Genomic DNA, 51,664 nt, shown 5'->3' on the forward strand with positions numbered 1-51,664 from the left:
CAATATTCTTTCACGGCTGCGAGTTTTGCCTGCACTGTATATTTACCCATGACGCCTCCAAAGGTTGCGTCCAACCTTCGGGGGTCATACCAGCCACGCCATGTGCCGCGCCCCACAACAGGTAGTTCCAGCTGTCGCCGCCATGCCACAGACCTGCGATGGCCATGGTCAGAAACAGGTTGCGATAGGTGTTCCAGACGCCATGCCGGTTGCCGCCCAAGGCAATGTACAGGTAGTCGCGCAACCAGCTGGACAGCGACAGGTGCCAGCGCCGCCAGAAGTCCTGAATGCTGCTGGCCAGGTACGGCCGGTTGAAGTTTTCGGGAAAGTGAAAGCCCAGCATCAGCCCAAGACCGATGGCCATGGCGCTGTAACCGGCAAAGTCAAAGAACAGTTGCAGCGAGTACGCCAGACAGCCGATCCAGGCATCGGCCAGCGACGGCTCGGGCAAGTGAAACGCCACATCGACCAACGGTGACAAGGTGTCGGCCACCAGCACTTTCATGCTCATGCCGATCATGAAACGGCGTGCGCCCAGAGCGAAATTCAGGCGGTTGAAATGACGCTGCACCAACTCGCGGCGCACCCAGTCATAGCGGATGATCGGCCCGGCAATCGAGTGGCCGAACATCGAGATGTAGGTCGCGTAATTGATGAAACTGCGCTCGACCGGCACGGTGTGCCTATGTACATCCACCAGATAGGAAATCGCCTGCAACACGATGAACGACAGCCCGGCCGGTAACGCCACGCGCTGCCATTGCAGCGGCATAGCTCCGTAATACTCATCAGCTGATTCCAGCTGCCGGCGACGATGTTGGCGTATTTGTACCAGCACAGCACGGCGGTGTTGAACACGATCAGTGCCACCAGCAGACGCACCCGCCCTGTTGAGCCTTGCCGCGCCCGATCGACCAGCAAACCGCCGACCCAGGCCACGATCTTCAACACGATGTGCAGGCTCAGAAACAGCGGGCTCAGCCAGCCGTAGAACAGCCAGCTGCCGATCAACAGAACGACGTTGCGCCACGCCGCAGGGCTTGCGGCATAGGCCAGCAAAAAAGCCGGCAGGAACACCATCAGAAACTCGAGCGAGGCGAATACCATAACGACCACAGAACCCGATCAGTTGGACAGCGTGTCCGTGGCCGACAACAGGCGCGGTCCGGTGGCGGACGGCACCAGCAAAACGCTGTAGCGTTCACCGGCCTTGAGTTCCCCCAGATCCAGCGGTGCGCCGACAGTGGCGTTGGCGCAAACCAGCTGTACCGACAGGCTCACCGGATTGATCGAGCGGCGCTGCAACGTACCGGTCGGGATCGCCTTGAACAAATCAGCCGTGCGACCGGCCGGACGCAGGCTTGCCTCCACACAACCGGCATCCAGACTGAAAAACGCCAGCGAAGCCTTCAAACCGTTGAAATCATCAGGCTGCTCACGCACTGTCACCGCCGCAAGGCTGCCATCGGCCTGCACGGTGAGGACGACGGTGGCGAACTCGCCCGGCTCGACGCTGACGTCCATCGGCAGCTTTTTCTCACTGCTGATCAATGTGCCTTTTATCGAGCTGCTGGCCTGCACCGCAAAGAACAGCGACACCGGTTTTGCCGCGTCCAGTTGCAACGGTGCCTGGCCTTCCCGGGCAACCACTTGCAGCGGCGCGGCAGTGGCATTGACGAAGCGAATGAACGCCGAATCCTGCGCCGGGCCTGTCGGGTACAGGGCGATGTCGGCCGCCTGCGCTTGAGCACCGATCAAAAGGGCCGCGACGCTAGCGGCCATCAGGCGCAGGGCGATCATTGCTTCGCTCCGGCTGCGCTGACGCTGGTGACCGGGAGTTTGCCCAAGGCATCGCCAATCGCGGTGCCCCAGGATTTATAACCGGCGACGGTAAAGTGCTGACCGTCGGTGGTGATCCATTGTCCCGGTTTGGAGAAGCTCAGCGAGTCGATGTACGTGCAGGGCGCCACGTTGCTGGCCAGAAACTGCGACATCAACTGGGTACGTGCATCGTTCTTCTGGTACATGCCGCCCACCTTGCCCCACGCAGGGCCGACCCAGGCGCACTTGGTGCCCGTGGCCGCAATCGCCTTGGTCAGGCCGGTGACGCTTTGCCATGCCCAGGCCTTTGGAAACGAAGGCTTGTCATAGGAAGCCATTGTGTCGCCGATCACGATCACCACCAGATCAGGCTTGTCGGCCGCGATCAGCTCGCCGATGGGCGTGGTCGTGGCGTCACGTCCCTTGATGACGATCTTGCCGTTGCCTTTTTGCTCGGCCCCGCAATCGACCTTTTTGGTGATCAACCAGTCACCGGCACTCGCGCCACAGGCACCGGCACTCGCGCCACAGGCACCGATCGAATGCACGATAGCGCCCTGCCTGGTCAAGTTGTCGTGCAGCGGTTCCATCAGATGATCGGCCAGACTCATGTGGCTTTCTCCCAGGACCAGAAGGGTCATACCGGCAAGAACGGAAGGCATCGAATTCTCCAGAAATCAGTTGGAATAAGGTGAACGGTAAGGGCTGACCGGCAGTGCCATCGGGCCGGTCATGTCCTCGAACATGTAACGCAGGTAAAGCGCGCCGCTGAACTGGCGATAGTCACGGGCATTGTCCAGGCCCAGATTGGCCCCCATGAACAGGCTGGAATCGAGCTTGTACTCGCCTGCCGCGCTCAGGTTGTAGCCAATTCCGGTTTTGCTCTGCCCTGTGTAGCGCTGGCCGGACGCGGCCTGCAGCGTGCTGTCGTCGGGGAAGAATTCGGCACCGTCCTGCTTGAAGTGCTGGACCCCGACCGAACTCTTGACCTGATAGCTGAAACGCTCGGTGCGCTGTGCCCACATCACCGGCACGCCGATGGCATAGAAGCTCTGCGGACTGAAATAGCCACCGTGGCCGTAAGTGAAGTAGCTCTGGTCATTGTCATAGCTCATGCCCATCAGGCTCAGGCCTGCGGTCAGCTTGCTGTCCTCGGCATTGCGCAGGTACCAGTAAACGCCGCCACCCACTTCGCCTCGGGTATTGGATTTCACGTTGTTGCCGACCAGCTTGTGCCACGAGCCGTAGCCATAACCGCCGATGGTCTGGTCGTCATAGCTGATCTGGCCACGCCCGCCGTTGGCCGTGACGCCGCCCCAGGACAGGCCGCTGCGCTCGTCGGTGGAACCGGCAAACGAGGTCACGCTGTCCGTCACCGGACGCCGTGACACGTTGAGGCCGTAGCGCAGGTCCGGGTTGTCACCCAACGGCCGGTCGACACTCGCGCCACCCGCGACCGTGGTGTATTTGAAGCCCATCGGCGTGGTGCCGATATCGGCCTTGAGGCCTTCTTTGGGGCGCTCGAACGCTACCGCCAGACCGACACCCTTGTCGCTCTGCGAACCTGCAGCACCGCTGGTGCCACCGCCAAAACGGGCACTTGCATCGGATTTCACGCTGCCAGCATTCAGCGACACCGGCGTGACGCGCACGGCCACCCGGTTATCACCGGCAGGCACGTTGATCTCAAGCGGGGTCTCGACCACGGTCAGTTTGCTCAGACCCGCCTCGCTGTTATTGCTACGCACGCTCAGGCCCTGACTGACGAAGCCACTGCGCTGCCCAAGAATACGATTGAGCGCCTGCTGCGCGCTGCTGGCCTGATCGCGGTCGGTGGCTGCCATGAACGGATTGCCGCGCACGCTTTGCGCACGTGCGGCAGACAGCGGCTGTTGTGCGGCGATCTGGCCGGGGTAAGCCGTGTCACGCGGTGCAGATGTTTCAAGCGCATTGCTTGTTTCAAGTGCTCTCCCACCGCTCAACGACACCTGAGCCGGGGCGGGAATCGCCGAAGCCGCCGCCAGGCTACGTGAACCGCCCGCCGCAAACGGGTTGGACGACGTTATGCTGGTCGGCACAGCCTGCGCAGCCATCACGCGCTGCTTTTCACTCTGTTCGATGGCCACGGCCTTGCGCAGCAACTCGGTGGCCGCGCCAGTCTGCCCCATGCTCTGGTAGATACGTGCGGCTTCGGTCAGGGTCTGCGGGTCGTTGCGCTCCAGTTTGCGGAACTGGCTCAGGGCTTTTTCGGCAAAGCCATAATCATGCGCTTTGACCGCCGCATCAGCTGCGCCCAGCAGCACTTGCGGGTCATTGGGCTGACGCTGCAACAACGGTTTGTACAGCTCGAACGCGCGAGCGCTGTCGCCATTGGCGGTGTACATCCGGGCGAACGCCGACACCGCCTGAATGTCGTCCGGGCGCTGCGCCAAAGCCGGTGCCAGCGTGTCGTACGCGCCCGCCAGATCTCCACCCTCACGCAGCAGATCGGCCTGGCGAATGCGGTAGCGGTACAAAAGGTCATCGAAGCGTTTGCGGGTCTGCGCGCTCATCGGCTGACCCTGCACGTTGCGCAGGATCGCATTGACCTGCACATCATCACCCGCTGCGAGCAGCAGACCGGCGTATTGCAGCATCAGATCGGCCGACGGCGCCGGGGCCTGAGCGATGGCGGCAAGGGCCATTTCCTGACCGCGCGCGGGCTCGCCCGCATCAATGTAAGCGTTGGCCAGCGTGAGTTGACGCTCCGGGCTGCCGCTGGCGACCGGTTGCAGGCGATCGAGCAGCGCCAACGCTTCCTGGCGCTGACCGCGTCGGGCGATGCCGATGGCCAGATTGATCTGCACGGTCATGGTGATTTCGTCAGCGAGCGCTTTCATGTCCGGCGTGCGCTGATCCACCGGGATGCGCGCAAACGTGGTTTGCGCGTCCTGCCACTGGCCCATTTCCACCGACAGCAGTGCGCTGGTGTAGAGCGCATCGATGTTATTGGGCTGGGCCTTGAGCAGCTCGTCGATCAGCACGCGCGCCTTGGGCGCTTCGTCGGTCTTGAGGTACAGGCGCGCCAGGTCAAAACGCGTCCAGACATTGTCCGGGTCGCTCTTCACCGCGTCTTTCAAGGCCGTCTGAGCAGCGCGAACATCGCCACGCTGCTCGGCCAGACGCGCCACTTGTGTGGAGCGCAGCGCCTTGAAGCGACCGCTGTCGCCCAGTTTGGCCTGTTCGCCCGGCGACAATGTGTCGAGCAGGCGTAGCGCTTCATCGGCCTGACCACGCTGGGCCAGCACGTTGATCAGCCCGCGTATTGCTTGCGGATTGCCGCGCTGGCTCGCGAGCACCTGACGATAGCCTGCCTGCGCGGCGTCCAGTTGCCCTGCCTGCACCTGCACGTCGGCCAGGGTCAAACGCACGTCGATGTTGTCAGGGTTTTCCCGCTGCGCCTGCGCCAGCAACGCTTGAGCCTTGCCGGTCTGTCCTTTGGCCTGTAGATCACGGGCTTGTTGCAGCGAGGTCCAGAGCTGTACGTTTTCCAGCGCGTTTTTCCAGCGCGCACCGCCCGGGTGGCGCGTGGCGCGGGTCAGCAATTGTTCGGCTTCAGGCAGCCGGTTCTGCTGCTGACGCACCACGCCCAGTCCGCCCAGCGCATCGACATCGTCCGCCTTGATTTTCAAGCGGGCGGCAAAGGCTTCTTCGGCCGCCGCGTGATCATTTCTTTCCAGCGCCTTCAAGCCACGCGCCACCAACGGGTCCTGCTGCCAGCCTGAGGCAGCGCCGCCAGTGTTCTGCTGGCGGCCCTTGTTCAACTGGTCGCGGATTTCCTGATCGTCGGGATGAATCTTGAGAAACGCGTCGAACAGTGGCACCTGCGCAGCCGCAGGCGGGCCGATCCAGACCAGCGCCATGCGCCAGCTCTGATCGGCGTCCCCGGCGATGTCCGGGTGCTTACTCAGGCGCGCCAGCGCAGCGATCCCTTCGGCCCGGGTGTCTTCGCGGCGGGCCAGGTGCTTGGCGAAGAACAGCGCCAGAATCGAGTCGTCCGGGTTCTGCCGCATCAGGCGTTCAAAGCCCTTGCGCGTTTCGGGCCAGTCCGCGCTGTTGAACCCCAGGTTGGTGTAGTACTCGCGCCCGATCGTGCCCTCGGGCAAACGGCCGTTGAACAGTTGGCGAAAGACCCCGGTCGCCTTGTCGCGCTCACCGGCATCGGCGAGGCGTCGGACCTCATCCAGCAAGGCCTGATTCTGCGGCTGAGCGAGGGCGATGTCCTGCTCCAGTTGCACCGACTGCCACGGCACTGGCGACAGGGCCTGCAGACGAGCCAGGTAAGTCTGCGCCTGCTGCGGCTTGTTCTGTTTGACGCCGATCAGCCCCATGCCATACAACGCGTCGATCTGATTGGGGTCGATCTGCAGCACCTTCTGCCAGACCTCGGCAGCCCGCACCGGGTTCGAGCGAGCCTGCCAGTACTGGCCCTGCTCGATCAACTGCGCCTCGGCGGTGGCGGCCTGAGCCTGAGAAACGCTGGCTGCGATCGCGGCAACCAACCCGATGACTAACGTGTGGCGGCGCGCGGGCATGACGTCTCCCAGGATAATTTGAGGGTTCAGTCTTCACGGAACTGATAGCGTTTTTCGACCCAGCCCAAGGCAAACAGGCTGAGCATGAGGTTGTAATAGGCCGGTTCAGTGCGGTCTTTCGGGTCACGGGCCAGCGCCTGGCTGACCCCGGCTTCGACCCTGCGCTGTTGCTGCTCGGCCAGCCAGGTCTGACCCTTGGCCTGGAAGTACGGCAGCAACGCTGCCGAGTAACCAAACGGAGCCTGGCCCTGGCTCATGCCACTCATCACCTGGACTTTTTCCGGGGGCGTGCCGCTGGAGGCCGTGCTGACCGCCATGCCGTCGAGACGCGCCAGCAAGCGCGCGGCCAACGGGTCGGACGCAGGCGTCATGCCCGCCCAGAGGTAGACGCGAATCGCGTCATAGCTGCCCAGCTCGCCGGTGACCGGATCGACCACTAACAGACCGCTTTTCGGGGAGGTCCCGCGGTAGCCAACCCAATCGGCGATAAAGCCCTTGGGGCTCGATGCGTCGATCAGCTTCGCGGTGTTGTCGGCAATTTCCTTCCATGGGCCGCCGGGTGCTTCTTTCGCCAGGCGCCGTAGCAGCGGAATAGGCAGGTAGCTGGCGTTCAAGCGCCATAGATGGTCAGGCTGCGCGAAACCTTCGGGGCCGGGCAGGAGCATTTTGCCGAGCCCCGGCAGATTGACCACCAGCCGCGACTCCACGTTCTTGAGCAAGGCCAGCGCATCGTCTCTATAGGCCGGGTGCTGCCAGACGCGCGCCGCTTCGAGCAGCGCGTAGACGATCCACAGGTCGGCATCGGACGCGGAGTTGGCGTCCTGAAGCGTCCAGTTGCCATCCTTGCCCTGCCCCCACAACCAGCCCGGCAGACGCGTTTTGACATCAGCCCCCATCATGTTCGCGGCGGTCCACGTCCACAGCGCGTCGAAGCGCGCGCGGTCATTGGCCACCAGAGCAAAGAGCATGCCGTAGGACTGACCTTCGGAGGTGCTGTGGTTGACCTTCAGGCTCGACTCCAGCATACGGCCGTCGGCCTGCACATAGCGCGTGGCATAGTCCTGCCAGAACGGCCAGGCCACAGCATCGCACGCGCTGTTCGCCAACACCGGCGTCAGGGTCGCCGACGCCAGCAGGCCGACCAGCCAGCCCGAGGCGCGGCGCAGTTTCAGTGCACGGAGCGGCATGGCTTATTCCTGCTCCAGACGGCGCTTGGCGAGCGAGCGCAGGGTCAGGTAGGCAACTCCGGTCACCAGCACCACACCCACAGCAACCACCAGCAGCAGCCACAGCACGTTGCGCGACATCAGCCACTGCACGTATTTGATCGGCCCAAGGTCACCGACGTAGTACTTCTGCTCGGCAACCAGCGCCTCGACCGAATCGCCGCGTACCACTACCAGGCTGCCCTGTACCTTGTCGCTGCTGCTCAGCGCACGGGCAACGTCGCTCATGCCGCCGGGCTGACCGCTGGAGATCAACACGACACTGCGCCCCTTGTGCAGCGGCGATTCGAAACCGGTCAGGAAGGTGCTGCGCGCGTCACTGGAAAACGCCATGGCCACCCGCGCCCGACGCTGGTTTTCATCCGGGTCCGGGCTCATCCAGTCGCGCAGACGGAAGGCCAGATCGGAAAACTCGAAGCCCTGTTGCTGAGCATTGCCGGAAATCGGCAAACGGTCGGCCCACTGTTTGAGCAACGGCTGATCGCTGCCCGAGGACATGACCAGAATGTCCTTGTCGGCGGCACTGGCGATCTGTGCAGCGTGAATAACCGACACACCGGTCGCCGGGTAACCGGTCGATTCGCCGAAACGGCCCAATACGCTCAAGTAAGCGCTGACATCTTCAATACTCGGCTGATCGGCCAGCACCACAGCGGTCTGCGACAGGTCCGCCAGGCGTGTGAACGGAAACCCGGAATCCTTGAACACACCCAGGTTCGGCATGGCCATGAAGTGGTCGTAACCGCTGAAATCCAGCGTCGATTCCGGATCGATGCTGCCGCGCATGTTATCGATGATGATGTCGCCACATTCGCCCTGCTTGAGGTAATCGAACATGTAGCGCAGTTGCAGGCGCGATTGCAGGGCCACGGAGTTGAGCGGCAGGTACACATGCGCTTCACGGCTGATCGTGTCATCGCCGCCCGTCAGTCGCGAGACGATAGAGTTGTTCAGGTTCTCGATCGACGGCAGCGGCTCGGCCTTGATCAGCGTGTCGTTGAGGCTGACCATGATCGACGAATTGTTCGAGCGTTCCTGCGGTGTGTAGCGGTATTTGAGGTTCAACGGCACGCCGTCTTCACGCCAGCTGAACAGGTCTGGCGGCAGGTTCAACGGCACGGTGATGTCACCCGGGTCGTAACCGGAGACGTTGAGTTTGTTGGCAGGCATCAGCTCGCCCAGTTTGATCGGCCGATCACTGGGCAGCCAGTTCGGCGCGTCATACGGTTTGCGCGGCGCGAGCAGGTCGACACGCTCGATCAATGCGCTGCTGCCGACCAGGCTCTGACCGCCGACCACCAGCGCATTGACCGCCCGCTTGAGTTCCGCCGAGTCACGCCCGGTGATTACCAACAGCTTGCTGTTCGGGTCGTTGGGATGGGTCACCATCGTCAGGGTCGGGCCTTTCGGCGCAGGCATCGTCAGCGCGCCGAGCTGCAATGGACCATCGCCCTTGAGCAATACCAGCGCATTGCCCTTGGCCGGCAGCTCATTGAAGTGCGCCGGGAAGCTGGCCATGCGCGAGCGGGTCTTGGCCGCGCCAATCCATGAAGCCAGCGCGCCTGCAGCTTCGAGCGTCGCGTTATCGGGTGCCGCGCCCATCACCACCGGCAGGTTTACGTCACGGTCATCGCGACGGTCGAAGAACGGCAGCGGCAAAATGGCCAGATCGTTGGGCAACGCGAACGGCGTCACGCGGATATCCAGACGCGTGTCGTTGTTGATCCGTGCCCAGAGGCTGGAATGCTTCGGGTCTTCGCAGCTCATCGTGTAATGGCCGATGAACTGCAGGCTCAGGCGGTTGAACTCGGTGATCATCTGCGGCGGAATCTCGATCACCTGCGTCTGCGGCTTGTCGGCACCTTCCTTGGGCAACGGAAGGGTCGCGGCCACTTCGTCGTTGATCATGACGTTGATCTGCGACAGGTCCGCCAGCAACGCCGGCGAATAGCTGTAGCTCAGCGACAGGCTTGCGCCGGTCACCACCTGATCGGCACGCACATTGAAGTTGACGCTGTCGGTGGCTTCCACACCGCGCAGGTTCATCGGGTAATTGCGCCCCAGTTGTTGCAGCGTCACGCTGTAACCCTCGTTGGCACCCTTGGTTTCAGCAGCGCTTGCCCACATCCCGGTGGAGAGCACGGACAACGCACAAGCCAACAGGGCCCATGAGCGGCGAACGGCGAAGCGTTCGGCACCGAGAAAATACCGTTTAGTCATGACTACTCAATCCATCAATTTGCGGGAGGTGGGGAGATTTTTTTACGGGTCGGCAGTAACCGGCTGAAATCCTTGCGAGTGGCCTTGAGCAACTCGACGACGCCACGAACACCGATGTGGCTGACTTCGCGCAGCGCAGACAGCGGTGTGTCCGGCTTGCCGCGGCCCCAGGTCGAGGCCCAGGTGTCGGCACGGCCAAAGGTCAGGCGTACCAGCTCGCTCTGCTGACGCAGCGACAGATCATCGAAACGAGTGCCCAGATAACCGTCGCGGCAGAACATCACCGTGGCAGGGAAATGGCTGGTCTGCGTACCGCGATACAGCGACACCGTGATGCTGTCGCCACTGTCGATGCCCGAATCGGCGGGCATCACCAGTCCGAGGCCGGTCTGGGAAAAATCCTGAGTCACGGCGTCGAATACCACGCCATCGGCGCGGGTAACGCGAATCGGCAGTCTGGCCTGGACCCGGGGCTCGGTGCGCACCTGACGGATCTCGCTGGCCACCGCAATCGCAGCGCTGGTGATGATGATGTTGTAGATCGTCCAGGCCATGTTGATGACGATGGTCAGGGTGATCGCATCGTTATTCCAGCCCAGTTGGTAGAGGCTATAGATACCGAGTGCGAAGACCACTGCGTTCAGCGTCAGCAGCACGATGTAAGGCCGCGCCAGCGTCCAGTCGAAAAACTTCTCCTCGACCACTCCGCCCTTGTCGGTCACGTTGAAGCCACCGAATTTCGGATTGACCAGCGCCATCAGCACCGGGCCCATGATGTACCACGCCAGCACCGCCTCGTAGACCTCGTTCCAGAACGAATGGCGGAAGCGGCCCTGAATCCGCGAATTGGTCAGGCTGGCGTGGGCAAGGTGCGGCAACACATAGGCGGTGATCATCAGCGCCGAGGCGTGCATGACCTCGGCGCCGAACAGCAGGTAGGCCAGTGGCGCAGTGAGAAATACCAGACGCGGCAAGCCGTAAAAGAAGTGCAGCATCGAGTTGGCGTAGCACAGCCGCTGGCCCAGCGACAGACCTTTGCCCAGCAGCGGGTTGTCGGTGCGAAAGATCTGCGCCATGCCCCGCGCCCAGCGAATACGCTGGGCAACATGACGTGACAGACTTTCCGTCGCCAGCCCCGCCGCCTGGGGAATCGCAAGGTACGCCGTGTTGTAGCCGGCCCGGTTCAGCTTCAGCGCTGTGTGCGCATCCTCGGTCACGGTTTCAGTGGCCACACCACCGATGTCCAGCAACGACGAGCGCCGCAACACCGCACAGGAGCCGCAGAAGAAAGTCGCGTTCCACAGGTCGTTGCCGTCCTGCAGCAGGCCGTAAAACAGCTCGCCCTCGTTAGGCACGCTGCGGAATGTATCGAGGTTCTTTTCGAACGGGTCAGGCGAGAAGAAAAAGTGCGGCGTCTGCAGCATCGCCAGTTTCGGGTCCTTGAGGAACCAGCCCATGGCGACCTGCAAAAAAGAGCGGGTCGGCACGTGGTCGGCATCAAACATGGCGATGTATTCGCCATCGGTGGACTTGAGCGCTTCGTTCAGGTTACCGGCCTTGGCGTGGTAATTGTTTTCACGGGTCAGGTAGCCAACACCGATCTGCTCGCAGAACTCGCGAAAGTCTTCTCGGCGGCCGTCATCAAGTACGTAGACACGCAGTTTGTCTCGCGGCCAATCAATGGACTGCGCCGCAAAAATGGTCAGTTTGACGATGCTCAGCGCTTCGTTGTACGAAGGGATAAACACATCCACAGTCGGCCACTGACTGGAATCGCTCGGCATGATCACAGGCTTGCGGTGCAGCGGCCAGGCGGTCTGCACATAACCCAGCACGATGACGATCAGCGTGTAGAACTCGGCGACGATCAGCCCGTAGCCCAGCAGGCTGTCCAGCCAGTTATCGAAATCAAGAGTCGAGGTCAGCCGCCAGTACATGTACCGAAACGACGCCAGCAACGACAGCGTCACCAGCGCCAGCACCGAAATGCGCCCCGGCATCTTGCGAATCACCAGCATCGCGGCAAAACAGGCCAAGGCAAAAAAGCACTGCGCGTAGAGGTCCAGAGGCACGGTGACGACCAGCGCCATCAGCAGCAGGCCGACAACAATGGCCACGGTTTTCAGTGCGCGGCGCAGGGTTCTGGACTGCTGGCCGAACCTTGCCGACAAAGCATTCAGCCACAGCGATGAGCGCGTCCGGGGTGGGGACGCGTCGAGCGACAGGTTAGTCATGACAATCGGGTCTCTTCTACGTCCTGAGTCAGCAGTTTGGTGATCAGCAAGTGACTCAGCACGCGCAGGTCCTGAGTGCCTGGGGAGGCGCTCGGAACCTGTACCGCGTTGTGTCCGTAAGCCAGCGCTTCTGCGAGCGCGTTATCCTTGTGCACGATGCCCAGCAAACGCCCGCCAAGACGCTTTGCCATGACATCGCGCATGTCGCGACTGAACGTGCGCGATGCATCGAACTGATTGATGACGTAATGACAGACCGGCGGCTGCGGACCGGCCAGCACAGGCTCAAGCCAGCCCTGCATCTGGTCCAGCGTCAGGTAGCACGCCGCATCGGCGGTGAGCACGACCAGCACTTGGCTGGCGGCATTCAGTGCCTGTTCCAGCATGAGCAAATCACCACACGGCACGTCGAGAACCACCACGTCGCGCGCACTCAATTGCATGCGCGCAATCTGGCGAACCAGCCAGTGCGCGTCACTTTCCTGAAAACGCTCCAGAGAACGACGCTCGTCAAGCTGCAGCGCGCCATACGCCAGCAGCTGCGTGTCAGCAGACCCGCTCAGTAACAGGGCCCGCCAGTTCTCGCCGCTCAGGCTGGCACCACCGAGGCCTGCCACATCCGGGCTGGCGTTGAGATGGTGCTGCAAGGCGTTTTGCGGGTCGAGGTCGATGGCCAGCGTCTGCCCGCCTGGCACTTTGACCAGGCTGGTCAGCGCCGCGCTCAAGGTGCTTTTACCCACCCCGCCTTTGGCTGACACCACCGCGATGACGTGTGCCGGGGTTCTGGAAAGTTGGCCTTTGCCCATCGACTGAGCCAGTGCCTCGTTGTTACGCGCCTGCGCCTCGGCCTGCCGCGCCTGAGCAGCCTCGGCGAGCAGTTTCGCCAATGTGTCAGCGGCTATGCGCCTGGTTTTATCGGGCGCTATCAAATCAGGTGCAGTCGAGTTGTTTTGCGCCGGCAGCGTTGAACAAGGTTGCTCAAGAGACGGCTGAGAGGTCGCGCGCTGCAGTGCAGCAGACGGGGTTCTGGAAACAGACGATTCCTGATAATCCAGGCTGTTGTCTATCTCCAGATAACCGTCAGAGCTCGCGCCGAAACGTTGAAACAGATTGGCCACATCGTCAGCACGACTCATTCTGTACGACCTCAAATGGGGCCGCCAAGCACACCCCCTGTGGAAAAGCGTTAATACTAATGTGTAATATCACTGTGACAGTGTCAGGAAACCGATATATGACGTCCACAATTTACCGATGAGCGGTAAATCACTCGTTTTTCGACATTTTATTGGCGTTAGAAAATTGTGGATCTGGACACAATCGGCGGCAAACGGGGCTGAATCGAGGTTTTTTCGCACCAGCAGCTATATATCCAGTGGATCGGATATATAGCCGCTAATGGGAAGGATCGAATTAAATCAGTGGCCAGCGGGCGCAGATACTGCATCGACAGTCTGCGGCAACGCCATACCCTTGGGCCACAGCAACCAGATATTGCCTTTCTGTTTCATGTCACCTGCCAGCTTCCCGGCCTCATCGCCAGAGCCCCAGAACAGATCAGCGCGCACTTCACCGGCAATCGCACCGCCCGTGTCCTGCGCCGCGACCGGACGCACCACGCTGCTTCCATCCGGCCGTGTGGTGGAGAGCCAGAGCAGACTACCCAGAGGAATCACCTTGCGATCGATGGCTACGCTGTAGCCCGGTGTCAGCGGCACGTTGAGCGAGCCGCGCGGGCCTTCATTGCTGTCGGGGTTACGGGCAAAAAACACATAGCTGGGGTTGCTGGCCAGCAACTCGCTGACCCGCTCCGGATGCGCTTTGGCCCAGGCTGCGATGCTGCCCATGGTTACGTCTTCCTTCTTCAACTGGCCCTGCTCCACCAGCCAGCGACCAATCGCGCGATAAGGGCGGCCGTTCTGATCGGCATAGCCCAGACGCAGCTGCGAGCCATCCTCCAGACTCACCCGCCCGGAGCCCTGAATCTGCAGGAACTGCACATCCATCGGGTCGGTCAGCCAGGCAATCACCGGCGCATTCAACCCCTGCGCGTTGATCGTCGCGGCATCGTCGTAAGGCTTGAGCACCCGCCCCTCAAGCCGACCGCGCAAGCGCTTGCCCTTGAGTTCGGGATAAATGCTGTCCAGATTGACCACGATCAGATCGTCCGGAATGCCGTAAACCGGCACGTTAGCCGTGGCGGTCTGAGTCAGGCTGCCAGGGTAGACAGGCTCGTAATAACCGGTGATCAGGCCATCGGCACTGCCGCCATCAGCGCGCAGGCTGTAGACCTGCAACTGGCTCTGCAAAAACGTACGGATCTGCGCCGCATCCGGAGCCGCCACAAGGCTGCCCGCCGCCGCACAGGTCGGTCCCCACACGGCATCAGCCTTCAGACGAACACACGCACTGCGCCATGAGGCAAACCCGGCTTGCAAGTCGGCGTCCGACACGGCTGGCAGCGCGTCCCAACCAGCCTGGCTATAAGTGGTGTGTGGCGGTGCAGGCGGCGTCACCGGCTTATCGGACTTGTCACACGCGGTCAGCAGGGCAGCCAGCGGCAAAGCCAGCGCCAGCCCCCGAAACCATGGCTTGAAAGAGAGCATCATCAGCAGCAATCCTTTTACAGCCCACAGCAGGCTGGAGGGTAAAAGGCGTCATTGTGGCTGAAGCGGGCAGAGGGGCCTAGTGGGGAGCTTCATTCATCACCAAAGCCGGGCATATTGATATCAAGAGCGGGTTTATTGAAGGCCGCTCCTGCCACCCCATTCAGAGCACTTCAGTAGACTGCCGCCATACTGAAAGCATCTATGTATTCACCATCCCGATAGGCAAATTTCAGGTGCGTCCCCTCTATGACAAAGCCATTCTTTTTATAAAGCGCAATAGCAGGCTCGTTATCAACGAAGACGGTAAGCTCCAGGCGTTTTACATTCATCCATCGGCAGGCGGTTGCAGACAGCTCTTTCAATAATTCGTCGCCAATGCCCTGGCGATGATGACCGTCTGCGACCCCCATCCAGAAATCAGCTACGTGCTGCCTTCGTCCCTGAAAGCGATAGAGCATGGCGCACCCGACAACGATGCCATCGCGCTCGGCAACCAGGGAAAGGCCTGAAGCGCTGCGACCTTCAACAAGTTTTTTTATGTCGCTGATTGACTGGTATGGCATCCGAAGCGTCCACCAACGGAACACCGGCTGTTCAAAAATCTGAGCCAGCGAAGACCAGTCACTGTCTGCCATCGCACGAACGATCAAACTCATTTCAGACTCCTTGCCAGACCTGTTCCGTCCGGACCCAGACGCATTCTGATTGTCGATACAACCCGCCATGCTTAACGCCCGGCGTCGCCCTTCCGGCTGCCCCTCTGTTTACTGTCAAGGCCGGCCCGGATGCGGTTCCGGATAGTCGCGGTTGATGTCGATTGGTTTGGCATACGGCCCATCCCATAGCTGCTCATGCAGAGCGCCGATGCGCTTGGCCATTGTGCTGTCGTGCATCACCACTTCCAGGTTGCGCGAGTTGTCGAGATAACCGCCGAGCCAGTTGCTGGTGCCAACCCATGCGACCTGATCATCAATGTCCATGGTCTTGCTGTGGATCACGCGGGCATACGGGATGAAACCCTCGGCGGCTACGGGCAGCGTGACGATGCGCACCTGCACGTTGGGCACCAGGGCCAGACTCTTCAAATAGGCAACTTCGGGCATGCCTGTGTTCCAGTCCGACACTATGAGCTTGATCGAAACGCCACGAGCGGCGGCGCTACGTATGGCGTTATCGATGACCGCATAGTAAGGCCGGGTTTTGTCAGGCCCGTAGGACAAGGGCGCGTAATCCAGTAACTGGACGCGAACCTCGCGGCTGGCTTGCGCCAGCAAACGCGGCAGCTCGGTCTGGGAGTCGAGTACGCCGGGCGGGTTATAGCGCTGCGGACTGGCGACCAGATAGTTGCCAGCGGGCAAAGCGTTCTTGTTCGAGTGTGGCACCGGAATCGGTTTGCCTTCGGCGATGGCGGCCTGGGCTAGCCAGTCCTGATCGAACACGGCCTGCGTCTGGCGCACGACATTCGGCTCGTCGATGCGCAGGCCGGTTTCATGGATGTGCTCCAGTGAGCGCCAATCGAAATTCTGACTGCCTATGAACGCCTACCGGCCATCCACGACGATGAATTTGGCGTGAATGATGCCGCTGCCCGTGAGCTTGGCGTATGGCAGTACGCGCAAGGTGAGGTTGGGTATCGCCCGCAACCGCTCAAGGGTCTGCGGATCGGACATTTTCAGGCCTTTTTCCTCCAGCAGAAAACGGATTTTCACCCCGCGCTGCCCCGCTGCAGTCAGGCTTTCAAGCACCTTGTCCATCACCGAACCGGCATGGTCTGCGGCATAGAACTGCTCGATATCGATACCCTTGCGGGCTCCATCGAACAGTTCACGCCAGACCTCGCCGGGCGCTCGCAGGTCAGGCGTCTGCAGGTCGGTTCCGAGCGGAACGGTGTGTACCAGCTCGAAACCTGGAATAGCGAAGTCGGCCTGCGCAAACGAACTCGTCAGCAGTAACGCTGCGATCACGACGCGGGAACGCGTAAGTACCCTACGGCCTGGAAGATCAAAGAACATGCGGGCCTCATCGCCGGACGCAGGCAGGAAGGCGCATGCCAAGGGCACACGTCGGCAGGTTGATCAGGCAGTGCGGTATTTCGGTTGGACCGGGGCAGCCGAATGCTCGGTTTCATCCTGCACCCGTGCGCCGCTGGAAGCGCGGATCAACAGGATCTTGAGTTGATCGTTGATGCGTTCCAGGCTGTCCTGAAAGTAGTTATGAAAGACCACGCAGAACAAGGCGATGGCAATACCCAGCCCGGTCGCGAACAGCGCCGTGCCGATACCGGCAGAAATCTGCCCGGGATCGGACACCCCGGCACTGGCCAGCGCCTTGAACGTGTCGATGATGCCCAGAATGGTGCCCAGCAACCCCAACAGAGGTGCAGCGGTAGTGATGGTCTCGATCAGCCAGAGGCTGTGGGCCAGCGGCGCGCGAGTGCTCAGGTACTGGGTTTCGATGACATCATCCAGATCCCTGCGCGAGCCCTGAGCATTTTTTTGCGCAAGCACCGGCAGGACCATGCTCAGCGGCAAACCGGCCCGGCGTGTCAGCGCCTCCGGCAGATCCTTTTCACTGTGCACCGAAGCACTGAGTGCCGTTTGCAGCGCCCGTGCCTGACGGCGTACATAAGCAAAGTAGATACCCCGTTCGATCGCGACAAAGATCGCTACCGCGATGGCGGCGTACATCAAATAGAAGGTGATGTCGTGAAGCTGATTCATGTCCATGGCACAGACCTCTGGTCAATGAAGATTAGAAATTGGCTTCAAGAGAAACGGTAACGGTACGCTCGACGCCGACGATGTACGCCGGGTCGCCATCGCGGAAGCCGCTGTATGTACCTGCGTTGGTCTTGGTGGTGTACACGCCGTCCAGGTACTCCTTGTCGAACAGGTTGTCGACGTTCAGACGCAAGGTGGCATCCTTGACGATTTTCTTGTCCACCGGCAGATAGATGCCCGCGCCCAGATTGAAGATGGTGCGCCCCGGAATGCTTTCGTCGTTGGTCAGGTCGCCATACAGCTCGCTGGTGAACTTGGCTCCGAAGGTGCCGTAATAACTGCCGTCGTCGTAGCCGATGTTGGCGGCCAGCATGTTCTTCGGCACGTTGGCAAACTGCTTGCCGCTGGTAGGCAGCTCGATGGCAGCGCCGTTATTGAAAACGGTCAGGTCATCCTTCTGTTTGGCGCGGGTGTAGGTGTACGAGGTGTAGTAATTGAAATGGTGCGGCAGCAGGCCGCTCCACTCCAGTTCCAGCCCGCTGTTATCGACTGCACCGGCATTGATGTCGGCAAAGTCACCATTGATGTCTCTCGATGACACCTGGCGGTCCTTGAACTGCATGTAGAACAGGGTGGCGGCCAGCGTCATGTCCTGTTCGGTAAAGCGCCAGCCCAGTTCATGGTTCCAGCTGGTCTCCGGCTTGCTGTTGATGGAACCGGTGCCCGGGTCATAAAGGACGTAGTTCTGCGGTATGCGCATGTTGCGCGACAGGCTGTAGAACAACTGGTCAGGCTCATCCAGCTGATACTTGAGGCCTACGTTCGGCAGCAGCTTGTTGTAGGTCTGGTCACGTTTTTCCGGCCGCTCGGTAAGGCTGCCGTGGTTATTGCCTTCACGCTCGACATTCATGTAGGCCAGGCCGCCGATCAGCGTCCAGTCCGGGGCGAAATACCAGGTGTCCTGAGCCCATACTTTTTGTGCAGGCGTCACGGTATAGCGATCACGGCCCTGGATCTCATTGCCGTTGGCATCGACCATGTAATCCGAGTCTGGCCAGATGCTTTCCGGCTTGCCGTTGCTCTTCAGGCGAATGAAAGGCTGAGTCTGCAACTGACGCGCGCGCTCATACCAGTAGCCGACTTGCACGCTGTGCTCGTCGTTGACATCCCAATTGAGCTTGGTGGTGATCCCCGGACGCCAGGTCTGGGTGCGCGAAGGTCGGTAATACACGCCGGTGGTCGATGAGCCATCAGCGTTATAAGCGGCAGCCGTCGGCAAGTTGCTCAGGTCGAATACACCGTTCTGATTCGAGCCGCGGTTGAGCGCATAGGAGGAACTGTTTACTCCGCTGCCGTTACCCCAGAAGTAATAGGGGATGACTGAAAGCGCCAGATTGTCGGCCAGTTTGAATTGGGTATTGAGCACGGCGGTGAACGTCTGGAACGGGTTTTGCGCCAGTTCGTAATAACTGGACAGCTTGCCGTTGCTGCCCAGCGCGGGAGTCGAAGGATAGGGGTCAAACTTGCGCCCGTTCTGCTGGAACTGGCTCTTGGTGAGCTGGCTGTAGCTGTTGTTATCCTGCTCGTGGTACTTGAGGATCAGGTTGGCCGTATTGCCCGAGCCCATGTCGAAGAAGCTGTTCCACTCCACCTTGTCAGCGCGCACGGCACCGTCACCGCGCCATTTCTGGCCTTCGGTGTGAGACATCGACAGCCAGTTGCTCAGCCCGTTGATTTCACCGGTATTGAGCCGCGCAAAGGTCTTGTAAGTACCGTTGCTGCCTGCACTTTGTTTGACGAATGCGCCGGTTTCCTTGGTGGGCCGAATGGTGACAATACCGATGTTGCCACCGCTGGAACCGATGTGCGGGCCGTCACTCTCGGCAGAGCCCTGGGTGACGAAGATCTGATCGATGTTTTCCGGGTCGCCCAGCAGGTTGGAATACAGTGCATAGTTGCCAGAGTCGTTGATCGGCATACCGTCTACCGACATGCCGACCTGATCGGAGTTGAGGCCGCGCATGGTAAAGCGAAAGCCCGACAGGCCGGTGGCATCTTCACTGGAGATATTCAGGCCCGGCGTGTACTTGAGTTTATCGATCGCGTTACCTGTTGCGGTCTGCTTGTCGAGCGCCTCCTTGGTCACCGTGGAGCGCGCCTTGATGCTCTCCTCCTGAACCATGTAGCCACCGCCAACCGTCGCCTTCCCTTGTACGCCAATGGTGCCGACGTCACTGGCACTCGAATCAGCCATGGCCATGCCGTGGCTCATGCCAGCGGCGACCAACGCAAGGTGAATTCTGGAAAGCTTCATCACTCTGTTCCTTGTCAGTGCTATTGCACGCTGTAGTTGAAGGTGGCGGTGAAGCGCTGTTCGCTACGCCCGCCGAAGGCTTGCTCGGGAAACGGTTTGACTTGCTTGATGCGTCGCAGACTGTTGGCTGCTGCGCGGTTGAGCAGCATGCTGGACGCCTGGGTCTGAATGCCGGAGTCCAGCACTCGCCCCTGGCGATCAACCAATAACCACACCACCACTTCGCCGCTCGGACGCTCCAGTGAGGCCTGGCGTCCGGTCGGGTACTGTTTGTAGCCATCCAGATCGTTACGCAGCCCTTTGAGGTAGCCGCCTTCGAGGCCCTGCGTGTCTACTTTCGGCTGCGCCGGTGGCTGAGGCGGCGCGACGGCAGCGCTGGCCACAGGCTTACTGGGGGCCTGGACCGGCTCGGCGGGCTTTACTAGCGCCGGGGCTGGCTTGGGCACCGGTTCCGGGCGCGGCTTGGGTTCCGGCTTGGGTTCCGGCTTGGGCTTGGGCACGGGCTTGGGGACAGGTTTAGGCATGGGCTTGGGCGGTGGCGGAGCAGGCTCGGCGTCTTCGCTTTCCACCACGGGCGGCGGTGGTGGCGGCTCTTCAGGCTGAACCGGAAGCGGCTCGGTCGGCACCACGGGCTCTGGCGCTGGAGGCTCAGGCTCGATCAACGCCAGCTCCACGGCTGACTGGTCATAAACCGGCTCTACCTTAAGGGCCCGCGTCTGCACCCCCATCACAATCACGATGAGCGCCACCAGCGCTGGCAGGCCTGCGAGCCACTGACGTACACGAAACAGGACATACATGGTCAGGATTTACGCGTGGCAATGGAAACCGAGGTAAAGCCACCCAGACGCAAGGTGTCCATAATCTCGACCAGACGTGCGACCTCAACGCCCTTGTCGCTGTTGACAATAATGGTGGTTTTAGTATCGGGCTTTTCCAGCGCCTTCAAGGCAGGCACCAGAGCCTCGACTGTGGTCGCCTTGCCATCAAGCTGTAATTCGCCGTTGAGGCCCAGGGTCAGGATCGATTTGTTCTGCGGCTTGAGCTGCTGTGAACTGCTGGCGCTCGGCAGCTGGGTTTTCATCCCCAGAGCCGGAATCACGTTCAGGCTGACCAGTACGAAAAAAACCAGCAGGAACATCATCACGTCGATCATCGGGATCAGTTCGATGTGCGCCTTGCGTTTTTTAGGTTCGTCCCACGTTCTCATACCATCCGCCCTTCTTGTCAGAGGCCGAGAATCTAGCAACCGAATATGACCGATCAGTTAGGTTTACATGACTGTTACATGGCCTTTGTAAGCTCTTTTGATGGCACTAAAATGTTTCTCGCAGCCGTCATAAAAACGCCATGGAAACGCGGCAATTCTTGAGTATTGAACTCAACGGAAAATCCGGGATGCGTCTCGATATGCCCAGTATCCGCACCTCACGACTATTGCTCTGCCCGTTGCGAGCCGAGCAGGCCAGCGCCTTGTCGCGACTGGCTGACGACCCCGTGATTGCGAGCATGACGGCCACGGTCCCCTCGCCCTACACCCTGGAGCATGCACAGGCTTTCATTGCCGATGCACCGGAACAATTCGCCGCTGGACGAACATTGAGCCTGGGGGTTCATGCCCAGGAAACCGGAGAGTTGACCGGGGTCGTTTCACTGCGCCTGTCAACCTCGCATCGCAGCGGCAACCTGGGTTACTGGATCGGTGCCGATTACCGAAAGCAGGGCTACACCAGCGAGGCTGTGCAGGGTTTGCTGATGCATGGCTTCACCGTCATGAACCTCAACCGCATCGCCGGTCAGTGCTTTGCCGACAACATGGCCAGCGCCAGGGTGCTGGAGAAGTGCGGACTGTCGTATGAAGGCTGTATGAAAGAAGCATTTTTGAAGAACGGTGTTTTCAAAGACATGTTGCTGTTCGGGCTGTTGCGCTCGCAGTACGAACCAGCAGAGGCCGCGCAATGACTGACTTCAATCCGGATCGCCGACGCATCATTACCGGCGTGGCCGGTGCCACGCTGCTATCGATCCTCAGCCCGTTTGCCCGCAGCGCAGGTGTCGATTATCCGTTCACGCTGGGCGTGGCATCCGGCGACCCGCTGCCTGACGGCTTCGTGATCTGGACACGCCTGACGCCACAGGTGATGACAGCCACGGGCGACGGCGGCCTGAAAAAACCCGTCGAAGTACGCTGGAAAATCGCCAGCGATGCAGCGATGACTCGCGTCGTACGTACGGGGCAAGCGACCGCTCAACCGCGCTTTGCTCATTCAGTACATATTGAAGTGGGCGGTTTGCAGCCTGGACGTCCCTATTGGTATCAGTTCGAAAGTCTGGGCGCGCAAAGCGCCGTGGGTCAGGCCTGCACTGCGCCGCTGGCAACCGCCATGGTCTCGGCACGGTTCGGCTTCGTGTCGTGTTCACATTGGGAGGCGGGATATTTCAGCGCCTACAGGCACCTGGCTGCGGAGCGACCTGACATGGTGTTCTTTCTCGGCGACTACATCTATGAAATGAACGTTTCTCCCACAAACATACAGTTCCCGCGCCGCCATGCCACCTCAGACCCGATGGACCTGGCGGGCTATCGCAACCGATACGCGCAGTACAAGACCGACCCGGACCTGCAAGCGCTGCATGCCTGCGCGCCGAGCGTCGCCACCTGGGATGATCACGAAGTACAGAATGACTACGCCGCGCAGTGGTCCCAGGACCCGAACGTTCCTGTGGACAGCTTTCTACGTCGCAGAGCCGCCGCTTATCAGGCGTTTTACGAGCACATGCCCTTGCGCGCGAGCAGCCTGCCCAAAGGACCGGACATGCGTATTTACCGGAACCTGGACTATGGCCGCCTGGCACGTTTCCATGTACTCGACGGTCGGCAGTATCGTTCCGAACAGGCGTGCATCCAGGCCAACGGCAGCCGCCGAGGCTACGTAGCGCCCAGAGACTGTCCGGATCTGAGTGATCCGAAACGCACCATGCTCGGCTGGGAACAGGAGGCCTGGCTGGACCGCAGCTTCGCTGAGTCCCCCGGACAATGGAATGTCATTGCCCAGGACTTGCTGGTCGCTCCGCTGGAACAGCGCAATCTCAAAACGCAAGCGCTCGGCCACTGGACCGACGGCTGGGACGGCTACGCGGCGACCCGCGAGCGCATACTGGCATCCCTGCAACGCCAGCAGACCCGCAACCCGGTGTTCTGGGGTGGCGATATCCATTCGTTCTGGACCACCGACCTGCACGCCGATGCGGGCAATCCGGACTCAGCCGTCGTCGCCACTGAATTCGTCGGCACCTCGGTGACATCCAGCGGACCGCCATTCGACGCCTTCAACAGCATTCTGGGGCTCAACCCCCATGTGAAGTTCTTTGACAGCCGCCAGCGTGGCTACGTGGCGGTGGACCTCAGCGAGCAGCAGATGCTGACCCGCTTCCAGGTGGTGTCGGATGTGCTCGACCCCGCTGCCAGTGTGTCGACGCTCAAACGCTTTGCGGTGGAGGCTGGCAAGGCCGGGGCGGTTTCTGGGTAGGCGATTCGTAGGGAGGGCAGCACTTGGGACAGTATTGTCCACTGTGAAGAGACAGTAAAACGCGCGTCAGGCGCTTTTTCCCTTTCCGGTGAGCTACTAATCTGAACCCACGTTGAACGCCACACCTCACCTACCCAAACGAAAGGACTTGACCATGAAAAACGCCCCTTACAGCCGCCTGAACAAAGATGACGCCATCGTGCTGCTGATCGATCATCAGACAGGCCTGATCTCGCTGGTACAGGACTTCTCGCCGAACGAGTTCAAGAATAACGTCCTGGCCCTGGCTGACCTGGCCCGCTTCTTCGAACTGCCGACCATCCTCACCACCAGTTTCGAACAAGGCCCCAACGGCCCGCTGGTGCCGGAACTCAAGGCCATGTTCCCCGATGCGCCATACATCGCCCGTCCAGGCCAGATCAACGCCTGGGACAACGAAGATTTTGTAAAGGCGATCAAGGCGACCGGCCGCAAGCAGTTGATCATCGCCGGGGTAGTGACTGACGTGTGCGTGACCTTTCCGACCCTGTCGGCACTGGCTGAAGGCTTTGAAGTTTTCGTGGTCACCGATGCATCCGGCACCTTCAACACCACTGTCCAGCAAGCCGCCTGGTCGCGTATGACCCAGGCAGGTGCGCAGTTGATGAACTGGTTCTCGGTGGCCTGTGAGCTGCAAGGTGACTGGCGCAACGATATCGAAGGGCTGGGCAACCTGCTGTCCGAGCGGATCCCGAACTACCGTAACCTGATGAACAGTTATTCGGCACTGACTGCCCGGTAGAGGCCCTGCGTCAAATCAACTCCCACGTATCATTGGCCTGCCTGCAGAATGTGTTCTCCTGCTTTTCAGTGGTGCCACCGTTGACTTCCAGGCTTACAGAAAGCGGTCGACAAGTAGTCTCGGCCGCTGTTTTGCCAGAGGGCAAGGAAGAGATTGAGCCCAGATCGAATGCTTCAGTCTCTTTGCTGGCCGACACATTCATATCATCGAACCTGACTGCAGCAAGCCTCTTTCTGGTATCGGCATCGGACTGCGTCATCACGTAGTCCTTGTGCACGTAGCCCACGGTCACGCCCTTGCGCCCCACCAGAATCCAGTCACCGGTAGAACCCACGGCAGTGAATTGCGTATTGCCCGGCAGGCTGCCCACCTTGTCAGCGTTCATGTTCGGTGCAGAGCGCACGTTGAGGGTAGACCGGGTGATATAGGGTTGATTGATAAGCTTCATCGACGGCACGCCCTGAATGTTGGGCGTGCGTTTGACATCGATGGTCCGGACCGCCTTGAACTCCGGGCCTGGCGTGATCCGGGCGCTTGCATTGGAGTGATCGGAACGCCAGATGGCCGTGGGCTGCGCTACAGGAGTTGCGGGCTGACTCAGAACTTCCTGAGTGCGCAGCGCCAGTGCCTGTTTATCCCTGTCGTCGAGCAACTGACCGATGCGGTTACCAATATAGCCGCCGATGCCTGCAACGATCAGCGCGGCTGCGATCTGACCGTTACCCTTGCCCATCGTTGCACCGACCGCCAGACCGGCGATACCGCCGATCACAGTACCCGCCTGTTCCTTGCTGATGCCCATCTGCGCGCATCCGGTGACTGAGGTGGCGATGCTTACCGCCAGAATTGATGCAACGAATTTCTTGCGCACGGGGCTTGCTCCCTTTTGAAACGTTTCACTCGGCGTTGAGCAGAGGTCTGGTCAAGTTGTACAACATGGCTTCTGCAGACATCGCCCAATGAAAGACACCGGCCATGAGGGTCGGGCCGGCCTCGATGTCCTTGAACGCAGTGCGATAGCCTGGCGATTGAATGATTGCGTTGCCGGCGAGCAATGGAACCATCACGATCAGGGCCACCGCTGCCGCTCTGACGGCGACAAGCCTCTTCTGTATGAACGCGCGCTGCTCGACGGTCGACAACAACAACCCGACGATATTGAGCGCGCCCATGAAAAGACCACTCAGCAACGACCAGGGTACGAACCACATGTTTTTGAGGACGCTCAGGCTCTGTGCGCCATGCACATCAGTGCGCGCAACGTCGCTGGCCATGTTGCTGGCGATGCCATTGAGGTACGTGTTGAACTGATTGGGCGTGACAAGCAGGTCCATTCCTTCCACGTAGAGCGGGCCCAGGACCTGACGCGCCATGCCGCGCACCTGCGCAGTGTTGGCCATCGCCTGACGGGTACGCAGGCCTGAAGGCATCGCCAACGCGTAGTCTTCGGCGCTCGGCGGGTCCTGTTGCAGGGCTGCGTTCGGGAGGGCAAGCGGTTTGCGTTTATTGCCCGCTACGCCAGAGCGCCGCAAGGCTTCTACCTTTGCGTATTCACGGGCGATATCGTCAAAGACCGGGATGACTTCCGCTTGCAGCCGGCTGTAGAGCCTATCGGCGTTGCGTCGGGTATAGCCCTTGAAGACGGTTTGGGCGAAGCCCTGAAAATTGTGGCCAATCTGCTCGACGTACGAGCCCTGAACACTCATGAGTACGCCAAGATTGGCGATGAAGGCCTTGCCCTCGCCCTTGTCGCGATATTCCTGATAGGGAATGCCGGGTATCTGCACCGAATCGTAGAGCAGGCCTTTTTTCGTCACGTAGGCGTAAAGGCTGTAAACCCGCAGATCGGCCGGAAACGCTTCAGCAATCGCGTCCGGGACCACACCCTGAACCCACCAGGTCAACGGGGCCAGTACCACGGTACTGAGCAGGATGGAGCGCATGAGATGCTGCTGATGTCCCCATTTCCCATGAGCCCAGATACACAGGCGCCAGGCCGCCAGGCACACGCTCACTGCGGCAAGGCTCTGCCCGTATATTTCCAGCGCCTGCAGGTTTTTGAGGGGAATATCGGCGCCAGCCTTGTTCAACAACTCTGCGTTGAACAGCAAGCCACCGATCAGGCAAAGGGCATTGAGAACGGTAAGTACAGCAAGCAGCATCCAACCAATCCTTGTCAGAGTGGAACCAGTGATTCACAACACTTGAGTGCGAAGGTGATCACTGACCAACTGCGGCGCATTCTGCCTGCAGTCCAAAAATGATGCCAGAGCTATCAGGTGTTGCCGGTCGTCCGTGCCCTGCAACACCTGAAATACCGACAGTGACGTCAGCTGCTACTTCAACTGATTGGCAAACCGACCCACTGCGCCTACCACCTGTTTGGCCCCCTCCTGAATCTCGACGATCACCGCGCCCGCCTCGTTGGCCAGCAAAAGACCCTGTTCCGCCTGAGTGCGGCTGTTGGCCATGCCGCGTACCGCCTCATCGGCCAGCGACTGGTTTTGCTGCACGACGCTGACGATCTCTTCGGTCGCGGCGCTGGTGCGGCCGGCCAGTTGGCGGACTTCATCGGCGACCACGGCAAAGCCCCTGCCCTGCTCACCGGCGCGCGCGGCCTCGATGGCGGCATTGAGCGCCAGCAGGTTGGTCTGCTGGGCGATGCCGCCGATGGTCTGCACGATGGAGCTGATCAACAGGGACTGCTTGCCCAGTGCTTCGATGCCCGACGATGCCGACTGCATCTCTTCGGATATCTTGCGCATGGTCTGCACAGTGTTCTGCACCACATCCGCGCCGCGCTGGGCGCTGACGTCGGTCTGCTGGGAGATTTCAAACGCCACGCTGGCCGCCTGGCTGACTTCATCTTCGCGGGCGACCTGATCGGTCACCAGCGTGGCGAACTTGACGACCTTGTAGAGTTTGCCCTGAGCATCATGAACCGGGTTGTAAGTAGCCTCCAGCCAGACCTCACGCCCGCTGCTGTCGATACGTTTGAAGCGCCCTGCGACGAACTCGCCGCGGTTGAGCATCGCCCAGAACTCCCGGTACGGTGCCAGTGAAGTTTCAGCCGGATCACAGAACATGCTGTGGTGCTTGCCCTTGATCTGCGCCAGGCTGTAACCCATGCCACGCAGAAACTGATCATTGGCCGTGAGCACGTGGCCGCCAAGATCGAACTCGATCACGGCGGTAGAGCGCAGCAATGCCTGAATGAACGCAGAGTTCTCGGCAGCGGTCTCGACGGTCTGGGTGATGTCCGACCCGTAGCATTGCAAGGTCACCAGTTTGCCCTGGTCATCCAAAACCGGCTGCCACATAGCACGAATCCACACCAGACTGCCGTTGGCATGCAGAAAACGGTAGTTGTCGATCACCGACTCACCTTTCTGCACCGCCAGCTTGAGGTTACGGTAGCAATCGAGCTGTTTGACGTAGGACGGCACCATCTGGTCCAGATCCTTGCCCAGCAACTGGTCGGCAGAATAACCAAGCGCCCTTAAGAAGTTGTCATTGGCATGGACGATACGGTTGTTGGCGTCCAGACTCAGCGACACCATACGCGCGTCCATCCCTTTCTGCATTTGCCGATACATCGATAACTCGGCGTGTTGTGCCTGTAATTCCTTTTTCAAGCGAGTGTTGAACATGACGGCACCAGTAGTGGGTTGTACGTATGTATCGGCCTAAGCGTAGACGGGATTAAGGCGTTTCGTCTGATGATGGCAGATTGAATTGATGTGGGTTGCCCGCATAACCGGGGCCTGCAATTGCGGAACCTTGAATGGGCAGGCTGATAACGAATGTGCAAGGCGAAACAAAATGCAGGAGCCATAGGTCACAACGGGTTGACCAGCTATTGCCTGCTAGACTCACTTACTTGCAGCAACGCCATTAAGGACCCTCAATGATGCGACGCATTCTGATCACCGGTGCAAACGGTTTTGTCGGGCAGATGCTGTGCCGTAAGCTGCAGCACGCCGGGCACCATATTGTTGCATTGGTGAGCCCTGACTCTCCCCGCTCCGCTTATGCTGCCGAATCGCTGCATTGTGACATTCGCGACGCCGCTGGCCTTGAGCAAGTGGTGTCTCAGGCAAATCCCACTCACGTTGTGCATTTGGCGGCTATTACGCATGTGCCTACCAGTTTCCAAGACCCTCTGGCCACCTGGCAAACCAACGTCATGGGCAGCGTGAACCTTCTACAGGCATTGCAACGCAAGGCCCCTCAGGCATTTGTGTTGTTTGTCAGCTCATCGGAAGTCTACGGCGAGGCATTCAAGCAGGGTATTGCGCTCGACGAAAACAGTGTCTGCAAACCCATGAATCCCTATGCCGCCAGCAAACTTGCCGCCGAAGCGGCCTTTCATGAGTACTTTCGTCGTGGCCAGAACGGTATTGTCGTACGTCCGTTCAATCACATTGGTGCCAGGCAATCGGCTGATTTCGCGACCGCGTCATTTGCTCGTCAGATCGCCTTGATAGAAGCAGGCAAGCAAGCACCACAGTTGAAAGTCGGCAACTTGCAAGCGGCGCGAGACTTTCTCGATGTGCGTGATGTGTGCAATGCCTACGTCGCCCTGCTGGACATGGCCACCAGGCAGGAAGCCTATCCTCAATGCCTGAATATCTGCAGCGGCGAGCCCGTCCGTATCGAGGCAATACTGAGTCAGCTCATGGCACTGAGCTCAGAGAGGATCGATGTGATAAACGATCCCGAACGAATGCGGTTATCTGACATCCCCTGCGCGTTCGGTGATAACTCCGCTATCCAGAAAGTCACTGGCTGGACGCCCACCACAACGCTGCAGTCTACACTCACGACACTGCTGAATTACTGGCGCGATGAGATAGCTGCAACGGCTTGAGCTACCGGTTTTATGCGTGAGGGGCGTTGCGATCAACAACGCCTGAAACACCCACCCTACACCTACTAGAGTATGAAAGAGGGACGCTTAAAACGATGTTCCCTGCTGGTTACGCTTCAGATCGGCATCCACCATCAACCGGCATAGCTGCTCGAGACTAGTGTTCGCTTCCCAGCCAAGCACCTTCCTGGCTTTTTCGGGGTTGCCGATAAGCAGCTCCACTTCAGAGGGGCGATAGAATCTTGGGTTGACTTGAACAAGGGCTTTGCCCGTGGCCGCATCAATGCCCTGTTCGTTCTCTGCGCTACCTTTCCACTCCAGGTCAATATCGACAGCCTTGAAGGCCATTGCCACAAAGTCTCGAACGGTTTCGGATCGATGGGTGGCCAGTACGAATGAGTCGGGCTCATCAGCTTGCAGCATGCACCACATGCCTTCGACATACTCCTTGGCAAAACCCCAGTCAAGTCTGGCATCCAGATTGCCTAATTCCAGAAGTTGTGACATACCCAGTGAAATACGTGCGGCAGAATCGGTAATTTTGCGGGTGACAAACTCTTTTCCCCGCAGAGGAGACTCGTGATTGAACAGAATGCCGCTGGCACCGAAGATCCCATACGACTCCCGATAGTTGATCGTCATCCAGTGCGCGTAAAGCTTGGCCACACCATAAGGACTGCGAGGATAGAACGAGGTGCTTTCGACCTGTGGGACTTCTTGCACCTTGCCGAACATTTCAGAAGTGGACGCCTGATAAAAGCGTATTTTCGGGTTCACTATGCGTATCGCTTCAAGCAGGTTGACTGCGCCCAGGCCGGTAATTTCAGCAGTCGTTATCGGCTGGTCGAAGGAAACACCAACAAAGCTCTGCGCCGCCAGGTTGTAAATCTGGGTGGGCTCGGCTTTTTGCAGCAAGCGAATACTGGCACTCAAGTCAGTCAGGTCGTGTTCAACAAGGTGCAAATTCGGATGGCTGGCCACGCCAAGTTCTTCAAGACGCCAGAAGTTGACCGAGCTGGTACGGCGGTAGGTGCCGTAAACCGTATAACCTTTTTCCAGCAGCAACTGAGTCAGGTAAGCGCCATCCTGGCCAGTGATACCCGTGATAATTACAGATTCTCTAGGTGCATTCATAAATAGGGGATTCCGGTCCGGGCTGACGCGACTTCATTTATTACGCCGAGGTGCATTCATGACGCTCGGCACGCTCGCTTCGAAGGCAACCCACAGCGCTTGAGTCGAAGCATATGATCACTATAGATGCGGAATCTGATGTGCAAGCAGTCATTTTCAGTAAGTTATGTTTGCGAGCTGCTCCGAACAAATATCAGAACAGGATAAGTAGGCCGTGCGGTTTACCACTCTCACCGTGCGGTTACCCTAGCGCAGATGACCAAAAGGAGAACAGCAGTCGTCCTGACGCCTTGCCGGAAAGTCGACAGGAACCGCCGGTCGCCTTCAAGACCCACACACCACACACTAATAGCACTAAGACATCATTCGTGATGTCCTAATGTCTCTCGATGTTAATGTACCGGTGTCACATGCTCGTTTCCGCCCTTGAACGCCCCAATCCTGAAGATGCACAACTCCTTGCGGAGGTAGAGCAGACGATTACTTCAGGTGTGGGTGCGTTGCGCTTCAGCCGTGTGCTTGAGCGACGCTACCAGGCGGAAACCAGGCCACAGCGGCGCGAATTTCTGACGGCGGTGGGGATTGGTGGCAGCCTGATCTACAACCTGTTTCTGATCAGTGACTGGTTGATTCTGCGGGATGTATTTGTCTATGTGGCGCTGGGGCGTCTGTGCCTGATCACGCCGATGTTTATTGTGCTGTTAGTGCTGGCGCAACGCTTTTCCACTCGCTGGGCAATGGAAACGACAGCTGCGACCGCGACGGTACTGTGCTCGCTCATGCCCATGCCCATGCCCATGCCCATGCCCATGCTGGTGATGATTCACAGCCAGAGCCCGTATCAAATCTTTTATCAACTGGGCATGCTGTTGATCATGGCCTATTGCACCATGATCCAGCAATTGCCCCTGCGCCATGCAGCCGCCGCGATGTCATGCATGCTGATCATCCAGTTGGTGACAACCTACATTGCCAATTTCGCGGACTTTGTGATCTGGCAGGCCAATGCAGTGCTGTTCGTCTCCACGGTAGCGCTGCTGTTAATGGCTTCGTATTTTCTGGAGCGCGCCAGCCGCATGAGCTATCTGTTCGCGCTTCGCGGACGCCTGCTGCAAGTGCAGTTGATGGAGTTCGCACGCACCGATGGTTTGACCCGCCTGTTCAATCGACGCTATCAGGACGAAGTGATGACCTCGGTTTGGGAAAGCGCGCGTAAAACACCGGCGGACGTGGCCATCATCCTGCTGGACATCGATCACTTCAAATCCTACAACGACAACTATGGACACCCACAAGGCGATACCTGCCTCAAGTTGCTCTGTCAGAAAATCCAGCAAAGCGCGCATGAAAATGGAGCCGTGGCGTTTCGTTTTGGCGGTGAAGAGGTTCTGGTTCTGATGAATGGCGATGCCGGACAGGCCAGAGAAATGGCCGACGCCCTGCAGGCCGCTGTCGCGGCGCTCAAGTTGCCGCACCCGGTGCTGGGCGAAAGCGCGTTCGTTACTGTAAGCCTGGGGGTAGCGTGTGCAACCGCGCCGCAGACCACTGCCGACCACCTGATCAGCGCTGCTGACAATGCCCTCTACGCCGCCAAGCGCGCCGGACGTAACTGTGTTTGCTTTGCGTGAAATGACGCTTTGCAGGGCCCGGCTTTACCCCACATCCAGGCCGCTTTAAGCTCGTCGCGCAAACCAAGGCCAGGAGCCAGCGCATGAGCGTTCACATTGATGTCAATAACAACCCTACAGAAGAAGATCGCCTGGCGATTCTGGAACCACTGAAGCGCTTTAACGCCGAGCAAGCGGGTGACGGCAAGTCAGAGAAAGTGGCGATGTTCATTCGCGATGATCAGACCCGGGAAATTCTCGGTGGCCTGCACGCACGCATTCTTTATCAATGGTTGTTCATCGAGTTGCTGGTGGTGCCGGAGCAAACCCGGGGGCAAGGCATGGGCTCGCGTTTGATGCAGATGGCTGAGGATCTTGCGGTCGAGAAAGGCTGTGCAGGGATCTGGCTGGATACCTTCGACTTCCAGGCTCCGGATTTCTATCGCCGCCACGGTTACACCGAGTTCGGGCAGATTGACGACTATCCGCCCGGCAGCAAGCGCTTCTTTTTCCAGAAGCGCCTGCCGGTATCAGCGTCCTGACGCTTGCGTCAGACCTTGAACTTGCCTACCAGGTTGTTGAAGGAAATCGCCAGACGAGACAGCTCCTGACTTGAAGCGCTGGTCTGGTGAGCGCCAGCAGCGGTCTGGGTGGAGAGGTCCTGAATGTTGATCAGGTTGCGATCCACCTCGCGCGCAACGTGCGACTGCTCTTCGGACGCGGTAGCAATCAGCATGTTGCGATCGTTGATTTCGGCAATGCTCTGCGCAATGCGCTCCAGCGACTGGCCGGTGGCCTGAGCCAGGGATTGAGTATTGCTGGCGAGGGTACGGCTGTTACCCATGGCTCGCACAGCCTGATCGGCACTGGCCTGCACGCTGCCTATCATGGTTTCGATTTCACCTGTGGACGCCTGAGTACGAGCGGCAAGCGCACGTACTTCGTCGGCCACCACGGCAAAGCCGCGGCCCTGTTCACCGGCGCGCGCAGCCTCGATGGCGGCGTTGAGGGCCAGCAGGTTGGTCTGTTCGGCGATACCACGAATCACGTCCAGCACCTGACCAATCTCACGAACCCGCCCGGCAAGCTCTTCAACCATTGAGGTGGAGCTGCTGATCTCGGCGCTGACGTTATTGATCGCACTGACCGCATCACGCGCCTGATCACGCCCGGTAGCCGCTTCGGTACTGGTCCGCTTTGAGGCGTCAGAGGTAGACATGGCGTTACGCGCCACTTCTTCGACCGCAGCGGTCATTTCGGTGACCGCCGTGGCAGCCAATTGAATCTCGTCGTTCTGTCGCGTCAGGCCACGGCTGCCTTCTTCGGTAACGGCATTGAGTTCTTCAGCAGCCGAAGCAAGCTGATCGGCAGCGCTGGAGATCTGTCCGATAGTGCTCTTCAGGCTGTTCTGCATATCACTGAGCGCAGTTAGCATCAGGCCTGCTTCATCACGGTGAGTGCTGACGATCGGCTGGGTCAAATCGCCACCGGCAATGCGCTGCGCACTGACAAGGGCAGAGGAAATGGGCGAACTGATCACACGACTGATAAACAGTGCCAAAAGGAAAGCAGCCACGAAGGCAATGCCGATACCCATATACAGATTGAGATTGGCCGATGATTCTGTTTTTCCAGCGGCGATTGCACCTTCGCCTATCTGACGGTTGTTGGAGCCGACTATGATGTTCAGCTCACCCATCACGGTCAGATAGGCCTTGCGAACGTCGCCTTCGACCAGCGCCCTCGCAGCTGCAACGTCTCCGGAAAAGGCAACAGCCGCAGCCCGATCGACCAGCGTCTGATAGACGGGCCAGTCCTTGTCCATCTGATCACCTGCAGCGCGCTCGTCATCTTCAAGCGGTGTCGCACGATAGGTCGCGTAAGCTTTTTCTGCTTCTGCGCGATTGTTTTTCTTGCTGGCGAGAACTTCATCCTTCGCGCTTTGCGACGCATCGCTGGCGGCGACCGAAAGCAAGCGATACAAATCACGATTCTGCTCGACAACATTGATGGTGGCCTCGTTGGTTTTCGACACCGACACCAGGTTGTTGGAGAACGCAAGTTTCAGGTTGCTGGCAAGCTCACCGATCCCCCGGCTGGCAACCATGCCCACCGCGAGGGTGATAACCGCGCAGAGTGCAAATGAGATAAACAGCTTGGTGGAAAGCTTGGCGTTGTAGAACCAGTTCATGGAGAAATCTCTAGTTTTAACAGCTGGCTGAGGCTGGGCTGCGGTGCTCGAGGACCGGCAGCTTCAGGCTCTGTATAAAGCGTCTATCGGCAGCATCAAGCACCACTGAAGTGACATTCATCCGATTGGCCGCCAAGGGCTCAGGGCTAATGGCGCAATGCTTTGAAACAGGCTTAAGGTAACGGCCCAGCGGTGTAACAAGAACTTCCCGCACTGACTGCGTTAGTATTTCCCGCCTACGATCAGTCAGAGCCACGAATCAGGATGCCGTCTTCGCCCGCCGAAAAACGTCCATTACCGTCCATCCTTGCCGGTCCGCTGTTACGCCGCCAGGAAGCCGGCCGCCTGGTACTGTGGCTGGTGGGCTCGCGCCCGCTCAAGCTGATACTGCGTCTGCGTCATGGCGTTGAGAATGCAGCAGATGACTTCAACGACCATTCACTGACCGATCAGCAATGCCAGATCGTCGCAGTAGGTCGCCACGCATTCATTCATCTGATCGACCTGCAACTGGAGGCCGAGCTGCCCCTGGACACCTGGATCGATTACGACCTGTTGGTAGATGGCGAACCGGGCGGTATCGCCGAGTGGGCGCCGCACCTGCTGTACGACGGTGCCCGTTATCCGAATTTCGTAGTGCGCAGCAGCATTGATCAGCTCTTGCATGGCTCGTGTCGCAAGCCACATCACAGCGCGGCCGAGGGTCTGCTCTGCGTGGATCGCCTGTTGGCCGACAACCAGGACCCGTTGCAACGCCCTGCGCTGTTGATGATGAGCGGCGATCAGATCTACGCCGACGATGTCGCCGGGCCGATGCTGCGCGCCATTCATGTGCTGATCGAACGGCTGGGGTTGTTCGATGAGCAACTCGACGGTGCTGTTGTCGACGACAGCACCAGCCTTTATGCGCACCCGGCCAGCTATTACCAGCGTGCCGACCTGCTACCCGCCCTGAAAAGCAACGACACGCTGCGTGAGCGGTTCTTTGGTGGCACCAGCAAGCCGGTATTTACCAGCAGCACTGCGGATAACCATTTGGTCACTCTGGCGGAAGTGGTGGCGATGTACCTGCTGGTCTGGTCACCCACGCCCTGGACCCTGATCGAGCCAGGCAAGCCGCATCTGGAAGCCGACGAAGTCGAGCGTTATGCCAGAGAGCAGCAACTGGTCGAGGATTTCACTGCGGGGCTTGAGGGCGTGGCGCGTGCGATGGCTCACCTGCCGTGCATGATGATTTTTGACGACCATGACATCACCGATGACTGGAACCTGTCGGCAAACTGGGAAGAAACCGCGTACGGCCATCCCTTCTCGAAACGCATCATCGGCAATGCCCTGCTCGCCTATCTGCTCTGCCAGGGCTGGGGTAACAATCCCGACGCACTCAACGACCTGGTCCGGCAGGTACATGAACTGAGTGCAGCGGCTGTGCGCAAGGATAACTGGCTGGACAGCACGGCCCAGGACGCGCTGATCGATCAGTTGCTGAAGTTTCAACAGTGGCATTACGTTCTGCCGACCAGCCCGGCGCTGGTGGTACTGGATACGCGCACCCGACGCTGGCGCAGTGAATCGAATTTCAATCACCCGTCCGGCCTGCTGGACTGGGAAGCGCTCAGTGAACTGCAACAGGAGCTGATCGACCATAAATCGGCGATTATCGTGTCACCTGCCCCCGTGTTCGGCGTCAAGTTGATTGAGGCGATACAGCGTGTCTTCAGTTGGTGCGGCTACCCGTTGCTGGTCGATGCGGAAAACTGGATGGCGCATCGTGGCGCAGCCAACGTCATTCTGAACATCTTTCGCCATTCCAGAACCCCAGGCAATTACGTGATCCTCTCGGGTGATGTGCATTACTCGTTCGTCTACGAAATCCTGATCCGTCAGCGCAGTGGCGGGCCTCACATCTGGCAAATCACCAGCAGTGGCATCAAGAATGAATTCCCCCGTCGTCTGCTGGACACTTTTGATAGGCTGAATCGCTGGTTATACTCCCCCCGCTCACCTCTTAACTGGTTCACCAAGCTCCGCCTTATGAAGGTTGTTCCGCGCATGCCCGAGCACAGCAAGGCCGGTGAACGCTTATGGAACTCGGCAGGTGTCGGTCAGGTAATGTTCAATGAACAGGGCCAGCCGACCCTGATCAACCAACTCAATGCCAACGGTGACGCGCCTACCTGTTTCGTCGAACCGCAAGACTCCAGAGACGAGCGGTCTGACACAGATCGCGGTTTTCTGGAAAGTAACCGGGAAACAAGGGATAGTCACCGCTAAACTTATCGGCAATTGCCGGGTCGATAGTTGCTACCGGTCAGGTTTGCGGCACACCCTGGCAAGCATTATTTCCTGGAGAGCGCCCCCGTGATAACCAATCAACGCATAGCCAGACTCAACGCTTGGGGCGCGCATGGCTTCACCGCCACCGGCGTCGTCCTTGCGTTCCTGGCTACCATTGCCTTGTTCAACAACGAACCCAAAGCCTGCCTGCTGTGGCTGGGCGCTGCCCTGATCGTGGATGGCGTAGACGGCTCACTGGCTCGCAAGGTCAATACCACATCGGTACTGCCGCACTTCGATGGCTCGGTGCTGGACCTGGTCATAGACTATCTGACCTACGTGTTCATTCCGGCACTGTTCATCTATCGCTACATACCGGTGCCGGATTACACGTTGCTGCTCAGCGTATCGGTGATTCTGGTGTCGTCGCTGTTCTGCTTCTGCAACGTCGACATGAAAAGCAAGGACAACTACTTTCAGGGCTTTCCCGCGGCATGGAACGTAGTTGCCCTGTGCCTTTACATTCTGTCGCCCGCGCCGTGGCTGACGTTTATCACCATTATCGCCCTGGCATTGCTGACCCTGACGCGCATGAAGTTTCTGCACCCGTTCCGTGTGCGTCGTTTCATGCCGATCAACATCGCAGTCACCACCGTGTGGTTGTTGTCCAGCGCGCTGCTGATCATCAACCACCCGCACAACGGCCCTGTGGTCATGGGGCTGTGGCTGGCGATGTCGGCGTATTTTCTCGGAATTTGTGTCTGGAGAACGTCGCTGGAGTGGCTGGGCCGGCTTAAAGCCTGACGCCGAGGCCAGAACAAAAAGCTCGCTGATCGCATTGCGCGGTCAGCGAGCTTTTTTATGCGCGCCCTATTTGCTCTCGGCCTGCACCTCGGTAGCAGGCGGGATTTTGCCGAAGTAATGCGTCGTAAAGCAGCACAACCCCAACCCGCCCAAGGCCAGCAGGCCGCCGACAATACCGACATTGGCAACCCCGAGATGGCTGCTGACCACGCTGCCGAGCAGCGCACCGCCACCAATACCGATATTGAAGATGCCCGAGAACAGCGCCATTGCCACATCGGTCGCATCCGGTGCCAGCGAGAGTACACGCGCTTGCAAGGTCAGCCCGAAGCACATGATCGCCATGCCCCAGATAATGGTCAGCGTGCCGAGCGCTGTCGCATCGCCGGAGAGTGGCAATAGCATGAGCAGGCAAACGGTCAGCGTGCCAATGGCGGTGATCAATAGCCCGTTAGGGAAGCGGTCGCTGAACAGGCTGAAGATGATCGAGCCCATGATTCCTGCACCGCCAAAGACCAGCAGCAGAATCGTGGTCATTTCGCCGCTGAGTCGGGACACAGTCTGGGTGAACGGCTCGATATAGCTGTAGGCGGTGAAATGAGCGGTCACAACAATCGCGGTCAGCAGGTAGATCGCCATTAACCGTGGGCGTTTGAACAGGATCGGCAGGCTGCGCAACGAGCCGGAGTTCTGGCTGGGCAGCAAAGGCAGCGCGCGAGCCAACAGGAAGACTACCAGCGCAGCGATGCCGGCGATGCCCAGAAAGGTAGTCCGCCAGCCCAGGGCTTCACCCAGCACGCGACCCAGCGGAATACCCAGCACCATCGCCAGCGATGTACCGGTCGCCAGCAGGCCAAGCGCCTGAACCTGCTTGCCGGGCGGTGCGATGCGCACGGCCAGCGACGCCGTGACCGACCAGAACACCGCATGTGCAAAGGCGATACCGACCCGACTCACCAGCAGGATCGCGAAGCTGGGGGAGATTGCGGAGAGTACATGGCTGACCACAAACAGGCCGAACACGAACATCAGCAACTTGCGTCGCTCGATGTTGCGCGTCGCCAGCATCATCGGCAACGACATCAGCGACACAACCCAGGCATAGATCGTGAGCATCAGCCCGACCTGGGCGGGGGTCATCTCGAAGCTCTGGCCGATGTTACTCAGCAGACCTATCGGCACGAACTCGGTGGTATTGAAAATGAAGGCAGCCAAGGCCAGCGCGAATACGCCAAGCCAGCTACCTGCTTGCTCGTTTGGAGGTGAAGTTATCAAGAGTCGCAACGCCCTGAAAATGTTCCGACCCGAAGGCCGATCGCCACGCATGAACATGCACGCCTGACAACTGTATGGAAAACCGCGTCTCGCCCCCCACTGAAAAACCAACGCAAAAACGCTCCGCTCGACCTTCAGAATCGGGCGCAGTGTGCAAAGTGGATTATTGTGGATATGGGGAGTGAAGCCAGATGACACGAATTCTACGGACCGCCAGAGTGGATCACAACCCGTACAGTCATGACAGACTTTACAAATGACCGCCGGTCGTCAGCCGTCAAGGAAGCGCTGGCGGTTCTCGGGCGACGGCAACAGACAGTGATCATAGCGCCCGAACAGGCGATATCGGTTGAGCGCGATACGGTTATAGGCCCAGTCCCTTAGAAAGCGTGGAAAAATACCCAGCACTTTCAGCAGCGGCCAAGGCGCAGGCAGCAGCCCCATGATGTGCAGAAAGGCATCCGAGCGTACGAACACCCGATTGTTAACGATGACTGCGATGGTATGAAAATCGTCGAGCGGCAGCCCGGCCCACTTCAGCAATGCCTGCCCTTGCTCCGACTGTACGGCGGCCAAGCGCAGACGCTGGTGCGGATCATGGCGAATCAGAAACTTCACCACACCATTGCACAGTTTGCAGACGCCATCGAACAGCACGACACATTCATCGGGTTTCAGGTACGGGGCGGGGGTAGTCGTCGGCACGGTATTCACCTGTTCAGGAAAAACAGCCCTGGCGCGCCCGGAAACATGAACGCCCCGCCAGTCGAAGGACCGGCGAGGCGTTCAGGCTAAAGCCATTGCCCGACAGAATCAAACCTTGCGGACGAACTCCGACTTCAGCTTCATTGCGCCGATGCCGTCGATCTTGCAATCGATATCGTGGTCGCCATCGACCAGACGGATGTTCTTGACCTTGGTACCGACCTTGACCACCAGCGAAGAGCCTTTGACCTTCAGGTCCTTGATCACGGTAATGGTATCGCCGTCCTGCAGCACATTTCCCGTGGAGTCCTTGATGACTTTCACGTCGTCGGCTGCATCGGCGCCAGCAGCGTCTGCAGACCATTCATGGGCGCATTCCGGGCAGATCAGCAGGCTGCCGTCTTCGTAGGTGTATTCGGAATTGCATTTCGGGCAGGACGGTAAGCTCACAATGGTTCTCGCATCGAGGGGTAAAAACCATGAATTATAAAGGGCTTTTACACTTTCAGGTTGGAAGACGCTGATCCGCTGGTGCAAACCTGTCGATATAAACCGGCTTCAGCCATTGGACAGGAGCGAATACCTGAGCTAAAAAATACATCACTCTCTCCTTCGATTCCCTTCTGATCCTTCATCCCCAACGCCTGCGCCCTGCGCCCTGCGTTGGCGGTAGCTATTGCAGCGCGCATTTACCGCCATTCACCACTTCCTGTATCGAGCACACTTCATGGGCATTCCTCATAACCCGGCGCTCGGCTATCGACCCGAAATCGATGGCCTGCGCGCGCTCGCGGTGATACCGGTCATCCTGTATCACGCGGGTTTGCCGTTATTCAGCGGTGGATTCGTGGGGGTCGACATCTTTTTTGTGATCTCTGGCTATCTGATCACCTCGATCATTCTTGCGCAGATGCTCAACGGCAGATTCTCGCTGATCGATTTCTACGAACGGCGCGCCCGACGCATTCTGCCGGCGCTGTTCGTGATGATGCTGGTCTGCCTGCCTGTCGCGTGGTTGACGCTCGATCCGTCTGACCTGAAATACTTCGCCAAAAGCCTGGTGGCGGTGCCGACCTTCTCTTCCAACCTACTGTTCTGGCTGGAAAGCGGCTATTTCGACGCAACCGCTGAACTCAAACCCTTGCTGCACACTTGGACGCTCGCGGTAGAGGAGCAGTACTACCTGTTTTTCCCACCGCTACTGATGCTGGCCTGGAGCATGGGTCGCAAGTGGCTGATTGTGCTGCTGATCGCAGCTGCCCTGGCAAGCCTGGCGCTGGCGGAGCTGGGGGCGCGTCATAACGCCAGTAACGCTTTTTATCTGCTGCCTGCACGCGCCTGGGAATTGCTGACGGGCTCGTTCATCGCCTTCTACTTTGTCTGGCGCCCGCGTAGCGTTGATAGCGCCAGCCATCTCGATCAGGCGGCGACGCTACTGGGGATTTTGCTGATTGGTTATGCCGTGGTTTGTTTCGACAGCAGTACACCCTTCCCTGGCCTCAACGCGCTGCTGCCTGTGCTGGGTACGGCATTGATCATTGTCTTCGCCAATGGCCAGACCTGGGTCGGCAACGCGCTGAGTTCACGGGTAACGGTCCTGATCGGCATGATCAGTTACAGCGCCTATTTGTGGCATCAGCCCGTCTTTGCCTTCGCTCGTCAGCGCAGCCTGATTGAGCCAGGCCTGCCGCTGATGCTGGCGTTGACCGTGCTCTCGCTGCTGCTGGCCTGGCTGAGCTGGCGCTTCGTCGAGCAGCCCTTTCGCAAGGCCGGTGCATTCAACCGCCGTCAGATCTTCGCCTCGGCAGGCGTTGCTTCCACGCTATTTGTCGTGCTGGGGCTGGTCGGCTATCTCAATAACGGCTTTAGCCAGCGCTTCGCTGTCGATCCGGCGATGCATCAGGCATTTGTCGACCCGCAGATACGCGAAAAATGCGACCGGAACCTTGATAGCCAAGGCTGGAATGTCGATTTTTGCCTGTTTGGTCTTGCCGACAGCAACGTCGTACCGGAGATGGCTCTGTTTGGTGACAGCCACTCAGAGGCCCTGTTATCGACGTTTGACGCCGCCGCGCGGGATCTGGGCAGAACCGTCGCGCACATAGGTCTGGGCGGTTGCCTGCCCTTGCTCGGCGTAGACATCGCCAAGGGTAACTACCCTGCCGGGGTATGCGAGGCGCTGGCCAATCGCGAGTTTGAATACGTGAAGCAGCGGCAGATCAAAAAGGTCGTGCTGGTGGCACGCTGGACGCTGTACACCGACGGCGATTACGGCGAACGGAAGATGAGCAAGTATTTCCTGACCTCCCGCAGCCACCCGGAAAAAAATCGGGAAACCTCGCGAGCAGTGTTCCGGCAGGCGCTTGAAACCACGATAAAGGCCTACCGCGATATCGGCACCGAGGTATTCATCGTCGCACAGGTGCCGCAGCAATTGATCAACCCCGAGAGTCTCTACTACCGCCTGGCTCGGGACGCCTCGGACAGTGATGCGCAGAAACTGCAGCGGATCAGTGAACTGTCGGTGCCAGTCGAAAAACATGCTCTGTTGCAACGCTTCACTCGCGAGCTGTTCCTGCACGCCAGCCAGGCGAAGCAGATCAGGTTGATCACGCTGGATGACGCCTTTTGCAAGGACAAGCAATGCCTGATTGGCGATATGAACTCGTACTACAAGGACTTCAATCACCTCAACGCCAAGGGCGCAGGGCTGCTTGCCGGTCAGATCAGCCATATTCTTGACCAGTGACAGGGTTTTATCGGGCGGCATTGTCTGTAATGCTGATACCCGCACAGACGCCTGAGGACCATCGCATGACCGCCGCCAGCTTCGCCCCGTTTCAGGATCTGGCCAGCCTGCTGATCCCGCACACTCATGCAGAGAAAATCGATGGCGCGCACGACGTCTCGCACTTGCTGCGCGTCTGGAAAAACGTCTGCGCTATCCGTGACCGGGAAGGCGGCGATGCCCGTGTACTGATCGCTGCCACGCTGTTACACGACTGTGTTTCGGTCGAGAAAGATTCACCGTTTCGCTCCAGCGCTTCGCGACTGGCGGCAGCACGGGCCAGCGAATTGCTTACCGAGATGGGGTGGGACGAAGAAAGTATCGCTTCAGTTGCCCATGCTATCGAAGCGCACAGTTTTTCGGCGGCGATAACTCCGTTGACGCTGGAAGCCCGAATTCTGCAGGACGCCGACCGCCTGGATTCTCTGGGCATGATCGGCGTGGCTCGAACCTTTTACGTATCAGGGCGGATGGGCAGACAGCTTTACGAACCGAACGACCCGCATGCCAGCCAGCGCCCGTATGACGACAGGAACTTCGCCGCCGACCATTTTCATACCAAGCTGCTGCACCTCGCCGACAGCTTTCAAACCGACACCGGGACACAGATGGCGAAGATCAGGCACGACCGGCTGAAGCGTTTTCTGGATGAACTGATGGAGGAAATCGGCGCGCCTCAGCCATGATGGGTTACCTGTTTCCGATATAAACATCAGATGTCATAAAGACATCACACAACTTCCCTATAAACGGCTCTCCGAGAAGGTCTGCGTGTTTATAGGGGTTGTGTGCCGTGAAAAGATTTATGCCTCGTTTCCTGCGTCGGCAATCCACAACGCCAAAACTATTGCGCCGCTTCAGGATTACCCTGCGCCTAGTGATCTGTTTCGGCCTCACTTCCCTGCTGATGGTCGCGCTGGGGGCTTTCTGCCTGCTGCAGATGCAGGAGATCCGCAATCAGGGCGAAGCTGTCGAGAGTGGTGCGCTGCCCAGTATCGCCATGGCCGATGCCATCGCCATCGGCCTGGTCAAACTGCGCAGCGAGACCACCCGGCTGATCGCCAATGCCGACGATCCGGGTGCGGTCATCAACAGCAAGATCAATGTCGAACAGCTCAAGAACGAAGTCGAGAAAGGTTTCTCGGAATACCTTGCGCGTGTTCAATCGGGCACTGAGCATGACTCTATCGTCGCGTTGCAGGATGCCTATAAGGCGTTCATGCCCGGCTTGCAGAATCAGATCACGCTGATCGAGCAGAACAAGCTGGATGAGGCCCGAATGCTGGCCAATACCATGCTCGCGCTGCAAGGCGACCTGATGGACATGCAGGTGCAGTTGCTGCGCGAGCTGAACAAACAGAGCGCTGCCGCCGCCGTAGAGTCAGCAGGCACCCGTTACGAGCAGGCGAGAATCATTGCGCTGAGCGCCATCGCCGTCGTATTGGCTCTGACCCTGCTGCTGGCCTGGCGTCTGAGCGTCAGCATCATTCACCCGGTCCGCCAGGCTTTGCACATTGCCAGCACCATCGCCGATGGTGATCTGACAGAGCACCGGATACCGGATGGCAAGGACGAGACCGCGCAGTTGCTGATCACCCTGGGGCGCATGCGCACCAACCTGCACGGCACGATTGATCAGATCTACGCAGCGGCGACGCAGCTGTCGCAGTCGGTTCAGGAGATGGGCACCATTGCCGAAGCCAGTGCGCTCAATCTGCAATTGCAGAACAACGAAATCGAGCAGGCCGCAGTCGCCGTCAACCAGATGAGTCAGGCGGCCATCGAAGTGGCAGGCAACGCCAGCAGCACCGTGACCGAATCAAAGGCGTCGACCCAGGCGGCAGCGCAAGGGCAGGAAAAACTGTCGGCGACGATTCTTTCGATCAAGCAACTGACTGAAAACGTGCTGGACTCCTCGCATCAGGCTGAAGGACTGGCCGAGCGCACACAGAGCATCAGCAGCATCCTCGATGTGATTCGCGCGATCGCCAACCAGACCAACCTGCTGGCCCTGAACGCCGCCATTGAGGCAGCCAGGGCGGGCGAAGCCGGGCGCGGATTTGCCGTGGTAGCTGACGAGGTTCGTTCACTGGCGCAACGCACCAGCGCCTCGACAGCAGAAATCGAAGGGCTGATCAGCGGCGTGCAGCAAAGCACTCAGCAAACGGCCAGCTCGTTGCGCCACACGGCAACGCAAGCCAGCCTGACGCTTGAGCAAGCTGCATCAACTGGCGAAGCATTGACCGTGATCATCCATTCAACGGGCACCATCAACGACCGCAACCTGCTGATTGCCAGTGCAGCAGAACAGCAAGCCCAGGTTGCGACTGAAGTAGACCGCAACCTGAGCAGTATCCGCGACCTGTCGAGCCAGACAGCGTCAGGCGCGCAGCAGACCACCGTGGCGAGCAATTCGCTGTCGATGCTGGCGGCTGATCTGAACCTGATGGTGCAGCGTTTCGTGCTGTGATGCCCTGCCTGCCGCCAACCAGTCGTCCCGAAAACAGACTGGCTGGCGATGCTGCAGCCTGAGGGCGGCTGTCAGTCCTGCGGACGCAGACGGTACTGCGGCGGCAACTGCTCGAAACCGCTGATGGTCACGTCGAGGCTTTTCCAGCGACCGTCCTTGATGCCGTAGATGCAGCCATGCACAGACAGGCTCTGCCCACGGTGCCAGGCGTTCTGCACAATGCTGGTGTGACCGACGTTGGCCACTTGCTGAATCACGTTCAGCTCGCACAGACGGTCGACACGTTCTTCCTCGGTCGGCAGCTTGGCCAGCACTTCACGGTTTTCGTAATACAAATCACGAATCGTGCGCAGCCAGCCGTCGATCAGGCCGAACTGGCGGTCCTGCATGGACGCGCGTACACCGCCGCAACCATAGTGGCCCGTCACCAGAATGTGTTTGACCTTCAACACGTCCACTGCGTACTGGACCACTGACAGGCAGTTGAGGTCGGTGTGCAACACAACGTTGGCCACGTTGCGATGGACGAACAGATCGCCGGGCAGCATGCCGACGATCTCGTTGGCCGGGACACGTGCATCCGAACAACCGATCCACAGGAACTCAGGTGTTTGCTGGCGGGCCAGCTTGGCGAAAAACTCTGGGTCTTCCTGCTTTATCGCATCGGCCCAGCGTGCATTGTTATCAATCAGGTCTTGTAGCTCGTTCATGCTTTGACGCCTCGATAATGATGCCCAGCCTTGGACTGAAGTCGAATCCTTCAAGTCACGCCTATTTGCCACTACTGACAAAATTCACCGAAGCTCGTCGGTCAACAAAAAGGAATCTTCAAAGTCGTGGCCGGTCCATTTTTTACGACCACCTGAAATGAGGATTTCCCATGAACGATTCACGCCGTCCGTTCGGTGCTACCGAACCGGAACCCATCGACGATAACGAAGACCGTATGGGCTCCATGGAAACACTCGACTTCGACGAAGAAGATCCTGCCCGTATCGGTGATCTTATCCCTGAAGACGAACTGCAACATGAAATTCCGGATCAGCGTGTGCGTGAGGCAGGCCTGACCGGTGCCTCGACTGACGATCACCATTCGACCGATGACGATCTGTCTCCGGAAACCCTGATCCGCGAAGACGGTGCCCGTTCACCGAACGAGCAGGGCGAAGACGATCCTGCCGACCTGGACCTGACGGTAGTCGATGAAGATGACATCGGTGGTGGCAACGGGCTCGACGAAGAGGAGATGGCCATTCTTGACCCGCTGGATGGCAACACCCAGCGCTGACAGCCAGCACTATTCGAAAAGCGTACAGGCCATGACCACAGCGTCTTCGCGGCCGCCGACTGCCGGGTAGTAATCGCGACGCCGGCCTATCTCGTTGAAACCGTAGTTTTCATACAGACGATAGGCTGGACGATTACTGTCACGCAGCTCCAGAAAGCATTCCCGAGCGTTTAGCTGATAAGCACGTTTCATCAGATGATCCAGCAGCAGCAAGCCAAGACCACGGCCCTGATTTTCAGGTTTGACGGTGATGTTGAGTAGATGTGCTTCATCGATGATGACCTGAATCACACCGTGCCCGACCTGCTGCGCCCCTTCGAACATCAGCCAGATCTCGTAGGACTTGAGGCCATCGAGAAAGATGCCGCGTGTCCAGGGATGGCTGAACGCTGCGTATTCGATTTTCAGTACCGCATCCATGTCGGCTTCGGTCATGGGGCGGAAGGTTACGGCATCACTCATCGATCGATTTCCAGCGCGTCATCAGCCGACGCATGGCTTTCCAGACATCGGCCTTGCGCTCAGGCTCGTCCATCATTAATTCAAGACCCGGCAACGCCCAGGCAGTGCCCAGACCTTCGATCTGCAATTCGCGGTTATAGGATTCGGCGTCGGCTTCACCGGCGAACTTCATCGACGGCAAACCGATCAGCCACAGGCACGCACAGGGTTCGTCCTCAAGCCGGGCACCGACAAAGCCTTGCACGAAGTCGCGCGCCGCTTCCGGGCCCTGATCCATCTGGCCGCGCACCAGCAACGGCCAGCGCACCGGTTCGCCGATAATCTGCGGGCTGTCGGGCAGACCGGCAGCGCGCAGCATGTCCTTGAGCAGCAGGTAGGACGGATCGCGGCTCTGAAACGGCTGGCCGGTGGTCAGTTCTACCAGCAGCAGGCAACGGCCGGCACGCAGTAATTGCAGGGCAAAACGCGGTGGCGGCACGACCGGAGCCTTTGGCTGCGCAGGCGCGACCTCTTCGACCGCGGCAACTGTGCGCGTGCTGGCCAGTGACGGACGCGGCACCTCGACCTTCGGGCGCTCGGGCTGCCGGGCGATCGGCACCACGTTCGCGGCTTCGACCGGCGCAGCGTGCGCAGATGGCGCGGCACCAGGCGCAATGCGCTGCACCTCGACCGGCGGCGGTAACGGCGCAAGCAGCTCCGGACGCGAGGGCGCGGCGAATGGCAGTTCTGTGCGCGGCAGCCAGTTGACCACCTGCATGGCGGTCAAATAAGCGCGGCGACGGGACTCGTTGAGCAAGGGTCAGCCACCTGTGGATAAGTTAAGCGCGCAATTCTAGCGTTGTTCGCCTTTTTGCGCTGCAGCATATCGCCCGCAGGTGAAATATCAGGCGACTGATGCAGTACAATTGCCGCTTTTCACTTGCCAACAGTCGGCCTAACGATGATCGAACCCAAGCGCGTCCTGCGCGCCCTTGCCGAGCACTGGGCGCTACTCGAGCCCTTATGCGAACACTTCGACCAGGGTACGTTGAGCCTGAGCGAGCTGCGCCTGCAATTGGGCGCTCAGCAGCAGGACAGCACCCCGCAAGACATCACCAACCTGCTGGACGTGTGGATTCGTCTGGACATTCTGGTGCCCGTCGCGAAAAGTCCGAACCGCTTTGAGCTCAACGCACAGATCCATGACTTCCTGTCCTACCTGCGCCGCGAGCACCGGCTGGGCCTGTGCCTGGAAATCGAGGCTTATCTGCGCCATCTGGAGCGCCTGGCCGGTTACATTCAGGACGCGTTCGATATTCGCGATGCCAATGATCTGGCCAGGCAGCTGCGGCTGCTGGACATGCGGGTGCGCGACGTTCTCAAGAAGCTTGCCAACGACGAACAGGCACTGGTCGCGGTCGCCGACCGGGCCAAGACCAGCGACCGGCAGATCCCTTTGCGCCAGCGGTATGCAGAAGTTCTGGCCACCTGGGACGAATACGTCGAGCCGATGATTCAACTGGTCAATGCCGACGGTGCTTTCGAACAGGGTGTGCGCAAGGTCGAGAATGTGCTGCTGCGCCTGTTGACCGAGCAACAACGCCTCGGTCATCTGGTCGACGACGACATGCTGCTGCGCACCCATGCGCGCATTCTGGAGATGCAGACCAGCGCTCAGTTGACCTTGCGCCACGCACGCGAGCTGCTGTTGCCGCTGCGCGAGGAGGCACGTCGCCATAATGCGGTGACTCGTGGCGCGGCGCTGGCCTTGTCGGCGATTCGGCGCAAGGGCCTGGACGCAGTGCCACAGGCTGCCATGCCATTGTTTACCCGCCCGCAAAGTACCTTTCTGGGCAGCGCGAGCCAGGTCGAGGCTTACGTCTATGCCTTGGCGCGATTTGAACCCAAGCCCGCGAAGTTCCCCAAGGCCAGTGGTACACGCAAGGGCGAACCACCCCGCGCGCCACGTACGGTCAAGGAAATGCTCGAGCGCTGCGAAAGCGCCCTGCCGATGCCTGACCTGATGGTCTGGTTGCTGGAGCAGGAACCGACCGGCGAAACCGACGAGCTGTTGTACTGGTTCTCGCGGTTGTCGCGGGACAAGCGCTTCGCCCGTGAACGCCTCGAGCGTCGCGAATATTTCACCCGGGAGCACCGCGTCAGCCTGCGCTCCTTTGCCCTGCTCGCCGCAAAAGACGAGCAGCCAGCGCATTCCGAGAGCCCTGTTCATGCATCTTGATCTATCCGAAATGTCCCAGCTCGCGCCGATCTTTCGCGAGCTGTTCAAGGGCTATCACATCAGCCGCCGTGACCCGGAGCTGTATGCCCAACTCTCCAACTGCCAGGACCAGTACCGCGCGCTGTTCAAGGCATTGGGCTACGAACTGATCTGCGACACCCGCGGTTTCTACTATTTCGTGCCTGAACTGGCCGCCGCGCAGGTCAACAAGACCGCTCAGCGTCTGGCGCTGTTCACCTTCATCCTCGTCGAGCATCTGGCCGATCAGGGCCGTGACCCGATGGCCGTGCTGGATGGCGGCAGTCTGGGCCGTGACGAACTACCTTCGATGCTGGAAAAGTACCGGGACCTGTTTCTTCAGGCGGAAGTGCAGACCCAGGAAGAGCTTGAAGAGAAGGTCATGCGCCGCATGACGCAACTGGGTTTTGCCAGTGAAGAGGTCGGTATCTACCGCTTCCTGCCGCCGATGCACCGTTTTCTCGATGTATGCCTGTCGGTGCAACAGGATCGCGATCTGGCCGCCAGCCTGCATAGCGCCCTGCCACTGCCAACGCCTGTGCTCATCGATGACGACAGCGACGAGAAGCTGCTGGAAACCGATGACCCGCTGGACCTGGCTGAATTCGGTGAAGAAACCGAGGAAGAGGCACTTGCCCGGGCAATCGCCGATGAGCAACGACAGGAGATGGACACATGAGCCAGGAACGTTATGGCATCCGCCGCTTTGCCCTGTTGAACACCGCCGGTTACAGCCTCGGCCTGTTCCCGCTGGAAAACCCGCTGTCGGTGTACGGCGCGAATAACCTCGGCAAGAGCGCCTCGATCAACGCTCTGCAATTCCCGATTCTGGCACGCATGTCGGACATGAGCTTCGGTAAGTACAGCCTTGAGCAGTCCCGGCGCTTCTACTTTGCCACCGACACCAGTTACATTCTGGTGGAAGTCTCCCTGCCCCACGGCCCGCATGTGATTGGCGTGGTAGGCCGCGGCCCGGGTGGCGGTTTCGGCCACCAGTTCTTTGCCTATGCCGGCGAGCTGGACCTGGGTCATTACCAGAAGAACGACACCTGCCTGCGTCAGAAAGAGCTGTTCAGCAACCTGGAAAGCCAGGGCCTGAAAGCCTACGAACTCAAGCCGGACGAGTTGCGCCGCCTGCTGGTCGGCGGTCATACCTCGATCCCGCTGGACCTGACCCTGATCCCGCTACGCTCCACCAGCGAGCAGAGCCTGAAGACTTTCCGCGCGCTGTTCATCAACCTGCTGCACATGCGTGAAATCACGGCAGCCAAACTCAAGCAGCTGTTTCTCGATGCGTTCGAGCACAGCCTGCGTTCGGGCAGCGTCGACTACATCGCCGCCTGTGAAGAAGCTTTCCGCGACGTGCGGCGCATGGAACAGGATTACAACTCGCTGGTACTGGCTGGCCCGCTGGTCGAGGCACTGGCTGCCGGGGTCAAACAGCGTGATCTGTTGCGCGGCAAACTGCATCGTCTGTCGCCGATCCTTGATTCACTGCTTGGCACTTGGTCGGACTACTCTGGCGCGCGCAAGGAAGAACTGGTCGCTCAGGCCGAGCATTACCGTGCTCAGCAGGATGAGATGCAGAACGATCAGCGCAGCAGCACTCAGGAACTGATGCGTCTGGAGCGCGAGATCAGTAGTATCCAGCGCTGGGTCGGCGAGCTGTCGGTGCTGAAGAATCGTTTCGCGCTGGTCGATGACGTCAAGGTGCTGGAGCAGCAACTGCTCGCAGCCAAGGATGCTCACGATGAGCTGGCCGGTGCGCTGGCCCAGTCCCGGCAGTTCAGCGCCGAAGACCTGGACGAGCGTTTGCGCGACCTGGAGAAACGCCTCAAGTCGGTCAAGCAACAGCTCGACCACGCGGACAACAACAGTTACGCCCGTCTGCGTGAAGAGTTCTCCCAGCCGGACGTAGAACGCCTGATGCGCCTGTTCAACAGCGCGCTGTTCAGCCTGCCACTGGGTGAGCAAGGCATTGCGCTGGACGACGGCGACGCGTGGGTCAAATCGCTGGAGACCATTCTGGATGGCTTCAAAGGCGATCAATTCACCGTACCCGGGCTGACCATCAACCTGTCGAGTATCGAGCCTCCTGCCCTGCAGGCGCTGGCCGATCGTGCTGCGCTGCGCGATCAGAAAGAGCGTCTGGAAAAAGAACTCAAACAGCTGAAAACCCAGCAGGCTGTCGCTGCCGACCGTTCGGCGAGCAAGACCCAGACCGAAGCGCTGTACCAGCAGGTGCTGGATGCGCAAAAGGCACTTGAAGACTTCCGCCGTTGCCAGACCTTGAGCGCAGAGGAGTCCGGCAAGCTGGAAGAGCTGGCGCAGATGGAAGCCGCTCAGGATGAACTGAAGCGCTCCAGTGATGCGTTCACTGAGCGCGTCCAGCAGCTCTCGGCCAAGCTGCAACTGATCGCCCGTCAGATTGGTGACATGGAATCCAAGCAACGCACGCTGGACGACGCGCTACGTCGCCGCCAGTTGTTGCCTGCAGATCTGCCGTTCGGCACGCCGTTCATGGACCCGATTGATGATTCCATGGATAACCTGTTGCCACTGCTCAACGATTATCAGGACAGCTGGCAAGGTCTGTTGCGCAGCGATGGGCAGATCGAAGCGCTGTATGCCCAGGTTCGCCTCAAGGGCGTGGCCAAATTCGACAGCGAGGACGAAATGGAGCGTCGCCTGCAACTGCTGATCAATGCCTACGCACACCGTACCGATGAGGCACTTACGCTGGGCAAGGCTCGTCGCGCTGCGGTTACTGACATCGCCCGCACCCTGCGCAATATTCGTAGCGACTACGATAGCCTTGAGCATCAACTGGCGCTGTTCAACCGCGAGATCAACAAGCGTCAAGTCTCTAACCTGGCAAGCTTCCGTATCGTGCTCGCGCCGAACAAGGAAGCACTCAAGCACATCGACCAGATTATCCACAGCGCCGGGCAATATGAAGAAGGCGAGACACTGTCAGTCTTCGACCTGAGCCAGAGCGCCGAGCAGGACAACAAGAACGAAGAGGCCAAGGAGTATCTGGCGCGACTTGTGGCTGCCAACCATAACCAGTTGGGCTTGAAGGACTTGTTCGAGCTTGCATTCGAGATCACAAAGGTCAATGGTCAGCCGGTTATCCACACCGATATCGACGGCGCGGCGTCCAACGGCACGACGATGACCATCAAGGCATTGACCAACATGTACCTGTTGCTGCACTTGATGGATCGGGATCAGGCTGGTCGGGTGCGCTTGCCTTATTACCTGGACGAAGCAGCAGACATCGATGAGAAGAACCAGGCTGCGCTGCTGGAAACGAGCCTGCAACTGGGCTTCGTTCCGATTCTGGCAAGTGTGAAGCCACAGGTCTCGGCTCACGTTGCCATCGACCTGGAAGGCGGCAGCGGGCCTAACGGGATATACATCGATGAGGCTGACTGGAAATACATTCAGCGTCGTGATGATGAACCGCCCCGGGTTTCTCGGAGACTCCAACCTTTGAGAGGATGGAGCGATGAAAAAACTACCGAA

Annotated in this window: 39 protein-coding genes and 5 pseudogenes; 16 read left to right on the forward strand and 28 right to left on the reverse strand. The window is 59.3% G+C overall.

The features are described 5' to 3' along the window. Positions 1 to 64: 64 nt before the first annotated feature. From AO277_RS13540 to AO277_RS13610, 15 genes and pseudogenes are all read right to left on the reverse strand, one after another. Positions 65 to 1,107: pseudogene (locus AO277_RS13540) on the reverse strand (MBOAT family O-acyltransferase); the annotation flags it as partial. An 18-nt stretch (positions 1,108 to 1,125) separates the two neighbouring features. After that, positions 1,126 to 1,800: an alginate O-acetyltransferase AlgF gene (locus tag AO277_RS13545; RefSeq protein ID WP_044318181.1), complete on the reverse strand. Its 675-nt coding sequence runs from the start codon at positions 1,798 to 1,800 to the stop codon at positions 1,126 to 1,128. After that, positions 1,797 to 2,483 (reverse strand): SGNH/GDSL hydrolase family protein, encoded by a 687-nt coding sequence (locus AO277_RS13550; protein ID WP_044318182.1) that lies wholly within the window; start codon positions 2,481 to 2,483, stop codon positions 1,797 to 1,799. Before AO277_RS13550 ends, AO277_RS13545 begins: the two co-directional genes overlap by 4 nt. A gap of 15 nt (positions 2,484 to 2,498) precedes the next feature. Continuing rightward, positions 2,499 to 6,395, reverse strand: a complete 3,897-nt coding sequence (locus AO277_RS13555; RefSeq protein ID WP_044318183.1) for a cellulose biosynthesis protein BcsC — start codon at positions 6,393 to 6,395, stop codon at positions 2,499 to 2,501. A gap of 26 nt (positions 6,396 to 6,421) precedes the next feature. After that, positions 6,422 to 7,582 carry a cellulose synthase complex periplasmic endoglucanase BcsZ gene (gene bcsZ / locus AO277_RS13560; protein WP_044318184.1) on the reverse strand — a complete coding sequence of 387 codons (1,161 nt, stop codon included), beginning with the start codon at positions 7,580 to 7,582 and terminating at the stop codon, positions 6,422 to 6,424. A gap of 3 nt (positions 7,583 to 7,585) precedes the next feature. Further along, positions 7,586 to 9,841 carry a cellulose biosynthesis cyclic di-GMP-binding regulatory protein BcsB gene (bcsB, locus tag AO277_RS13565; RefSeq protein WP_044318185.1) on the reverse strand — a complete coding sequence of 752 codons (2,256 nt, stop codon included), beginning with the start codon at positions 9,839 to 9,841 and terminating at the stop codon, positions 7,586 to 7,588. 14 nt (positions 9,842 to 9,855) lie between these two features. Continuing rightward, positions 9,856 to 12,075 (reverse strand): UDP-forming cellulose synthase catalytic subunit, encoded by a 2,220-nt coding sequence (bcsA, locus tag AO277_RS13570; protein WP_002556133.1) that lies wholly within the window; start codon positions 12,073 to 12,075, stop codon positions 9,856 to 9,858. Beyond that, positions 12,072 to 13,211, reverse strand: a complete 1,140-nt coding sequence (bcsQ, locus tag AO277_RS13575) for a cellulose biosynthesis protein BcsQ (RefSeq protein ID WP_002556132.1) — start codon at positions 13,209 to 13,211, stop codon at positions 12,072 to 12,074. The genes bcsA and bcsQ overlap by 4 nt, the downstream gene beginning before the upstream one ends. A 282-nt stretch (positions 13,212 to 13,493) precedes the next feature. Continuing rightward, positions 13,494 to 14,684: a murein transglycosylase A gene (gene mltA / locus AO277_RS13580; protein WP_044318186.1), complete on the reverse strand. Its 1,191-nt coding sequence runs from the start codon at positions 14,682 to 14,684 to the stop codon at positions 13,494 to 13,496. Between the two features lie 170 nt (positions 14,685 to 14,854). After that, positions 14,855 to 15,340 carry a GNAT family N-acetyltransferase gene (locus AO277_RS13585; RefSeq protein WP_044318187.1) on the reverse strand — a complete coding sequence of 162 codons (486 nt, stop codon included), beginning with the start codon at positions 15,338 to 15,340 and terminating at the stop codon, positions 14,855 to 14,857. A gap of 114 nt (positions 15,341 to 15,454) precedes the next feature. Continuing rightward, positions 15,455 to 16,696: pseudogene (locus AO277_RS13590) on the reverse strand (phospholipase D-like domain-containing protein). 63 nt (positions 16,697 to 16,759) lie between these two features. Next, positions 16,760 to 17,410, reverse strand: coding sequence for a MotA/TolQ/ExbB proton channel family protein (locus AO277_RS13595; protein WP_044318188.1), 651 nt, complete (start codon positions 17,408 to 17,410; stop codon positions 16,760 to 16,762). A 25-nt stretch (positions 17,411 to 17,435) separates the two neighbouring features. Next, entirely contained in the window at positions 17,436 to 19,718 is a 2,283-nt protein-coding gene (locus AO277_RS13600) for a TonB-dependent receptor (RefSeq protein ID WP_044318189.1), read from the reverse strand. 20 nt (positions 19,719 to 19,738) lie between these two features. After that, the gene (locus tag AO277_RS13605) at positions 19,739 to 20,518 is read right to left on the reverse strand and encodes an energy transducer TonB family protein (protein ID WP_044318190.1); all 780 of its coding nucleotides are present in this window, start codon (positions 20,516 to 20,518) and stop codon (positions 19,739 to 19,741) included. 2 nt (positions 20,519 to 20,520) lie between these two features. Next, on the reverse strand, positions 20,521 to 20,928 hold the full coding sequence (locus tag AO277_RS13610; protein ID WP_002552107.1) for an ExbD/TolR family protein: 408 nt from the start codon (positions 20,926 to 20,928) through the stop codon (positions 20,521 to 20,523). Positions 20,929 to 21,116: 188 nt separating this feature from the next. Between AO277_RS13610 and AO277_RS13615 the strand changes: the two genes are divergently transcribed. The 3 genes from AO277_RS13615 to ycaC all read left to right on the forward strand — a co-directional run bounded on the left by AO277_RS13615 (position 21,117) and on the right by ycaC (position 24,029). After that, on the forward strand, positions 21,117 to 21,680 hold the full coding sequence (locus AO277_RS13615; RefSeq protein WP_044318191.1) for a GNAT family N-acetyltransferase: 564 nt from the start codon (positions 21,117 to 21,119) through the stop codon (positions 21,678 to 21,680). Further along, positions 21,677 to 23,248 carry an alkaline phosphatase D family protein gene (locus AO277_RS13620; RefSeq protein ID WP_044318192.1) on the forward strand — a complete coding sequence of 524 codons (1,572 nt, stop codon included), beginning with the start codon at positions 21,677 to 21,679 and terminating at the stop codon, positions 23,246 to 23,248. Before AO277_RS13615 ends, AO277_RS13620 begins: the two co-directional genes overlap by 4 nt. A 154-nt stretch (positions 23,249 to 23,402) precedes the next feature. Next, on the forward strand, positions 23,403 to 24,029 hold the full coding sequence (gene ycaC, locus AO277_RS13625; RefSeq protein ID WP_005746486.1) for an isochorismate family cysteine hydrolase YcaC: 627 nt from the start codon (positions 23,403 to 23,405) through the stop codon (positions 24,027 to 24,029). 10 nt (positions 24,030 to 24,039) lie between these two features. Here ycaC and AO277_RS13630 read toward each other — a convergent pair whose 3' ends face one another. The 4 genes and pseudogenes from AO277_RS13630 to AO277_RS29710 all read right to left on the reverse strand — a co-directional run. Next, the gene (locus tag AO277_RS13630) at positions 24,040 to 24,900 is read right to left on the reverse strand and encodes an SH3 domain-containing protein (protein ID WP_044318193.1); all 861 of its coding nucleotides are present in this window, start codon (positions 24,898 to 24,900) and stop codon (positions 24,040 to 24,042) included. A 25-nt stretch (positions 24,901 to 24,925) separates the two neighbouring features. Further along, on the reverse strand, positions 24,926 to 26,191 hold the full coding sequence (locus tag AO277_RS13635; protein WP_044318194.1) for a hypothetical protein: 1,266 nt from the start codon (positions 26,189 to 26,191) through the stop codon (positions 24,926 to 24,928). Positions 26,192 to 26,365: 174 nt separating this feature from the next. Beyond that, positions 26,366 to 26,920, reverse strand: a complete 555-nt coding sequence (locus tag AO277_RS29705) for a methyl-accepting chemotaxis protein (RefSeq protein WP_369812071.1) — start codon at positions 26,918 to 26,920, stop codon at positions 26,366 to 26,368. A gap of 42 nt (positions 26,921 to 26,962) precedes the next feature. Beyond that, positions 26,963 to 27,679: pseudogene (locus AO277_RS29710) on the reverse strand (PAS domain-containing protein); the annotation flags it as partial. 260 nt (positions 27,680 to 27,939) lie between these two features. Here AO277_RS29710 and AO277_RS13645 point away from each other — a divergent pair. Next, on the forward strand, positions 27,940 to 28,899 hold the full coding sequence (locus AO277_RS13645) for a GDP-mannose 4,6-dehydratase (RefSeq protein WP_002552099.1): 960 nt from the start codon (positions 27,940 to 27,942) through the stop codon (positions 28,897 to 28,899). A gap of 87 nt (positions 28,900 to 28,986) precedes the next feature. Here the strand turns inward: AO277_RS13645 and gmd are convergent, their stop codons facing one another. After that, on the reverse strand, positions 28,987 to 30,033 hold the full coding sequence (gene gmd, locus AO277_RS13650; protein WP_044318196.1) for a GDP-mannose 4,6-dehydratase: 1,047 nt from the start codon (positions 30,031 to 30,033) through the stop codon (positions 28,987 to 28,989). 410 nt (positions 30,034 to 30,443) lie between these two features. Between gmd and AO277_RS13655 the strand changes: the two genes are divergently transcribed. Together AO277_RS13655 and AO277_RS13660 are read left to right on the forward strand one after the other, a co-directional pair. Then, a complete protein-coding gene (locus AO277_RS13655) occupies positions 30,444 to 31,661 on the forward strand; it encodes a GGDEF domain-containing protein (protein WP_044318197.1) in 1,218 nt (405 codons plus the stop codon). A gap of 83 nt (positions 31,662 to 31,744) precedes the next feature. Next, positions 31,745 to 32,182 carry a GNAT family N-acetyltransferase gene (locus tag AO277_RS13660; RefSeq protein ID WP_002552096.1) on the forward strand — a complete coding sequence of 146 codons (438 nt, stop codon included), beginning with the start codon at positions 31,745 to 31,747 and terminating at the stop codon, positions 32,180 to 32,182. An 8-nt stretch (positions 32,183 to 32,190) separates the two neighbouring features. Here AO277_RS13660 and AO277_RS29885 read toward each other — a convergent pair whose 3' ends face one another. Then, a complete protein-coding gene (locus AO277_RS29885) occupies positions 32,191 to 33,075 on the reverse strand; it encodes a methyl-accepting chemotaxis protein (protein ID WP_404944462.1) in 885 nt (294 codons plus the stop codon). Next, a pseudogene (locus tag AO277_RS29890) lies at positions 33,049 to 33,831 on the reverse strand (MCP four helix bundle domain-containing protein); the annotation flags it as partial. The gene AO277_RS29885 and the pseudogene AO277_RS29890, both read right to left, overlap by 27 nt. Positions 33,832 to 34,095: 264 nt before the next feature. On the opposite strand from AO277_RS29890, the gene AO277_RS13670 reads away from it, so the two are divergent. Together AO277_RS13670 and pcsA are read left to right on the forward strand one after the other, a co-directional pair. Further along, positions 34,096 to 36,105, forward strand: coding sequence for an alkaline phosphatase D family protein (locus AO277_RS13670; protein WP_044318199.1), 2,010 nt, complete (start codon positions 34,096 to 34,098; stop codon positions 36,103 to 36,105). 87 nt (positions 36,106 to 36,192) lie between these two features. Next, the gene (gene pcsA, locus AO277_RS13675; protein WP_002552093.1) at positions 36,193 to 36,912 is read left to right on the forward strand and encodes a phosphatidylcholine synthase; all 720 of its coding nucleotides are present in this window, start codon (positions 36,193 to 36,195) and stop codon (positions 36,910 to 36,912) included. A 66-nt stretch (positions 36,913 to 36,978) separates the two neighbouring features. Here pcsA and AO277_RS13680 read toward each other — a convergent pair whose 3' ends face one another. From AO277_RS13680 to AO277_RS13690, 3 genes are all read right to left on the reverse strand, one after another. Continuing rightward, entirely contained in the window at positions 36,979 to 38,187 is a 1,209-nt protein-coding gene (locus AO277_RS13680; RefSeq protein WP_031596642.1) for a sugar transporter, read from the reverse strand. 270 nt (positions 38,188 to 38,457) lie between these two features. Next, on the reverse strand, positions 38,458 to 38,892 hold the full coding sequence (locus tag AO277_RS13685; protein ID WP_002552091.1) for a thiol-disulfide oxidoreductase DCC family protein: 435 nt from the start codon (positions 38,890 to 38,892) through the stop codon (positions 38,458 to 38,460). A gap of 108 nt (positions 38,893 to 39,000) precedes the next feature. Beyond that, on the reverse strand, positions 39,001 to 39,345 hold the full coding sequence (locus tag AO277_RS13690) for a zinc ribbon domain-containing protein YjdM (RefSeq protein WP_032613429.1): 345 nt from the start codon (positions 39,343 to 39,345) through the stop codon (positions 39,001 to 39,003). A gap of 274 nt (positions 39,346 to 39,619) precedes the next feature. On the opposite strand from AO277_RS13690, the gene AO277_RS13695 reads away from it, so the two are divergent. From AO277_RS13695 to AO277_RS29720, 4 genes and pseudogenes are all read left to right on the forward strand, one after another. Continuing rightward, entirely contained in the window at positions 39,620 to 41,641 is a 2,022-nt protein-coding gene (locus tag AO277_RS13695) for an acyltransferase family protein (protein ID WP_044318200.1), read from the forward strand. Positions 41,642 to 41,706: 65 nt separating this feature from the next. Further along, positions 41,707 to 42,366, forward strand: coding sequence for an HD domain-containing protein (locus AO277_RS13700; RefSeq protein WP_005734645.1), 660 nt, complete (start codon positions 41,707 to 41,709; stop codon positions 42,364 to 42,366). A 119-nt stretch (positions 42,367 to 42,485) separates the two neighbouring features. After that, positions 42,486 to 43,292: pseudogene (locus AO277_RS29715) on the forward strand (MCP four helix bundle domain-containing protein); the annotation flags it as partial. A gap of 69 nt (positions 43,293 to 43,361) precedes the next feature. Beyond that, positions 43,362 to 44,150, forward strand: a complete 789-nt coding sequence (locus AO277_RS29720) for a methyl-accepting chemotaxis protein (RefSeq protein WP_371411882.1) — start codon at positions 43,362 to 43,364, stop codon at positions 44,148 to 44,150. A 71-nt stretch (positions 44,151 to 44,221) separates the two neighbouring features. On the opposite strand, the gene can is transcribed toward AO277_RS29720, so the two are convergent. Continuing rightward, on the reverse strand, positions 44,222 to 44,860 hold the full coding sequence (can, locus tag AO277_RS13710; protein ID WP_044318202.1) for a carbonate dehydratase: 639 nt from the start codon (positions 44,858 to 44,860) through the stop codon (positions 44,222 to 44,224). A 170-nt stretch (positions 44,861 to 45,030) separates the two neighbouring features. Between can and AO277_RS13715 the strand changes: the two genes are divergently transcribed. Further along, complete coding sequence (locus AO277_RS13715) at positions 45,031 to 45,438, forward strand: hypothetical protein (RefSeq protein WP_044318203.1); 408 nt, start codon at positions 45,031 to 45,033, stop codon at positions 45,436 to 45,438. 9 nt (positions 45,439 to 45,447) lie between these two features. On the opposite strand, the gene rimI is transcribed toward AO277_RS13715, so the two are convergent. Both rimI and AO277_RS13725 read right to left on the reverse strand, forming a co-directional pair. Beyond that, entirely contained in the window at positions 45,448 to 45,900 is a 453-nt protein-coding gene (gene rimI / locus AO277_RS13720) for a ribosomal protein S18-alanine N-acetyltransferase (protein WP_002552084.1), read from the reverse strand. Next, on the reverse strand, positions 45,893 to 46,696 hold the full coding sequence (locus tag AO277_RS13725; RefSeq protein WP_044318204.1) for a hypothetical protein: 804 nt from the start codon (positions 46,694 to 46,696) through the stop codon (positions 45,893 to 45,895). The genes rimI and AO277_RS13725 overlap by 8 nt, the downstream gene beginning before the upstream one ends. A 144-nt stretch (positions 46,697 to 46,840) precedes the next feature. Here AO277_RS13725 and mksB point away from each other — a divergent pair, with 144 nt between their 5' ends. The 3 genes from mksB to mksF all read left to right on the forward strand — a co-directional run. Then, on the forward strand, positions 46,841 to 48,118 hold the full coding sequence (gene mksB / locus AO277_RS13730; protein ID WP_044318205.1) for an Mks condensin complex protein MksB: 1,278 nt from the start codon (positions 46,841 to 46,843) through the stop codon (positions 48,116 to 48,118). After that, entirely contained in the window at positions 48,108 to 48,815 is a 708-nt protein-coding gene (gene mksE / locus AO277_RS13735) for an Mks condensin complex protein MksE (protein WP_044318206.1), read from the forward strand. The genes mksB and mksE overlap by 11 nt, the downstream gene beginning before the upstream one ends. Then, positions 48,812 to 51,664: Mks condensin complex protein MksF (mksF, locus tag AO277_RS13740; RefSeq protein WP_257214228.1), on the forward strand; the 2,853-nt coding region annotated here is incomplete at its 3' end. The genes mksE and mksF, both read left to right, overlap by 4 nt.

The sequence above is a fragment of the Pseudomonas amygdali genome, from assembly GCF_002699855.1.
GTDB classification, from domain to species: Bacteria; Pseudomonadota; Gammaproteobacteria; order Pseudomonadales; family Pseudomonadaceae; genus Aquipseudomonas; species Aquipseudomonas amygdali.

Bases quoted from the DNA above. Each gene is read 5' to 3' on its own strand.
- bcsA (WP_002556133.1), bottom strand. From the start codon at position 12,075: ATGACTAACCTGTCGCTCGACGCGTCCCCACCCCGGACGCGCTCATCG.
- AO277_RS13550 (WP_044318182.1), bottom strand. From the start codon at position 2,483: ATGCCTTCCGTTCTTGCCGGTATGACCCTTCTGGTCCTGGGAGAAAGC.
- AO277_RS13600 (WP_044318189.1), bottom strand. From the start codon at position 19,718: ATGAAGCTTTCCAGAATTCACCTTGCGTTGGTCGCCGCTGGCATGAGC.
- AO277_RS13555 (WP_044318183.1), bottom strand. From the start codon at position 6,395: ATGCCCGCGCGCCGCCACACGTTAGTCATCGGGTTGGTTGCCGCGATC.
- AO277_RS13660 (WP_002552096.1), top strand. From the start codon at position 31,745: ATGAGCGTTCACATTGATGTCAATAACAACCCTACAGAAGAAGATCGC.
- AO277_RS13645 (WP_002552099.1), top strand. From the start codon at position 27,940: ATGCGACGCATTCTGATCACCGGTGCAAACGGTTTTGTCGGGCAGATG.
- AO277_RS29885 (WP_404944462.1), bottom strand. From the start codon at position 33,075: ATGCTAACTGCGCTCAGTGATATGCAGAACAGCCTGAAGAGCACTATC.
- AO277_RS13620 (WP_044318192.1), top strand. From the start codon at position 21,677: ATGACTGACTTCAATCCGGATCGCCGACGCATCATTACCGGCGTGGCC.
- mltA (WP_044318186.1), bottom strand. From the start codon at position 14,684: ATGATGCTCTCTTTCAAGCCATGGTTTCGGGGGCTGGCGCTGGCTTTG.
- bcsB (WP_044318185.1), bottom strand. From the start codon at position 9,841: ATGACTAAACGGTATTTTCTCGGTGCCGAACGCTTCGCCGTTCGCCGC.
- AO277_RS13715 (WP_044318203.1), top strand. From the start codon at position 45,031: ATGAACGATTCACGCCGTCCGTTCGGTGCTACCGAACCGGAACCCATC.
- rimI (WP_002552084.1), bottom strand. From the start codon at position 45,900: ATGAGTGATGCCGTAACCTTCCGCCCCATGACCGAAGCCGACATGGAT.
- AO277_RS13695 (WP_044318200.1), top strand. From the start codon at position 39,620: ATGGGCATTCCTCATAACCCGGCGCTCGGCTATCGACCCGAAATCGAT.
- AO277_RS29720 (WP_371411882.1), top strand. From the start codon at position 43,362: ATGGGCACCATTGCCGAAGCCAGTGCGCTCAATCTGCAATTGCAGAAC.
- ycaC (WP_005746486.1), top strand. From the start codon at position 23,403: ATGAAAAACGCCCCTTACAGCCGCCTGAACAAAGATGACGCCATCGTG.
- gmd (WP_044318196.1), bottom strand. From the start codon at position 30,033: ATGAATGCACCTAGAGAATCTGTAATTATCACGGGTATCACTGGCCAG.
- AO277_RS13700 (WP_005734645.1), top strand. From the start codon at position 41,707: ATGACCGCCGCCAGCTTCGCCCCGTTTCAGGATCTGGCCAGCCTGCTG.
- AO277_RS13615 (WP_044318191.1), top strand. From the start codon at position 21,117: ATGCGTCTCGATATGCCCAGTATCCGCACCTCACGACTATTGCTCTGC.
- AO277_RS13610 (WP_002552107.1), bottom strand. From the start codon at position 20,928: ATGAGAACGTGGGACGAACCTAAAAAACGCAAGGCGCACATCGAACTG.
- AO277_RS13670 (WP_044318199.1), top strand. From the start codon at position 34,096: ATGCCGTCTTCGCCCGCCGAAAAACGTCCATTACCGTCCATCCTTGCC.
- AO277_RS13605 (WP_044318190.1), bottom strand. From the start codon at position 20,518: ATGTATGTCCTGTTTCGTGTACGTCAGTGGCTCGCAGGCCTGCCAGCG.
- mksE (WP_044318206.1), top strand. From the start codon at position 48,108: ATGCATCTTGATCTATCCGAAATGTCCCAGCTCGCGCCGATCTTTCGC.
- AO277_RS13635 (WP_044318194.1), bottom strand. From the start codon at position 26,191: ATGCTGCTTGCTGTACTTACCGTTCTCAATGCCCTTTGCCTGATCGGT.
- AO277_RS13655 (WP_044318197.1), top strand. From the start codon at position 30,444: ATGCTCGTTTCCGCCCTTGAACGCCCCAATCCTGAAGATGCACAACTC.
- bcsZ (WP_044318184.1), bottom strand. From the start codon at position 7,582: ATGCCGCTCCGTGCACTGAAACTGCGCCGCGCCTCGGGCTGGCTGGTC.
- AO277_RS13545 (WP_044318181.1), bottom strand. From the start codon at position 1,800: ATGATCGCCCTGCGCCTGATGGCCGCTAGCGTCGCGGCCCTTTTGATC.
- AO277_RS13595 (WP_044318188.1), bottom strand. From the start codon at position 17,410: ATGGACATGAATCAGCTTCACGACATCACCTTCTATTTGATGTACGCC.
- bcsQ (WP_002556132.1), bottom strand. From the start codon at position 13,211: ATGAGTCGTGCTGACGATGTGGCCAATCTGTTTCAACGTTTCGGCGCG.
- can (WP_044318202.1), bottom strand. From the start codon at position 44,860: ATGAACGAGCTACAAGACCTGATTGATAACAATGCACGCTGGGCCGAT.
- AO277_RS13585 (WP_044318187.1), bottom strand. From the start codon at position 15,340: ATGAGTTTGATCGTTCGTGCGATGGCAGACAGTGACTGGTCTTCGCTG.
- mksB (WP_044318205.1), top strand. From the start codon at position 46,841: ATGATCGAACCCAAGCGCGTCCTGCGCGCCCTTGCCGAGCACTGGGCG.